60 protein-coding genes (2 of these 60 running past the window's edge) are annotated in these 54,551 nt (G+C 63.9%); 28 read left to right on the top strand and 32 right to left on the bottom strand.

Translation table 11 applies throughout. From position 1 onward, the window contains the following. Positions 1 to 264, top strand: the 3' end of a protein-coding gene (locus QQK95_RS29425; RefSeq protein ID WP_284277908.1) for an AraC family transcriptional regulator. 543 nt of this gene lie to the left of the window's left edge; the window shows 264 of its 807 coding nt (coding positions 544-807); its start codon lies beyond the left edge, outside the window; the stop codon is at positions 262 to 264. Here the strand turns inward: QQK95_RS29425 and QQK95_RS29420 are convergent, their stop codons facing one another. Together QQK95_RS29420 and QQK95_RS29415 are read right to left on the bottom strand one after the other, a co-directional pair. Beyond that, the gene (locus QQK95_RS29420) at positions 265 to 2,049 is read right to left on the bottom strand and encodes a cation:proton antiporter domain-containing protein (protein ID WP_284277907.1); all 1,785 of its coding nucleotides are present in this window, start codon (positions 2,047 to 2,049) and stop codon (positions 265 to 267) included. A gap of 216 nt (positions 2,050 to 2,265) precedes the next feature. Then, entirely contained in the window at positions 2,266 to 2,715 is a 450-nt protein-coding gene (locus QQK95_RS29415) for a baeRF12 domain-containing protein (protein WP_284277906.1), read from the bottom strand. Positions 2,716 to 3,097: 382 nt separating this feature from the next. Here QQK95_RS29415 and cysG point away from each other — a divergent pair, with 382 nt between their 5' ends. The 7 genes from cysG to QQK95_RS29380 all read left to right on the top strand — a co-directional run bounded on the left by cysG (position 3,098) and on the right by QQK95_RS29380 (position 10,430). Beyond that, entirely contained in the window at positions 3,098 to 4,549 is a 1,452-nt protein-coding gene (cysG, locus tag QQK95_RS29410) for a siroheme synthase CysG (RefSeq protein ID WP_284277905.1), read from the top strand. Further along, the gene (locus QQK95_RS29405; RefSeq protein ID WP_032931682.1) at positions 4,546 to 4,839 is read left to right on the top strand and encodes a DUF2849 domain-containing protein; all 294 of its coding nucleotides are present in this window, start codon (positions 4,546 to 4,548) and stop codon (positions 4,837 to 4,839) included. The genes cysG and QQK95_RS29405 overlap by 4 nt, the downstream gene beginning before the upstream one ends. A 45-nt stretch (positions 4,840 to 4,884) precedes the next feature. After that, positions 4,885 to 6,555: a nitrite/sulfite reductase gene (locus QQK95_RS29400; RefSeq protein ID WP_284277903.1), complete on the top strand. Its 1,671-nt coding sequence runs from the start codon at positions 4,885 to 4,887 to the stop codon at positions 6,553 to 6,555. Then, positions 6,530 to 7,294 carry a phosphoadenylyl-sulfate reductase gene (locus QQK95_RS29395; RefSeq protein ID WP_284277902.1) on the top strand — a complete coding sequence of 255 codons (765 nt, stop codon included), beginning with the start codon at positions 6,530 to 6,532 and terminating at the stop codon, positions 7,292 to 7,294. Before QQK95_RS29400 ends, QQK95_RS29395 begins: the two co-directional genes overlap by 26 nt. A 96-nt stretch (positions 7,295 to 7,390) precedes the next feature. Further along, entirely contained in the window at positions 7,391 to 7,921 is a 531-nt protein-coding gene (locus tag QQK95_RS29390) for a DUF934 domain-containing protein (RefSeq protein WP_284277901.1), read from the top strand. A 95-nt stretch (positions 7,922 to 8,016) separates the two neighbouring features. Continuing rightward, the gene (locus tag QQK95_RS29385; protein WP_284277900.1) at positions 8,017 to 9,624 is read left to right on the top strand and encodes a GMC family oxidoreductase; all 1,608 of its coding nucleotides are present in this window, start codon (positions 8,017 to 8,019) and stop codon (positions 9,622 to 9,624) included. A gap of 185 nt (positions 9,625 to 9,809) precedes the next feature. Continuing rightward, the gene (locus tag QQK95_RS29380; protein WP_284277899.1) at positions 9,810 to 10,430 is read left to right on the top strand and encodes a DJ-1/PfpI family protein; all 621 of its coding nucleotides are present in this window, start codon (positions 9,810 to 9,812) and stop codon (positions 10,428 to 10,430) included. A 44-nt stretch (positions 10,431 to 10,474) separates the two neighbouring features. Here the strand turns inward: QQK95_RS29380 and QQK95_RS29375 are convergent, their stop codons facing one another. Both QQK95_RS29375 and QQK95_RS29370 read right to left on the bottom strand, forming a co-directional pair. Next, positions 10,475 to 11,497: a fatty acid desaturase gene (locus QQK95_RS29375; protein ID WP_284277898.1), complete on the bottom strand. Its 1,023-nt coding sequence runs from the start codon at positions 11,495 to 11,497 to the stop codon at positions 10,475 to 10,477. A gap of 89 nt (positions 11,498 to 11,586) precedes the next feature. Continuing rightward, the gene (locus tag QQK95_RS29370; RefSeq protein ID WP_284277897.1) at positions 11,587 to 11,787 is read right to left on the bottom strand and encodes a hypothetical protein; all 201 of its coding nucleotides are present in this window, start codon (positions 11,785 to 11,787) and stop codon (positions 11,587 to 11,589) included. A gap of 238 nt (positions 11,788 to 12,025) precedes the next feature. On the opposite strand from QQK95_RS29370, the gene grpE reads away from it, so the two are divergent. Both grpE and QQK95_RS29360 read left to right on the top strand, forming a co-directional pair. Next, the gene (gene grpE / locus QQK95_RS29365) at positions 12,026 to 12,658 is read left to right on the top strand and encodes a nucleotide exchange factor GrpE (RefSeq protein ID WP_284277896.1); all 633 of its coding nucleotides are present in this window, start codon (positions 12,026 to 12,028) and stop codon (positions 12,656 to 12,658) included. Positions 12,659 to 12,764: 106 nt separating this feature from the next. Then, on the top strand, positions 12,765 to 13,397 hold the full coding sequence (locus QQK95_RS29360) for a trimeric intracellular cation channel family protein (protein WP_284277895.1): 633 nt from the start codon (positions 12,765 to 12,767) through the stop codon (positions 13,395 to 13,397). 1 nt (position 13,398) lies between these two features. On the opposite strand, the gene QQK95_RS29355 is transcribed toward QQK95_RS29360, so the two are convergent. The 7 genes from QQK95_RS29355 to QQK95_RS29325 all read right to left on the bottom strand — a co-directional run bounded on the left by QQK95_RS29355 (position 13,399) and on the right by QQK95_RS29325 (position 20,968). After that, positions 13,399 to 13,755 (bottom strand): MmcQ/YjbR family DNA-binding protein, encoded by a 357-nt coding sequence (locus QQK95_RS29355; RefSeq protein WP_284277894.1) that lies wholly within the window; start codon positions 13,753 to 13,755, stop codon positions 13,399 to 13,401. A gap of 4 nt (positions 13,756 to 13,759) precedes the next feature. Further along, complete coding sequence (gene olsB, locus QQK95_RS29350) at positions 13,760 to 14,647, bottom strand: l-ornithine N(alpha)-acyltransferase (protein WP_409371716.1); 888 nt, start codon at positions 14,645 to 14,647, stop codon at positions 13,760 to 13,762. 276 nt (positions 14,648 to 14,923) lie between these two features. After that, the gene (locus tag QQK95_RS29345; protein ID WP_284277893.1) at positions 14,924 to 17,212 is read right to left on the bottom strand and encodes a hybrid sensor histidine kinase/response regulator; all 2,289 of its coding nucleotides are present in this window, start codon (positions 17,210 to 17,212) and stop codon (positions 14,924 to 14,926) included. Between the two features lie 244 nt (positions 17,213 to 17,456). Then, a complete protein-coding gene (acuI, locus tag QQK95_RS29340; protein ID WP_284277892.1) occupies positions 17,457 to 18,446 on the bottom strand; it encodes an acrylyl-CoA reductase (NADPH) in 990 nt (329 codons plus the stop codon). A 58-nt stretch (positions 18,447 to 18,504) separates the two neighbouring features. Next, positions 18,505 to 19,017, bottom strand: coding sequence for a signal peptidase II (lspA, locus tag QQK95_RS29335; protein ID WP_284277891.1), 513 nt, complete (start codon positions 19,015 to 19,017; stop codon positions 18,505 to 18,507). A gap of 19 nt (positions 19,018 to 19,036) precedes the next feature. Continuing rightward, positions 19,037 to 19,888 (bottom strand): TrmH family RNA methyltransferase, encoded by an 852-nt coding sequence (locus QQK95_RS29330; protein ID WP_284277890.1) that lies wholly within the window; start codon positions 19,886 to 19,888, stop codon positions 19,037 to 19,039. Further along, positions 19,889 to 20,968: a class I SAM-dependent rRNA methyltransferase gene (locus QQK95_RS29325; RefSeq protein WP_284277889.1), complete on the bottom strand. Its 1,080-nt coding sequence runs from the start codon at positions 20,966 to 20,968 to the stop codon at positions 19,889 to 19,891. Positions 20,969 to 21,103: 135 nt separating this feature from the next. Here QQK95_RS29325 and QQK95_RS29320 point away from each other — a divergent pair, with 135 nt between their 5' ends. The 3 genes from QQK95_RS29320 (at position 21,104) to QQK95_RS29310 (ending at position 22,705) form a co-directional block, all read left to right on the top strand. Next, positions 21,104 to 21,793 carry a helix-turn-helix transcriptional regulator gene (locus QQK95_RS29320; protein ID WP_284277888.1) on the top strand — a complete coding sequence of 230 codons (690 nt, stop codon included), beginning with the start codon at positions 21,104 to 21,106 and terminating at the stop codon, positions 21,791 to 21,793. Between the two features lie 76 nt (positions 21,794 to 21,869). Next, a complete protein-coding gene (locus QQK95_RS29315) occupies positions 21,870 to 22,265 on the top strand; it encodes a VOC family protein (RefSeq protein ID WP_284277887.1) in 396 nt (131 codons plus the stop codon). Then, entirely contained in the window at positions 22,262 to 22,705 is a 444-nt protein-coding gene (locus tag QQK95_RS29310; RefSeq protein WP_284277886.1) for an EVE domain-containing protein, read from the top strand. The genes QQK95_RS29315 and QQK95_RS29310 overlap by 4 nt, the downstream gene beginning before the upstream one ends. Here the strand turns inward: QQK95_RS29310 and lhpI are convergent. The 4 genes from lhpI to sppA form a co-directional block, all read right to left on the bottom strand. Further along, entirely contained in the window at positions 22,695 to 23,660 is a 966-nt protein-coding gene (gene lhpI, locus QQK95_RS29305) for a bifunctional Delta(1)-pyrroline-2-carboxylate/Delta(1)-piperideine-2-carboxylate reductase (RefSeq protein ID WP_284277885.1), read from the bottom strand. The genes QQK95_RS29310 and lhpI overlap by 11 nt on opposite strands. A 34-nt stretch (positions 23,661 to 23,694) precedes the next feature. After that, positions 23,695 to 24,051 carry a DUF1049 domain-containing protein gene (locus tag QQK95_RS29300; protein ID WP_284277884.1) on the bottom strand — a complete coding sequence of 119 codons (357 nt, stop codon included), beginning with the start codon at positions 24,049 to 24,051 and terminating at the stop codon, positions 23,695 to 23,697. Positions 24,052 to 24,091: 40 nt separating this feature from the next. Further along, entirely contained in the window at positions 24,092 to 24,376 is a 285-nt protein-coding gene (locus tag QQK95_RS29295) for an integration host factor subunit beta (protein WP_006200394.1), read from the bottom strand. 80 nt (positions 24,377 to 24,456) lie between these two features. Further along, complete coding sequence (sppA, locus tag QQK95_RS29290; RefSeq protein WP_284277883.1) at positions 24,457 to 25,413, bottom strand: signal peptide peptidase SppA; 957 nt, start codon at positions 25,411 to 25,413, stop codon at positions 24,457 to 24,459. Between the two features lie 358 nt (positions 25,414 to 25,771). Here sppA and lptC point away from each other — a divergent pair, with 358 nt between their 5' ends. From lptC to ptsN, 6 genes are all read left to right on the top strand, one after another. Next, the gene (gene lptC, locus QQK95_RS29285) at positions 25,772 to 26,485 is read left to right on the top strand and encodes an LPS export ABC transporter periplasmic protein LptC (protein WP_284277882.1); all 714 of its coding nucleotides are present in this window, start codon (positions 25,772 to 25,774) and stop codon (positions 26,483 to 26,485) included. Then, a complete protein-coding gene (locus tag QQK95_RS29280; protein ID WP_284277881.1) occupies positions 26,472 to 27,071 on the top strand; it encodes an LptA/OstA family protein in 600 nt (199 codons plus the stop codon). Before lptC ends, QQK95_RS29280 begins: the two co-directional genes overlap by 14 nt. Further along, on the top strand, positions 27,071 to 27,889 hold the full coding sequence (gene lptB / locus QQK95_RS29275) for an LPS export ABC transporter ATP-binding protein (protein ID WP_284277879.1): 819 nt from the start codon (positions 27,071 to 27,073) through the stop codon (positions 27,887 to 27,889). The genes QQK95_RS29280 and lptB overlap by 1 nt, the downstream gene beginning before the upstream one ends. A 260-nt stretch (positions 27,890 to 28,149) precedes the next feature. After that, the gene (gene rpoN / locus QQK95_RS29270) at positions 28,150 to 29,676 is read left to right on the top strand and encodes an RNA polymerase factor sigma-54 (RefSeq protein WP_284277877.1); all 1,527 of its coding nucleotides are present in this window, start codon (positions 28,150 to 28,152) and stop codon (positions 29,674 to 29,676) included. Positions 29,677 to 29,943: 267 nt separating this feature from the next. After that, positions 29,944 to 30,528, top strand: a complete 585-nt coding sequence (gene hpf, locus QQK95_RS29265) for a ribosome hibernation-promoting factor, HPF/YfiA family (protein WP_019861195.1) — start codon at positions 29,944 to 29,946, stop codon at positions 30,526 to 30,528. 58 nt (positions 30,529 to 30,586) lie between these two features. Continuing rightward, positions 30,587 to 31,051 (top strand): PTS IIA-like nitrogen regulatory protein PtsN, encoded by a 465-nt coding sequence (ptsN, locus tag QQK95_RS29260; protein WP_010911486.1) that lies wholly within the window; start codon positions 30,587 to 30,589, stop codon positions 31,049 to 31,051. Between the two features lie 70 nt (positions 31,052 to 31,121). Here ptsN and QQK95_RS29255 read toward each other — a convergent pair whose 3' ends face one another. Both QQK95_RS29255 and QQK95_RS29250 read right to left on the bottom strand, forming a co-directional pair. Next, complete coding sequence (locus QQK95_RS29255; RefSeq protein WP_284277874.1) at positions 31,122 to 31,379, bottom strand: BQ00720 family protein; 258 nt, start codon at positions 31,377 to 31,379, stop codon at positions 31,122 to 31,124. Between the two features lie 64 nt (positions 31,380 to 31,443). Continuing rightward, positions 31,444 to 31,869 carry an Hsp20 family protein gene (locus QQK95_RS29250; protein WP_013893014.1) on the bottom strand — a complete coding sequence of 142 codons (426 nt, stop codon included), beginning with the start codon at positions 31,867 to 31,869 and terminating at the stop codon, positions 31,444 to 31,446. Between the two features lie 255 nt (positions 31,870 to 32,124). On the opposite strand from QQK95_RS29250, the gene QQK95_RS29245 reads away from it, so the two are divergent. Beyond that, on the top strand, positions 32,125 to 33,066 hold the full coding sequence (locus QQK95_RS29245) for a nucleoside hydrolase (protein WP_284277870.1): 942 nt from the start codon (positions 32,125 to 32,127) through the stop codon (positions 33,064 to 33,066). 166 nt (positions 33,067 to 33,232) lie between these two features. Here QQK95_RS29245 and QQK95_RS29240 read toward each other — a convergent pair whose 3' ends face one another. The 8 genes from QQK95_RS29240 to QQK95_RS29205 form a co-directional block, all read right to left on the bottom strand. After that, positions 33,233 to 33,847: a LysE family translocator gene (locus QQK95_RS29240; protein ID WP_056577951.1), complete on the bottom strand. Its 615-nt coding sequence runs from the start codon at positions 33,845 to 33,847 to the stop codon at positions 33,233 to 33,235. Between the two features lie 106 nt (positions 33,848 to 33,953). After that, the gene (locus tag QQK95_RS29235; RefSeq protein WP_284277869.1) at positions 33,954 to 35,399 is read right to left on the bottom strand and encodes an amidase; all 1,446 of its coding nucleotides are present in this window, start codon (positions 35,397 to 35,399) and stop codon (positions 33,954 to 33,956) included. Beyond that, complete coding sequence (locus tag QQK95_RS29230) at positions 35,400 to 36,305, bottom strand: ribokinase (protein ID WP_284277868.1); 906 nt, start codon at positions 36,303 to 36,305, stop codon at positions 35,400 to 35,402. It abuts the gene before it with no gap. A 207-nt stretch (positions 36,306 to 36,512) separates the two neighbouring features. After that, positions 36,513 to 36,995 (bottom strand): hypothetical protein, encoded by a 483-nt coding sequence (locus QQK95_RS29225; protein ID WP_284277867.1) that lies wholly within the window; start codon positions 36,993 to 36,995, stop codon positions 36,513 to 36,515. Then, a complete protein-coding gene (locus tag QQK95_RS29220; RefSeq protein ID WP_284277866.1) occupies positions 36,970 to 37,491 on the bottom strand; it encodes a hypothetical protein in 522 nt (173 codons plus the stop codon). The genes QQK95_RS29225 and QQK95_RS29220 overlap by 26 nt, the downstream gene beginning before the upstream one ends. Then, a complete protein-coding gene (locus QQK95_RS29215) occupies positions 37,458 to 37,850 on the bottom strand; it encodes a hypothetical protein (protein WP_284277865.1) in 393 nt (130 codons plus the stop codon). Before QQK95_RS29215 ends, QQK95_RS29220 begins: the two co-directional genes overlap by 34 nt. 20 nt (positions 37,851 to 37,870) lie before the next feature. Next, positions 37,871 to 38,341 carry a hypothetical protein gene (locus tag QQK95_RS29210; protein WP_284277864.1) on the bottom strand — a complete coding sequence of 157 codons (471 nt, stop codon included), beginning with the start codon at positions 38,339 to 38,341 and terminating at the stop codon, positions 37,871 to 37,873. A gap of 218 nt (positions 38,342 to 38,559) precedes the next feature. Beyond that, on the bottom strand, positions 38,560 to 39,438 hold the full coding sequence (locus QQK95_RS29205) for a bifunctional helix-turn-helix domain-containing protein/methylated-DNA--[protein]-cysteine S-methyltransferase (RefSeq protein ID WP_284277863.1): 879 nt from the start codon (positions 39,436 to 39,438) through the stop codon (positions 38,560 to 38,562). A gap of 214 nt (positions 39,439 to 39,652) precedes the next feature. Here QQK95_RS29205 and QQK95_RS29200 point away from each other — a divergent pair, with 214 nt between their 5' ends. Beyond that, positions 39,653 to 40,468, top strand: coding sequence for a class I SAM-dependent methyltransferase (locus QQK95_RS29200; protein WP_284277862.1), 816 nt, complete (start codon positions 39,653 to 39,655; stop codon positions 40,466 to 40,468). A 2-nt stretch (positions 40,469 to 40,470) separates the two neighbouring features. Here the strand turns inward: QQK95_RS29200 and QQK95_RS29195 are convergent, their stop codons facing one another. Then, positions 40,471 to 40,965 carry a DUF2244 domain-containing protein gene (locus QQK95_RS29195; RefSeq protein ID WP_284277861.1) on the bottom strand — a complete coding sequence of 165 codons (495 nt, stop codon included), beginning with the start codon at positions 40,963 to 40,965 and terminating at the stop codon, positions 40,471 to 40,473. Between the two features lie 22 nt (positions 40,966 to 40,987). Between QQK95_RS29195 and nth the strand changes: the two genes are divergently transcribed. Further along, positions 40,988 to 41,800, top strand: a complete 813-nt coding sequence (gene nth, locus QQK95_RS29190; RefSeq protein WP_284278015.1) for an endonuclease III — start codon at positions 40,988 to 40,990, stop codon at positions 41,798 to 41,800. Between the two features lie 12 nt (positions 41,801 to 41,812). Here nth and QQK95_RS29185 read toward each other — a convergent pair whose 3' ends face one another. The 4 genes from QQK95_RS29185 to QQK95_RS29170 form a co-directional block, all read right to left on the bottom strand. Beyond that, entirely contained in the window at positions 41,813 to 43,321 is a 1,509-nt protein-coding gene (locus tag QQK95_RS29185) for a tripartite tricarboxylate transporter permease (RefSeq protein ID WP_284277860.1), read from the bottom strand. A gap of 9 nt (positions 43,322 to 43,330) precedes the next feature. Continuing rightward, positions 43,331 to 43,804, bottom strand: coding sequence for a tripartite tricarboxylate transporter TctB family protein (locus tag QQK95_RS29180; protein ID WP_284277859.1), 474 nt, complete (start codon positions 43,802 to 43,804; stop codon positions 43,331 to 43,333). Between the two features lie 91 nt (positions 43,805 to 43,895). Continuing rightward, positions 43,896 to 44,873: a tripartite tricarboxylate transporter substrate-binding protein gene (locus QQK95_RS29175; RefSeq protein WP_284277857.1), complete on the bottom strand. Its 978-nt coding sequence runs from the start codon at positions 44,871 to 44,873 to the stop codon at positions 43,896 to 43,898. A 255-nt stretch (positions 44,874 to 45,128) separates the two neighbouring features. Further along, positions 45,129 to 45,587: a DUF2214 family protein gene (locus tag QQK95_RS29170; protein ID WP_284277856.1), complete on the bottom strand. Its 459-nt coding sequence runs from the start codon at positions 45,585 to 45,587 to the stop codon at positions 45,129 to 45,131. Between the two features lie 169 nt (positions 45,588 to 45,756). Here QQK95_RS29170 and QQK95_RS29165 point away from each other — a divergent pair, with 169 nt between their 5' ends. Then, a complete protein-coding gene (locus QQK95_RS29165) occupies positions 45,757 to 45,987 on the top strand; it encodes a YdeI/OmpD-associated family protein (RefSeq protein ID WP_284277855.1) in 231 nt (76 codons plus the stop codon). A gap of 125 nt (positions 45,988 to 46,112) precedes the next feature. Then, positions 46,113 to 46,652: a GNAT family N-acetyltransferase gene (locus QQK95_RS29160; RefSeq protein WP_284277854.1), complete on the top strand. Its 540-nt coding sequence runs from the start codon at positions 46,113 to 46,115 to the stop codon at positions 46,650 to 46,652. 23 nt (positions 46,653 to 46,675) lie between these two features. On the opposite strand, the gene QQK95_RS29155 is transcribed toward QQK95_RS29160, so the two are convergent. Together QQK95_RS29155 and QQK95_RS29150 are read right to left on the bottom strand one after the other, a co-directional pair. Next, a complete protein-coding gene (locus tag QQK95_RS29155; RefSeq protein WP_284277853.1) occupies positions 46,676 to 49,150 on the bottom strand; it encodes an EAL domain-containing protein in 2,475 nt (824 codons plus the stop codon). Between the two features lie 280 nt (positions 49,151 to 49,430). Beyond that, on the bottom strand, positions 49,431 to 50,201 hold the full coding sequence (locus QQK95_RS29150) for an IclR family transcriptional regulator (protein ID WP_284277852.1): 771 nt from the start codon (positions 50,199 to 50,201) through the stop codon (positions 49,431 to 49,433). A 180-nt stretch (positions 50,202 to 50,381) separates the two neighbouring features. Between QQK95_RS29150 and QQK95_RS29145 the strand changes: the two genes are divergently transcribed. From QQK95_RS29145 to QQK95_RS29130, 4 genes are all read left to right on the top strand, one after another. Further along, a complete protein-coding gene (locus tag QQK95_RS29145; RefSeq protein ID WP_322791234.1) occupies positions 50,382 to 51,359 on the top strand; it encodes a Bug family tripartite tricarboxylate transporter substrate binding protein in 978 nt (325 codons plus the stop codon). 132 nt (positions 51,360 to 51,491) lie between these two features. Then, entirely contained in the window at positions 51,492 to 52,028 is a 537-nt protein-coding gene (locus QQK95_RS29140) for a tripartite tricarboxylate transporter TctB family protein (RefSeq protein ID WP_284277850.1), read from the top strand. 4 nt (positions 52,029 to 52,032) lie between these two features. Then, complete coding sequence (locus QQK95_RS29135) at positions 52,033 to 53,556, top strand: tripartite tricarboxylate transporter permease (protein WP_284277849.1); 1,524 nt, start codon at positions 52,033 to 52,035, stop codon at positions 53,554 to 53,556. A 14-nt stretch (positions 53,557 to 53,570) separates the two neighbouring features. Further along, positions 53,571 to 54,551, top strand: partial view of a CaiB/BaiF CoA transferase family protein gene (locus tag QQK95_RS29130; RefSeq protein ID WP_284277848.1) — the 5' portion only. It continues 204 nt past the right edge of the window; the window shows 981 of its 1,185 coding nt (coding positions 1-981); its start codon is at positions 53,571 to 53,573; the stop codon falls past the right edge of the window.

Here is a 54,551-nt window from a genome sequence, read left to right as displayed (position 1 = left end):
CGCGTCGCGCTCAGCGAGAGCAGCCTTGCTCGTCTTATCGTCAAGGAAACCGGCTTGAGCTTCGGCCGCTGGCGACAGCAATTGCACTTGATCGTTGCGATAAGGGAACTGGCTTCGGGCGCAAGCGTTCAGCAGGTTTCGGGCGACCTCGGCTATGAGTCCGTCACGGCCTTCATCACCATGTTCAAGAAGGCGCTGGGCAAACCTCCCGCACAGTATCTCAGCAGCATCGCACGCAATGGCGGTTCCGCATTCGTGGCGTGATCAGGCGGCGGACGGTTCGGTCGCGGATGGCTTGCGACCGAGCACCTCTTCGACGATGCCGCGCGCGATTTCGCGTTCGCCCATGATCACCGTGTCGGCGCCGAGCCCCTTGAGATGCTCGACCTCGGCATCGGAATGGGCGCGGGCAACGACGTTTATGCCGGGATTGGCGGCGCGTGCGCGCAGCACGATCTGGCCGGCTTCGAACGCATTGGGGATGGCGAGGATCAGCCGGCTGGCGCCTTCGGGATTGGCGGCGGCGAACACTTCGGCGTTGGCGGCATTGCCGGCGACGGTCTCGACGCCATCGGCCTTCAGCTTGGCCAGTGTCTTGTCGGCGTCCTCGATGACGAGGAAGGGCATCGCTGCTTGTTTCAGCGCCGCGCCGACAAGGCCGCCGACACGGCCATAGCCGATCAGGATGGCATGGCCGGTGAGCGCCGTCTTCGGCGGCGGGCCGTCTTCCTCTTTGGCTGTCGCGGCAACCGAGGCGACCTGGCCCGGTTCGGTCGCCGGACCGACCGGCTTGGCGTCGGCCGGCGGGGCCGCCCTGGCGGCGCGGGCCTCCAGCCATGGCTTCATCCAGTCGATGACCAGGAACATCAGCGGGTTGAGCACGATCGACAGGATGGCGCCTGCCAGGATCAGGTCGCGGCCCTGTTCGGGCAGAAGTTTCAGCCCGACGCCGAGTTCGGCCAGGATGAAGGAGAATTCGCCGATCTGGGCAAGGCTGGCCGAAATCATGAGGGCTGTCGCCAGGGGATAGCCGAAGGCGACGACGATGACGAACGCCGCCAGCGACTTGCCGATGACGATGATGGCCAGTGTCGCCAGGATCGGCAGGCCGTTGCTGAGCAGGCTGAACGGGTCGAACAACATGCCGACCGAGACGAAGAACAGCACCGAGAAGGCATCGCGCAGCGGCAGCGATTCTTCGGCCGCGCGGTGGCTGAGCTCGGATTCGCTCATGATCATGCCGGCGAAGAAGGCACCGAGCGCCAGCGAGACGCCGAACAGTTTCGCCGCGCCGAAGGCGACGCCGAGCGCGATCGCCAGCACCGCCAGCCGGAACAGTTCGCGCGACCCGGTATGGGCGACGTAGTGCAGGATCCACGGAATGACCCGGCGGCCGACCACCAGCATGACGACGACGAAGGCGGCGACCTTGGCGAGCGTGATGCCGACGACGCCCCAGATGCCGTAGCTGGCCGGCAGCGACAGCAGGCCGCTCGCGTGCACATCCGCCTGTTCCTGGCCGCCGAGCACGCCGGCAAGGGCCGGCAGCAGCACCAGCGCCAGCACCATGGCCAGATCCTCGACGATCAGCCAGCCGACGGCGATGCGGCCGCGCTCGGTCTCGATCAGCCGGCGTTCCTGAAGCGCGCGCAGCAGCACCACGGTCGAGGCGACCGACAGCGCCAGGCCGAACACCAGACCCGCGCCCATCGACCAGCCGAGCATCCAGGACAGTCCGGCGCCGAGTGCCGTGGCAAAGCCGATCTGGACGATGGCGCCGGGAACGGCGATGGCGCGGACCGACAGCAGGTCCTTCAGAGAGAAATGCAGGCCGACGCCGAACATCAAGAGGATGACGCCGATCTCGGCAAGTTCATTGGCAAGGCCGGCATCGGCGACGAAACCGGGGGTGTTCGGCCCGACCAGCACGCCGGCTATGAGATAGCCGACCAGTGGCGGAATGCGGAAACGGTTGGCGAGAGCCCCGAAGACGAAAGCCAGCCCCAGACCGGCGACGATGGTGGCGATAAGGGGCGTGTCATGCGGCATTGTCTATGGAGCGCCTTTCAAGCTGGGGATGTCGGATGTGCGCCGCCCGAAGCCGCCGCCTGTTTTGCAATATGGTGGAAGGCGTGACGGTGATGCAACCCGCAGGGCGCGAAAATCGACGGTGCGGCGGCACAAACCGGACCGGCGGCCTCAGCCGCCGGCCCGGTTTGTGCCCACGTTGGTACTGACGTCGACAACGAGACCCGTTGCGAAAGGTCAGGCTGCTTGCAGCAAGGCCTCGATCTCTGAGATGGCGTGGTTGGTCATGGTTTTTGGAATTTCAGCCGTCACCTTGTCGCCGACCTCCTTGTGCAGCTTCTTGCGCATGGCGCCGAGCATCATGGGTGGGGCGACAAGCACGATGCTGTCGAACTCACCGCCATGGGCGAGCTTGTAGAGACGGGCCGCGATCTCTTCCGCGAAACGCTCCTTGCCGATACGGTGCCAGTCCGTGTCTTCGACGGCGCTGCGATGCACCGATGGGCCGTCATTGTACCGGCCGGGGCTGTCGGTCCCTTGTTCGCGCGTGGGCGGGTTCTCCTGTTCCATCACCTGCACGACTTCGAGATTTGGAAACTTGTTGTCGCCGGCATTCTTGAGCAAGAGCGCTTTTTCCCCGTCGGCCACCAGGACCCAGATGCCGTGCCTCAGTTTGATCGTGTCCATGAAAGCGCTCCTTTTGATGAGTGGTTACGCTTCGCAACGCGTTTCAACCCGGCAACGTTCCACCCCCTTACGGCGAAGCGACGGCAGTGCCGCCAACGGCTGGACAGGCGATGCGCGAGTGGGCGACTTTAATCTACTGAATTGGTAGAAATTAGAAAAAACTGTTTTGCTAGATAAAGGGCAGGTGGCTAAAAAGACCTGAAATCAAGGCCCGCTTCAGCGTCTTGAAACCGCTCGCACCCCGGATGTGGAATATTTTTCTCCTGCCTTTCGCGGTTGCGAAAAAGCGATTGCCTGCCATCACAGGATGCGCGAGTGCTTTGCTTCTGGTTTTTCGCGCCCGGGCGTAAAACTGCGATACTGTTCCCGGATTGCTCTTCCCATGCCGCAGGCCAATGCCAAGCTCAATGCCTTCCCCGTCTTCGTGCGGGTCGAGGGCGAAACCGTGGCCATCGTCGGCGCCGGCGCCGAAGCCCTGGCCAAGGCGCGGCTGATCGGACAGTCGAGCGCGGTGCTGCGCATCATCGCCGAGAATGCCGAGCCGGAGCTGCTTGCCTTTATTGCTCAGTCCGGCGCCAGCCACGTCACGGCGGCCTATGACGCCTCGCAGCTGGAGGGCGCGGTGATGGTGTTTGCCGCCAGCGGCGATGAGGCGCTCGATCGCCGCGTCGCAGCGGATGCGCGCGGACTGGGCATTCCGGTCAATGCCGTCGACCGGCCGGAGCTCTGCGACTTCTTCACTCCGGCGCTGGTCAACCGCGCGCCGGTCGCCATCGCCATCGGAACGGAAGGCGCCGGCCCGGTGCTGGCCCAGATGCTGCGGGGCCGCATCGATCAGATGCTGTCGCCATCGCTCGGTTCGCTGGCGACGCTCGCCGCTTCCCTGCGGGGGGCGGCCGAGAAATTACTGCCGAAAGGCAATGCCCGCCGCCGCTTCTGGAACAGTTTTTTCCAGGGTGCGCCCGCCTATGCCGTGGAAGCCGGCCAGCTGTCGCAGGCGCATGATGCCGCCGTGGATCTACTGTTGTCGAACGCACCCCCTTTGGGTCACATCGCCCTGGTCGGCGCCGGTCCGGGCGCCGAAGATCTGCTGACGTTGCGTGCGCATCGCCTGCTGATGGAAGCCGACGTCATCGTCCATGACGCGCTGGTACCGGAGGCGGTCGTCGCCATGGGCCGCCGCGATGCCGAGCGCCTGCCGGTCGGCAAACGCAAGGGCTGCCACAGCAAGAGCCAGGCCGAGATCAATGCGCTGCTGGTCGAACTTGGCCAGCAGGGCAAGCGCGTGGTGCGGCTGAAGTCGGGCGATCCGCTGGTGTTCGGCCGCGCCGGCGAGGAGATGGCGGCATTGCGCGACGCCGGTATCGCCTATGAGGTGGTTCCAGGCGTCACCGCGGCCTTTGCCGCCGCAGCCGATTTCGAATTGCCGCTGACCTTGCGCGGCGTCTCCTCGTCCATGGTCTTCACCACCGGCCACGATCTCAAAGGCAATTCGTTGCCCGACTGGGCCAAGCTTGCGATTTCCGGCGCCACCGTCGCCATCTATATGGGCCGCTCGGTGGCGGCCGAAGTCGCCGGCCGGCTGATTGAGGCCGGACTGTCGCCGGACACGGCGGTGGCCGTGGTCGAGAATGCCAGCCTTGCCAACCGGCGCCGTTTCCACGGCACGCTGGCCGATCTGCCGTCGCTGGAAGCGCGGGGCGATCTTTCCGGGCCGGTCATGACCATCATCGGCGATGCTGTCGCCGGCGCTAATTTTGAACGGTCCGAGCCGCTTGCCGCACATAGGAATGAAGGCGCGGCCAAAGCCGCCGCAGAGAGAGTTCAGCCATGAAGATACTGACCGCCAACCGCCTGACGGATGGCATCGCCGTCTGGTATGCCGATGGCGGCTGGGCCGAGACGGTGGGCCAGGCCGATCTTGCCCATGACAAGGCGGCCGAGGATCGCCTGGAGGCGATCGGCGCCAAGGCCTATGCCGACAATGAAGTGGTCGATGTCAATCTGATCGATGCGGAAGTCGTCGACGGTGTCGTCGAGCCGGTGCGCTTGCGTGAAAAGATCCGCGCCGCAGGCCCGACAATCCGCGGCGATCTCGGCAAGCAGGCCGAGCGGGCGGCGTAGCCAGGTTTTGAGTGAAACGGGCGGACGCGCCCTGAAAGACGAAGCATGTACCGTTACGATGAGTTCGATCACGATTTTGTCCAGGCCCGCGTCGCCGAGTTCAGCGACCAGGTCCAGCGCCGGCTGTCCGGCGAGATATCAGAGGACCAGTTCCGGCCGCTCAGGCTGATGAACGGCGTCTACCTGCAGCTGCACGCCTACATGCTGCGCATCGCGGTGCCCTACGGCACGCTGAACGGCAGGCAGCTGCGTATGCTCGGCCACATCGCGCGCAAATACGACAAGGGCTACGGCCATTTCACCACGCGCCAGAACATCCAGTTCAACTGGCCGGCGCTATCCGACATTCCGGCGATCCTGGCCGACCTGGCAAGCGTGGAGATGCACGCTATCCAGACCAGCGGCAACTGCATCCGCAACGTCACGGCCGATCATTTTGCCGGTGCCGCCGCCGACGAGGTCGCCGATCCGCGTCCCTATGCGGAGATCCTGCGGCAATGGTCCTCGGTGCATCCGGAATTCTCGTTCCTGCCCAGGAAATTCAAGATCGCCGTGACGGGCGCCGAGCGCGACCGCGCTGCCATCCAGACGCACGATATCGGCCTGCATCTGAAGAAGAACGCCGCCGGCGAGCTTGGCTTTGCCGTCTATGTCGGCGGCGGCCAGGGCCGCACGCCGATGGTGGCAAGGAAGATCCGCGACTTCCTGCCGGAAGCCGACCTTTTGTCCTACTGCACGGCGATCCTGCGCGTTTACAACCTCTATGGCCGCCGCGACAACAAGTACAAGGCGCGCATCAAGATCCTGGTGCACGAGACCGGCGTCGAGGAGATCACCCGCCAGGTCGAGGCCGAATGGCAGGAATTGAAGGACGCCGAGCTGAAGCTGCCGGAAGCCGATATCCGCGCCATCGAAGCCTATTTCGCGCCACCAACGCTCGCTGATCGGCCGGAAGGCGACCAGGCGGTCAAGCTGGCGCGTCTTGATTCCAAAGGCTTCTCGGAGTGGCTCGACCAGAATGTGGTGACGCACCGCCATCCCGACTATGCGGCAGTGACGATCTCGCTCAAGGGCATCGGCGAGGTGCCGGGCGATGCTTCCGACAGCCAGATGGAAGCGGTTGCCGACATCGCCGAGAAATACGCCTTCGACGAGCTGCGTGTCAGCCATGAGCAGAACCTGATCCTGCCGCATGTGGCACGCGCCGACCTCAAGGCGGTCTATGACGCGTTGGTCGATATCGGGCTGGCGACGGCCAACTCCAATTTGATATCGGACATCATCTCGTGCCCCGGGCTCGACTATTGCGCGCTGGCGACGGCACGCTCGATCCCGATCGCGCAGGAAATCTCGCAGCGCTTCGCCTCGCTGGAGCGGCAGCGCGAGATCGGCGAATTGAAGCTGAAGATATCCGGCTGCATCAATGCCTGCGGCCACCACCATGTCGGCCATATCGGCATCCTCGGCGTCGAGAAGAAGGGCTCCGAGCTCTATCAGGTGACGCTGGGCGGTTCCGCCGACGAGAACACGTCGGTCGGCGAGATCATCGGCCGCGGCTTCTCGTCGGAAGAGATCACCGACGCCATCGAGCAGATCGTCGAGACCTATCTCGGCCTTCGGCTCAACCCACAGGAAAAATTCATCGACGCCTACCGCCGTGTCGGTCCCGCGCCGTTCAAGGAGGCGCTCTATGCTGGCGAAACCAAGGCCGCTTGACCATATCGCCGATGTCGATGACGGCGTCGCCGCCAAGGCGGCGGGGCTCGATGCGCTCTATGGCCACCTGAAGCCGCTCGAGATCATCGAGCGCTCGGCTCGCGAACTGTTCCACGACGAGATCGCCGCCGTGTCATCCTTCGGGGCGGATTCGGCTGTGCTGCTGCACATGATCGCCGAGATCGACCGCACGCTGCCGGTCATCTTCCTCGACACCGGCAAGCACTTCGAGGAGACGCTTGGCTACCGCGACGCGCTCGTCGCCGATTTCGGGCTGACCAACATCCAGGTCATCAAGCCCGAGGAGGCGGCGCTCGCGCGGATCGACCCGACGGGCAATCTGCATCAGAGCAACACGGATGCCTGCTGCGACGTGCGCAAGGTCGAGCCGCTGGCGCGCGGTGTGGCGCCCTTTCGCGCCTGGTTCACCGGCCGCAAGCGCTTCCAGGCCTCGACGCGGGCAGCGCTGCCGGTGTTCGAGGCGGTCGGCCCGCGCATCCGCATCAATCCGCTGGCTCACTGGACGACCTCGGACCAGGCCGACTACATGCGGGCGCATGCGCTGCGCGAGAATCCGCTGGTCGCTTATGGCTACCTGTCGATCGGTTGCTTTCCGTGCACGCAACCGGTGCAGCCGGGCGAGGATGCGCGCAGTGGTCGCTGGGCCGGTCACGCCAAGACCGAGTGCGGCATTCACCTGTCGGGACTGGAGAAGTCGCTGACCGACGCATCCCTTTAGGCTATGTGGATGTTCAGGCGAGGCTGGCCTACAAACGGCGGCCTCCGGACGTGAACTTCGACACGCCCTGAGCTTTTTTGATTTTAGGAATTCTTGATGACTGAACCGACGACACCGGAGATCCGGCTCTGGACCCCGCAGGGTTTTCGCGAGGACGAGTGGGCTCATGCCGAAAGTGCCGACGCGCTGTCCGGCAATGGCCGCTTCATCCTGCCGCTGCAGGCGTTCCTCGACCTTGATCCGGAGGTGCGCCGGTCCGCCAAGGAGCGGCTGGGCGTGGTGCTGCAGCCCGGTGATCAGCTCGAGAAGATAGCCGACTTGCTCGACCAGCTGTCGCTGGTGGCACTGGTCTTCCCGGCCTTCAGCGACGGGCGCTCCTTCTCCAAGGCCGAACTGCTGCGCAGCCGCTACCACTTCGCAGGTGCCGTTCGCGCCACCGGCCAGGTGCTGGTCGACCCGTTGCCGCATATGCTGCGGCTCGGCTTCGACGAGTTCGAGATTTCCAACCCTGTGCTGTTGAAGCGCCTGGAAGAGGACCGCACCGGCGGTCTGGGGCTTTACTACCAGCCGACCGCAGTGCCGGAGCCCAAGGGCCCGAAATATTCCTGGCGCCGCGTTCGCAGCTGACGTTGGGGTAATTCCACACATCTTTACATAGGCCGTAATCGAGCCTTCTCTTGGTCATCCGGACGGAAACATCCGCCGGGTGCGAGGAGGAAGTCATGGATTTCGACTATGTCATCGCCGGCGGTGGGTCCGCCGGCTGCACGCTTGCCGCGCGGCTGTCCGAAGATCCATCGAAAACCGTCTGCCTGATCGAAGCCGGCGGCGCGGGCAGCAACCTGCTTATCCGCGCGCCGGCAGGCATCATCGCACTGTTGCCGGGCCGGCCGAAGATCAACAACTGGGCGTTCGAGACGGTGCCGCAACAGGGTCTTGGCGGCCGCAAGGGCTACCAGCCGCGCGGCAAGGCGCTGGGCGGATCCAGCGCCATCAATGCCATGCTCTACACGCGCGGGCACCGCGGCGACTATGACGAATGGGCCGACCTCGGCTGTGACGGCTGGTCATGGGACGAGGTGCTGCCCTATTTCCGGCGGGCGGAAGGCAATCAACGCGGCGCTGATGCCCTGCATGGCGATGACGGGCCGCTGCGGGTTGCCGAGCAGCAGGCGCCGCGTCCGCTCTCCCGGGCCTTTGTCGAGGCCTGCGGCGAAAACCAGATCCGCCGCAACGATGATTTCAACGGCGTCGAACAGGAAGGTGCGGGACTTTACCAGGTGACGCAATTCTGGGGCGAACGCCGCAATGGCGAGCGCTGCTCGGCGGCCGCTGCCTATCTGCAACCGGCCATGAACAGGTCGAACCTTACCGTCATCACCGGAGCGCATGCCACGGCGGTCGTCCTCGACGGCAAGCGTGCCACCGGCGTGCGGTATCGCGCGGGGAAGAGCGAAGCCGTCGCGAAAGCCAGGCGCGAGGTGATCGTCTGCGGTGGCGCCTTCGGTTCGCCTCAACTCCTGTTGCTGTCGGGCATTGGCCCGGCTGCCGAGCTTGCCATGCATGGCATTCCGGTCATTCATGAACTGCCCGGTGTTGGCAAGAACCTGCAAGACCACCTCGATTTCATCATGGGCTGGACGTCCAGGGATGCCGACATGATGGGCATCGGCCTGCGCGGCCTGCCCGGCCTGGTGCGGCACATGCTGCGCTGGCGCAAAGATGGCGGCGGTATGATCGCCACGCCCTATGCCGAAGGCGGTGCCTTCCTCAAATCCGATCCAGCGCTGGAACGGCCCGACCTGCAACTGCATTTCTGCATCGCGATCGTGGACGATCATGGCCGCAAGCTGCATATGGGATACGGCTTTTCCTGCCATGTCTGCGTGCTGCGGCCGCATTCGCGCGGCGAGGTCGGGCTGTCGACTCATGATCCCTTTGCGCCGCCGCGCATCGATCCGCGCTTTCTCTCGGACGAACGCGATGGTGAGCTTTTGCTCAAGGGGGTCAGGATGATGCGCGGCATCCTGGAGGCGCCGGCGCTGGCCAGGTATCGCCACAAGGAAATCTACACCGCCGGCGTTTCGAGCGACGCGGAGTTGATGTCCCACATCCGTGCCCGCGCAGACACGATCTATCACCCGGCCGGCACCTGCAAGATGGGCGTCGACGAGATGGCGGTGGTCGATCCGCAATTGCGGGTCCACGGGCTTGAAGCCTTGCGGGTCGTCGACGCCTCGGTGATGCCGACACTGATCGGCGGCAACACCAACGCGCCGACCATCATGATTGCCGAAAAGGCGGCGGACATGATCAAGGCGGTCGCCTGACTTCGACACTGGTCGAACCAGAGAAGCTTCTTTCGTCCGTCGAGACGCGCCTCCGGCCGAGAAGGCCGGAGAACTGGTCATACCAATTTGGCGATTTTCGCTTTCCCTTTGACCCTCCTGCCCTTAGGATAGGGGACATTATTTCGTGATCCGAAATAAATATGGCCACAAGGGAGGAACCGGGAATGGCTGGCAAGAAGATACTGATGCTCGTTGGCGAGTTCAGCGAGGAGTATGAGATTTTCGTCTTTGAACAGGCCATGCATGCCGTCGGCCACACCGTGCATGTCGTCTGCCCGGACAAGAAGGCGGGCGATGTCTTGAAGACCTCGCTGCACGATTTTGAAGGCCACCAGACCTACACGGAAAAGCCCGGCCACGACTACATCCTCAACAAGACGTTCTCCGAGGTGGATCCGGCCAAGTATGACGCCGTCTACGCTGCGGGCGGGCGCGGTCCCGAATACATCCGCATCGACAAGCGGGTGCAGGCGCTGGTGCGGCATTTCCACGAGGCCGGCAAGCCGATCTTCACCATCTGCCATGGCGTGCAGATCCTGATCGCGGTCGATGGCGTGGTGCGGGGCAGGGAAGTGGCGGCACTCCACTATTGCGAGCCTGAAGTGACGCTCGCCGGCGGCATCTACATCGACGTCGCGCCGACCGGCGCCCATGTCGACGGCAATCTGGTGTCGGCCAAGGGTTGGCCGGGCCTGTCCAACTTCATCCGTGAGTGCCTGAAGGTGCTCGGCACCGAAATCCGCCATGGCGAGATACTTATGCGCGAAGAGCGCCAGGCGGCCTGAACAGGGGACTTCAGCCGCCGCGCCACGGCGCGGCGGTCGTCGTTCTAAATCGCCGCCCGTGCCTCGCGGAATGACACCAGCTTGCGGCGGTTCTCGTCCCACAATGCCAGTTTGACGCAGCGCAGGCTGTCGAGCAGCGTGACGCGACCAATGCCGCGCAATTCCGGATAATCGCGCAGCACTTCCTGCAGCCGGTAGCCCGGCACCTTGGCGGAGAGGTGGTGGACGTGATGGACGCCGATATTGCCGGTGAACCAGTTCAGCACTGGCGGCAGGTCGTAATAGGACGAGCCGTGCAAGGCGGCATGCTGGAACTCCCAGTCGTCATCCTTAGCCCATTCCGTCTCCTCGAACTGGTGCTGGACGTAGAACAGCCAGATGCCGGCCGAACCGGCGAGAATGACGATCGGCAGATGGACGACCAGGAACGCACCGGGGCCGACGGCCCAGATAAGCAGGGCCGCCGCAAGCGCGATGGCGAGGTTGGTGGTCATCGATGATACCCACGGCGTCAGGCCGCCGCGCATCATGCCGATGGGCAGTCTTTGTGAGAAGATGAACAGCCAGATCGGTCCCAGCCCGAACATCACCAGGGGATGGCGATAGAGGCGGTAGGCGAGGCGCCCGCGCCAGGACAATTGCCGGTATTCGGCAACCGTCAGCGTCCTGATGTCACCCATGCCGCGCTCGTCGAGATTGCCGGCGCTGGCATGATGCGTCGCGTGGGCGCGCCGCCAGCAATCGTAGGGTGTCAGCGTCAGGACGCCGAGCGCACGGCCGATCCAGTCGTCGGCGTAGCGGTTGGCGAAGAAGGAGCCGTGGCCGCAATCGTGCTGGATCATGAAGATGCGGACCAGGAATCCGGCGGCCGGAAGGATCAGGATCAGTCCCCACCAATGGCCATAGGCATAGGCGGCCGAGGAGAGCGCCCAGAGCGTGGCGAACGGAATGAGGGTGATGGCGAGTTCGACGGCGCTGCGTCGCCGGTCCGGCTTCTTGTAGCGCGCCAGGATCTTCAACCAGGCGCGCTTGCTGTTGGCGGCCGCTTCGGGGGAAATCATGTTCATCAGGAAGCATAGGCGCGGCATGTGGCTACCGCAAGGCAGCCATCACGCAAAATTACTGTGCGTAATTGTCGCGTAAAGAGCGAGGAGAGCTACTGCCGCCGCAATCTGGCGTCGCCAGCCTCGGTCCGGTCGAGGCGGTCGAGCAATTGCCTGAAGCGGTCGTGAGTATCGGCTTCGATACGGAAAGCCGGCAAGGTACGCAGAAAACGCGTCATCGCCTCGGCACCGAACTGGCGCCTGACTTCGGCGGCGAGCCTTTCTCCATTTTCAGCCTTGTTGCGGGTCATCATTTCAGAATCCTGTGTCGGCTCCGAAACTCCTCTGGCAAGGGAATGGTTCCCACATCACGCTTCCGTGGCAGGCCCAGCCGGCAGTCATGGTAAAATTTGAATTAAAATCGAAGTATCGCAGTTGATCGCCGCCCGGACCCGGCCACAGGCCCAATGGTCGCTTACCCCTTGATTTTTGGCTGCCAAACCTCGATATCGGGCACAAAATCCATACCATTCGAGATGACGGGAAACGGCGATGAGCGACCAGACAAAAGACGAACGCGCGCCCAGTGAAGCCGAGGCGGCCGAGGCCAGTGCCGAGCGCACGGAAGGCAGCATTGACGGCGACTATGAAGCGCTTGTGCGGCTGCTGAAGGAAAATGAAGAGCTGAAGGACCGCGCGCTGCGCGTCGCGGCCGAGATGGAGAACCTGCGCCGCCGCACCGCCCGCGATGTGCACGACGCGCGCACCTATGCGGTTGCGAATTTCGCTCGCGACATGCTGTCGGTGTCGGACAATCTGCGCCGCGCGCTGGATGCCATTCCGGCGGAGGCCAAGGCCTCGGGCGACGCCGGCTTCAAGGCGCTGATCGAAGGCGTCGACCTGACCGAGCGCGCCATGCTGTCGGCGCTGGAACGGCATGGGGTCAAGAAGCTCGCGCCGGAAGGCGAGAAGTTCGACCCCAATTTCCACCAGGCCATGTTCGAGGTGCCCAATCCCGATGTCCCGGCCAACACCGTCGTCCAGGTCGTGCAGCCGGGCTATTCGATCGGCGAGCGCGTACTGCGTCCGGCCATGGTCGGCGTGGCCAAGGGCGGCCCGAAGATTGCCGCGGAGGCGCCGGTGGAGCCGGGCCCGGTGAATGAGCAGGCGGAGAAGGATGCGTAGTTAGGGATTAGGCAGTAGGGCCGTAGGCAGTAGGGAATAAGGCAGCCGTATCAATCGTGCGGCTTGCTATTTATGCCTATTCCCTAAACTCTACCGCCTCATGCCCTTGAACCCCATCGCCCTTCTCGACTATGCCGGCGTCGCCGTCTTCGCGGCGACGGGGGCGTTGGCTGCCTCGCGCAAGCAACTCGACATTATCGGTTTCCTGTTCCTGGCCAGCGTCACCGGTATTGGCGGCGGCACGTTTCGCGACCTCATCCTCAATGTGCCGGTCTTCTGGGTGGGAAACCGCGACTATGTGCTCATCTGCGCCGTGGTGGCCGTCCTTGTCTTCTTCACCGCGCATCGCGTCGAATCCCGATACAAGCTGCTGCTGTGGCTCGACGCCATCGGGCTGGCCGCCTTTTCGGTGATGGGCGCGGCCAAGGGCCTGGCAATCACCGGTTCACCCGTGGTTTCGATCATTACCGGCATGCTGACCTCGACCTTTGGCGGCATATTGCGCGATCTGCTGGCCGGCGAACCATCGGTGCTGCTGAGGCCGGAAATCTACGTCACGGCCGCCCTGGCCGGCGCGGCCATCTTCACACTCGGCGACGTCGCCGGATTGCCGCAGATCGTTTCAGGCTTGGCCGGCTTCGTCGTGGCGCTCGCCGTGCGTGGCGGCGCGCTGCGTTTCGGCTGGTCGTTTCCGTCCTACAAGAGCCGGCCTGGCCGGCGGCCGGAGGATATTCCTTGAATCAGGCCTTCGCTGCCTGCCAAGCGTTCATCAGCTTTTTGGGCGCCTGTCGGATCCATGTCTGTTCGAGCCGATGGCGCAATTCTTCGGGCGGAATTCGACTCAACCTGACAAGGATCGCCGGCCAGCCCTTATAGTGATCCGTCTCGAAATAGATTGCGGGCGCCGCTTCCAGCAGCATCTCTTTCTCGTCGAGCGGGCACATCAGGACGACCGTGTCGGCGTCCTTGACGCGGGCAAGCAATTTCTTGCCAACCTTCAGCGCCGGCGTCCCATAAGATGTCGTTTCGATGATGTCCGGCAAGCCGCTCGCAGCACGTCGCAATGCTTCGAAAACGGTGGAAAGCTCGTCGCTCACCGTTTCACGCTGCGAAGCGCTGCGCTTCCCCGCCATAATAGTTGACGTAGCGGGCGCCGATCTCCTTGACCGGCATCACCACGAAGACGTCGACGGTCGAGAATTCGCGGTCGATGACGCAGCCGTCGCCGATGCGGGCGCCGACCCTCAGATAGCCCTTGACCAGAGGCGGCATCGCCGCGATCGCGGCCTTGGTGTTGACCGCCTCGATCGGCATCAGGTCCATGGAGCAATAGCGCCCGGACACCGCGCGCACATCCCAGGCCGAATTCGTGCGGCAGTGATGGGCAAGATAGGTGAGCGCCTCGGCATGCGCCGCCGGCACGGTGCCGGGGAAGGAAGCACAGCCGGTCATTACGCCGATTTCGTAGTGGTTGATGTAGGCCCAGATACCTTGCCACAGCGCCTCGATGGTGCGCTTCGAGCGGTATTCCGGCAAAACGCAGGAACGGCCGAGTTCAAGGAAACGCTGGCCGGGATGGCGGGCGATGAGCTTGGTCAGCTCGAATTCGCCTTCGGAATAGAAGCCCCCGGCGGCGGCCGCGATCTCTTGCCGCAGCAACCGGTAAGTGCCGACGATGCGGCGGTGTTCGGGGCCGGAAATCGAATTGTCGAAGACGAGCAGATGATCGCAGAGCGGATCGAATCGGTCGGCGTCGCGACGGTCCTGCACCTGGAACAGGTCCTTGCGGGCGCCAAGCTCGTCGTAAAATACACGGTAGCGCACTTCCTGCGCGGCCGCGATCTCGGCCTCGTTGCGGGCAAGCCGCACTTCGAGATTGCCGATACGACCAAGCGCTGCGCCTTTTATGACGGAATCGACATTACGTCCGGCGAGCAAGGCGCTGCTGGCGTTCGGCCGCGTGTCACATTCCGGCATAACTGTATGCACGAGTGATTCTCCTTCGAGCCATCCCTCTTGGCACGGGGATACGGTGTAGGTGCAACAGGATTGTGACAGTACCGTGATAAGGCGCCGCGGGCAATACTTCGTCGGCTGGCGAAAACGGTCAACCGGCTACGTTAGGTGAGAACGGGCGAGGCATGTCTCGTTTGCACGGGTCAAGTCGCCGCGCCTCAAACCCTTGTTTTCGTGGATGTCGCCCTCGGCGGATCGAGGCCACTTTGGGCCGGCATGGATCAGCCGCCAAGCCGGAAAAAAAGCGGATCAAGCCGCAACCTGAGCCTCGACGGCGTTGACAAGCGCATCCGGGTCGAGTGGCTTGGTGACGAAGCCGCTGGCGCCGTGGGCAAGCACCGCGTGGCGCGTCTTTTCCTGGCTGTCGGCAGACAGCACCATGATCGGCACGGGCGGCGCCGATGTCTCTTCCTCGTGGCGGCGGATCGCGGCGATGGCGTCCAGCCCGTCCATGACCGGCATATGCAGGTCCATCAGCACCACGTCGAAGCGATGCTTGTGCCCGGCGCTGGTGACGGCCTCGACAGCGGCCTTGCCATTGCCGACAACCTTGACGCGGTGCCCCGCCTTCAACAGCGTGGCGCGGGCCAGCATGGCATTGATGTCGTTGTCTTCGGCGATCAGCACGGACAGGCCCTGCTGACGGTCACTCGAGGCGCGAAGCGCTGGGGCGCGGCGCTTTTCCGGCTGGGGTTGGGCAAGAGCCGGCGCATGGCTGGTCAAAAGAACACGCAATAGTGTTCCTCCGCGCACCGGCCGGGCCAGGAAGGTCGCATAGCCGCTGGCGCGGAACTCGCCGAGCATGCCGCGGTCGGTCGGTGCGATCAGCGTGATGGCTTCGCAATCGGAAAAGCCGCCTTGGCGCAACCGCTTGAGCACTCTCCCGTCGCTCTCTTCCATGGCCGCGTCGACCAGAAGCACGTCGCAGCCCTCGGCGAGAGGCACGGCCTGTGCCACGGTGGTGGCGATGCCGGCCGTGCCGCCATTGGCGCGGATGGTGCGGGCAATGGCGTCGGCCTCGACGGCGTTCCTGGACAGGATCACCGCGCGCCTGCCGGCAAGCACGTTCTGCCGGCCCTGCGGCGCTCCGGTGGCCTCCGTGGCCGGAATTTCGAAGACAAATTCCGACCCTTGGCCAAGCCGGCTGGATACCGAAATCGTGCCGCCCATGGCAGCCACCAGCCGTTTGGAGATGGCAAGTCCGAGCCCCGCCCCGCCATGCGCGCGCGTCGAGGTGCCGTCGGCCTGTTCGAACTCCTCGAAGATGCGCTCCATGTCCTCTTCGCGCAGGCCGGGACCGGTGTCGGTGATGGTGAAGCAGATGCGGTCGCTGGTCTCGGTGCGGGCGCGCGCGATGCTGACCAGCACGCCGCCGCCGTCGGTGAACTTGATAGCATTGCCGATCAGATTGAGCAGCACCTGCCTGACCCGGCCCGGATCGGCTGTGATCAATTGCGGTACATCCGGTTCGACGTGGCAGCCGAGGCCAATATCCTTGGCGAAGGCGCGCGCGGCGAGCAATTCGATGATGTTGTCGGCGATTTCGCGCACCGACATGGGCTGCGGTTCCGGATCGAAGCGACCGGCCTCGATCTTGGAATAGTCCAGCAGGTCCTCGATCAGGGCGAGCAGGGCGCTGGCCGAGGTCGAGATGGCGCCGACATAGGTCTGCTGCTCCGGCGACAGGCTGGTATCGGCGAGCAGCCTGGCCATGCCCATGATGCCGTTCATCGGCGTGCGGATTTCATGGCTGACCGTGGCGAGGAAGCGCGATTTTGCCTGGCTTGCGTACTCGGCGCGCTCGCGCGCGGTGATCAGCGAGGATTCTGCGCGCTTGCGGGCGGTGATGTCGCGGGCGATGGCGCGATGCGAAACCGCACCGCTTTCCTTTTCGCGCACCGACAGCTCGATCCAGGAGAACCAGCGCGGGCCGCCCGGCGTGCGGATGGCGACATCGGTGGAACTCAGGCACTCATGGTCTGAAAAGGCGGCGTCGGGGACGATGCCGACCTCGATGCCAAGTTCGGCCAGGGTCTTGCCGGCAAGATCGCGCTGATCGGTTTCGACCAGATCGGCGAACACCTTGTTGGCATAGACGATGTAGCCGTCGCGATCGCGATGGATGACGAGGTCGCCCAGCGCATCGATGAGACCGCGAAAGCGCTCCTCGCTCTCCTGCATTTCCCACATGCGGTCGGCCAGCGTCTCGATCTCGGCGCGGCTTCGGGCGGTGGTCTCGTCCAGCAGCACCACTGTACGGTGGACGCTGCGTCTGGCATGGAGATGCATGGCAAGGCCGGCGAGGCCGGTTGCCAGCAAGGCGAGGCTGATGAAGATCGGCGCACCGGTCAGATGCGCGAGGCCTGCCAGGACCATGATGGCGACGAAGGTGAGCAGCGGCAGGCCTTCCCGCCTGGCCAATTGCTGCTCGGGCACCAGCGGCGGCGCGGCGATGAACCGCCGCGTCGCCGCTGGCGCGGCAACCGCATCGACATCGTCGCCCTTGTCTGCCTGTCGGCTGTCGGATTCCGCGATCATGCGAAACCCTTGCCAGACAGAGATTATGGAAAATTGCGGCGGATCGTTCGAATTTTAGCGGATAGGGCGTTTTTGCCCCGGTAGCGGCGGATTCGCCACCGGATTTGGCGACCTGTCCGCTGGCTGGAGCCCGCTAGAGCGTTTCACCGTTTCATGGAAACGGCGAACCGCTCTAACTCTTTGTTTTGACGCAATTCCTGACGGAAAACCGCTCACACTTTTCCTGGAATTGCTCTAGGCCGGCTTACATGTCGACGACGACGCGACCGCGGATCTTGCCGTCGACGATGTCGCGTGCGGCATCGATGATGCCGTCGAAGCCGATGGTCGTGGAAAGGCTGGCGAGCTTCTGCAGGTCGAGATCGGCGCCGATGCGCCGCCAGGCCTCGAGGCGCACGGCTTTCGGCGCCATCACCGAATCGACGCCGAGCAGCGAGACGCCGCGCAGGATGAAGGGAGCCACGCTCGCCGGCAGGTCCATGCCGCCGGCCAGGCCGCAGGCCGCGACCGCGCCGCCATAGGAAGTCATCGACAGCACATTGGCCAGCGTGTGGCTGCCGACCGAATCGATGCCGCCGGCCCAGCGTTCCTTGGCCAGCGGCTTGGCGGGCTGGCTGAGCTCGTCGCGCGAGATCACCTCGGCGGCGCCGAGATTGATCAAATAGGGGCTTTCGGCATTGCGTCCGGTCGACGCAATGACGTGGTAACCCAGGCTGGACAGGATAGAGACCGCGACTGAACCCACGCCGCCGGCAGCACCCGTCACCACCACCGGGCCGCGATCGGGCAGGATGCCGTGCCGCTCCAGCGCCATGACGCAGAGCATGGCGGTATAGCCGGCGGTGCCGACCGCCATCGCGTCATGGGCGCTGATGCCTTCCGGCAGCGGCACCAGCCAGTCCCCCTTGACGCGGGCGCGCGCGGCATAGGCGCCGAAATGCGTCTCGCCGACACCCCAGCCATTCAGGATGACCTTGTCTCCCTTGCGCCAGTCGGGATTGGAGGACGAGATGACCGTGCCGGCGAAGTCGATGCCCGGCACCAGCGGCCAGCGGCGTACCACCGGCGCCTTGCCGGTAATCGCCAGCCCATCCTTGTAGTTGACCGTCGTCGCCTCGACCGCGACGGTGACGTCACCCTCCATCAGGTCGGCTTCGGTGAGGTCGGTCACGGCGACCGACTGTTTCTTGTCGGCGTCGCGCGAGACGAGAATGGCTTTGAAGGTTTCGGACATCTTTGTTCTCCGCGAACTTGCTTGGCGTCCTGGACTGTGCGGCGACGGCCGCGTGGGGTCAATCTTTGGAAGACTTGGCGTTCGAAGGCTTGGCGTTCGAAGGTTTGGGCTCGCGGCGCCAGCCGATGAGTTCGTCGAAGACGACCAGGGCCGCACCTACGGAAATGAAGGCGTCGGCGAGGTTGAAGACGGCAAAGGACCAGACCGGCGTGTGGAACAGGATGTAGTCGATGACGTGGCCGTAGACGGCACGGTCGATCAGATTGCCCAGCGCGCCGCCGATGATCAGGGCAAAGCCGGTGCGGGCGATGACGTGGCCCGATGGCGTGCGGGTGGCGAGGTAGAGCACGAAAGCCACGACCAGAACGGCGATGACCACCAGGCCGGTGTCGCGGAAGGAGGAGAACATCGAGAAGGCGATGCCGGTGTTGTAGGTGCGAAACAGCGCCAGGAACGGCACCAGATCGAGCTTTTCCTGGAAGGGCAGGCCGGTCTCGACCAGATGCTTAATCCACTGATCGAGCGCGATGGCCGCGACGACAAGCAGCGCGTAGGGGGACCATGATTTCACGGGCGGGCAACCTTCATTGCTAGTCGGCGATTGGTTCGAGCTTCAGCGCGCCGCGCCGGATCTCGAACAGCATGATGCCGGTGGCGACGGCGAGATTGAGCGAATCGGCGCGGCCCGCTTGCGGAATCCTGAGCAGCCGGTCGCAACTCGCCGCCAGGCTTTCGGGCAGGCCCTGCTGCTCATTGCCCATCATCAGCAGCACCGGCCCACGGGAAAAATCGACCGAGCGGTAGTCGACCGCGCCTTTCAGATGCGTGCCGGCGACAAGGCCAGAAAAGCCGCCGCGCCAGGCAAGGAAGGCCTCGGTATTTGCCTTCGCCACCGGCACGGCGAAGATCGAACCCATGGTGGCGCGCACCGTCTCCACGGAAAACGGATCCGTGGTGTCGCCGACCAGGATGACGCCCTTGGCGCCGACGGCATCGACGGTGCGGATGACGGTGCCGAGATTGCCGGGATCGCGCACCCGGTCGAGCGCCACCCAGACATCGCCATTGTCGGCGCGGATATCCCTGAGGGCGAGGAATCTCTGCGAAAAAACGCCGACCACCATTTGCGGATTGTCGCGGCGGGTGATGGCGACAAGCACTTTTTCCGACACTTCGAGCACCGTGCCGCCGGCGGCAACCGTGCGCGCCGCGACCTTCTCCACCGCCGGGTTGCCGCGCCCGGCCTTGGCGAACACCAGCGTCCTGATCTGCCAGCCCAAGTCGAGCGCATCGATGACCAGCTTCAGCCCCTCGGCCATGAAGGCGTTCTGCTGGTCGCGGAATTTCTTCAGGGCGAGCGCCTTGATGTCCTTGATCAGCGGATTGGCGAGGCTGGTGACTTCCTTCACCTGGCCGGGTGCGCCGACATGCCGTTCGTTCATTTAGGCCACCCAACGCGAAAACAATGAGGTCGAAAGCGCCCTGCCGGCGGACTTTTCGCGGATGATCAGTTCACCCGATTCAACCCTGCCACCCATGCCGGCGAACGTGTCGCGCATCAAAGCGTGGATGGCGAAGAAGGAGGCGCGGATCGAATAGGCGGTCAGCACCACGGCAAGCGGCTTTGGGGTCAGGATCGCGCGGCACAGGTCGGTCAATGCCGGCAGGTCATCGAACAATTGCCAGACCTCGCCTTTGGGGCCCCGGCCATAGGCCGGCGGGTCGAACAGGATGATGTCGTAGCGGCTGCCGCGACGTTCCTCGCGCTCGGCGAACTTCACGGCGTCGTCGACGATCCAGCGGATCGGCTTGCTGCCGAGCCCAGCCATCTCCTGGTTTTCCCGGGCCCAGCCGATTGCCTTCTTCGAGGCGTCGACATGGGTGACCTCGGCGCCGGCGCGGGCCGCCACCAATGAGGCGAGGCCGGTATAGCCGAACAGGTTGAGCACCTTGACCGGCCGCTTCGCCGCCGCGATCAGCCCGGCCATGTGGTCCCAGTGCGAGGCCTGCTCGGGAAAGACGCCGACATGGCGAAACGAGGTGAAACGGCCGAGATAATCGATGCCGTCATGCTTCATCGGCCAGGTCTCGCCGAGCGGCGTCTTCGGGAAACGCCAGCGGCCGATGCCTTCCTCGTCGGTGTCGCCGGTGAAGATGGCGTCGGCACGCTCCCAGTCCTTCGCCGGCAAGGCCTTCTGCCAGATCGCCTGGCCCTCGGGCCGCACGATGCGGTAGGGGCCGTATTGTTCGAGTTTCTGGCCGGCGCCGCTGTCGAGCAGCGCGTAATCGGCATTGGGCGCCACTTCGAGAATCAGCGGAAGCTGCTCGGCCGGCAGGGCGCCGTCGCGACGGGCAAGGATGCGCGGCGCGGATTTCGGTTCGGGCTGGTTATCCGGTTTCGCCTCACGCGGCTCGCGCGGCCTGGCGTCGGGCCGCCCACGCGTCTCGTGCGGACGCACCTCTCCGGTTCCGCTTTTCGCGGTCGGGCGGTTGTCGCGGCGTTTGTCGCGAAAAGACTTCAAGCGGGAGCATCTCCGAGCGGCGTGCCGCTTTTGGCATGAGGAAAGCGGCGGTGCAACCAAGTCTGCCACCGCCAACTCTGCTGTTCATGTCGGCCAGCGGTGGACCAATGTCAAAGAAACGGGCAAATCTGCCTCATGTCCCGCTCCGAACGCCTGCTCGACCTCATCCAGTGCCTGCGCCGGCATCGCCGGCCGGTGAGCGGACAGTTGCTGGCCGATGAACTCGGGATTTCGATCCGCACGCTCTACCGCGACATCGCCACGCTGCAGGGGCAAGGCGCGCCGATCGAGGGTGAGGCGGGGCTGGGCTATGTGCTGAAACCCGGCTTCATGCTGCCGCCGCTGATGTTCACCGACGAGGAGATCGAAGCCATCGTGCTCGGTTCGCGCTGGGTTGCCAAGCAGCCGGACCAGCGTCTTTCGGCCGCCGCCGCCAATGCGCTGGCCAAGATCGCGGCCGTGCTGCCGGACGATCTGCGCGAGGATCTCGATGCCTCGACGCTGCTTGTCGGTCCTGCCATGACGGCCATTGAAGACATAGACCTCGGCACGGTGAGGCAGGCCATCCGCAACGAGCGAAAACTCGGCTTTCTCTATCGCGACGCTGGGGGTGCCGCTTCGCAACGCGTCGTCTGGCCGTTCGCGCTCGGCTTCTTCGACAAGGTGCGGGTGGTGGTGGCGTGGTGCGAGATGCGGCAGGATTTCCGGCATTTTCGCACCGATCGCATATCCGGCCTCGATGCCATCAATGCGCGCTATCCACGCCGCCGCCAGGCGCTGCTCAAGGAATGGCGGGCGACGCTCGACAAGCCGAGCGGCTCGTGAGGCTACTGCCAGAATCTGACAGTATGGTATCTTAAGTTCGCCAAGTCGATACGTTGAAACAGCTTGGAGAGCAGATATGCCCACCCCGAATTTCGTCATCCTCTACGTCGATCAGCCGCTCAAGAGCGGCGCCTTCTACAGCGCGCTGCTGGGTCGCGAGCCGGTCGAAAGCGCGCCGACCTTCGTGCTGTTCGTGCTCGACAACGGCTTCAAACTCGGCCTCTGGTCACGCCATACGGTGGAGCCGGCGGCGGCGGCGGCCGGTGGCGGCGCCGAGATCGTGTTCGCGCTGGAGACGCCGGATGCGGTTGACGCTACCCATGCCGACTGGTCGGGGCGCGGTTTGAAGATCCTGCAGACGCCGACCGATATGGATTTCGGCCGCACTTTCGTCGCGCTCGATCCAGACGATCACCGCCTGCGCGTTTACTGGCTGTCCGACGGGCAACAGGCCGATGGGGAACAGGTATGAGCGCGTATTGGATCGCGGTCGCGTCGGCGCAGCATGTGCGGCGCGGCCGGAAGGACGGCTTCATGCAGGTCAATCACGGCAAGGCGGCGCCGCTGCGCCGCATTAAGCCGGGCGACGGCATCGTCTATTATTCGCCGACGACAATTTTGGGCGAAAAGGACGGCCTGCAGGCATTCACGGCAATCGGCACGGTGCGGGAAGGAGAGCCCTATCAGGGCGATATGGGCGGTGGCTTCACACCGTTCCGCCGCGATGTCGAATGGGTGACGGCCGAAGAGGCGCCGATCAAGCCGCTGCTCGACCGGCTGGACTTCACCGCCGGCAAGTCGAACTGGGGATATCAGCTGCGCTTCGGCCTGTTCGAACTCACCGACCACGATTTTCAGTTGATCGCGGAGGCGATGGGTGCCGCGAAGACGCTTGCCGAGGCTAGGGCTTGAAAGCCTTGTAGACAGCAATGCCGGCGGCAAGGTCCTCGAGCGCCGCGCCAACCGACTTGAACAGCGTGATCTCGTCGGCGCTCTGGCGGCCCTTCCCCTGGCCGCGCGCCAGTTCGTGCAGATCGGCGACGATGGCGTCCGGCTTCAGCACGCCGGAGGCCAATGGCTGGACGATGTCACCAGCCTCCTTGGTGGCGCCGGCGCGAGTGTCGACATAGACGCGGGCGCGGACGATGGCGTCATCATCGCTTTCGCGCATCGTCGGGGTGAAGCCGCCGACCAGGTCGACATGGGTTCCCGCCCGCAACAGCGCGCCCTTGATCAGCGGCGTGGTGGTGATTGTCGCCGAGGAGATGATGTCGGCCTCGGCAAGCTCGGCATCGAGATCGAAAGCGGCGCTGGCGGCGAAGCCCTCGGCGCGCAAATCGGCCGCGACTTTCTCGGCGTTTGCCGGGGTGCGGTTCCAGATGCGGATGGTTTTGATCGGCCGAACCGCCGAATGCGCCTTGGCCAGGAACGGCGACAGGGCGCCGGCGCCGACCACGAGCAGCCGCGAGGCATCGTCGCGGGCGAGGTAGGATGCAGCCAGCGCGGAAGCACAGGCGGTGCGCCACTGCGTCAGCCGCTGGCCGTCGATCAGCGCTTCCGGCTCGCCGGTTGCGCCATCGAGCAGGAGATAGAGCCCCATCACGGCGGGCTTGCCGACAGCGTTGTTGTCGGGCGAGACGGTGACGATCTTGACGCCGATATGGCCACCGGATGACGTGCCGGCGGCGTTGAAATCAGTCCATGCAGGCATCAGCAGCAAGGTCGAGGCCGCACCATCAGGCCGTTCGACCGTGTGATGATGCCTGACAGGTTGCACCGCACCCTCGCGGAATGCCGCCCGCAATGTTTCGACCAGGCCGGAAAAAGTCAGCGCACGGTCGACCTCGGCGGCCGAAATGGTCAGCATGAATAGCTCCGTGGAACGAAGGGCGCCGGTCGGCTCAATTGGTCGGTTTTGGCAATGCCGACCCTTGGGCCGATCCCGGGGTTGCTCCTTGTGGTGCCGTTGGCACGCGGCTGACTGCCTGGCGCAGGTTTTCCGCCTCGACGCCGCGCTGGCGCGCCAGCTTGCGGTAGCGGCCCTGCTTGACCCAGGTCGCCAGGCTGCCGACGATCATGCCGATGGCAAGCGCCAGGAACAGAAAAATGAACAGCGGCAAGGTGAGCGTCAGCTTCGGATTGCCGGGATTGAACGGGTCCAGCGTGAAGGCGACGAGTTCGCGGTTGGCGACCGCCAGCGCGATCAGGATGATCGCCAGGGGCACGAAGACCACGATGAGCATGAAACGATTGAGCATTATGTATGTTTTCCGTCGGAAGCCGGCGCCGAAGCCGCGCCTACTTGCCGCCGTTCAGCCTTTCGCGCAGTTCCTTGCCGGTCTTGAAGAACGGCACCCATTTCTCTTCGACCTCGACGGATTCGCCCGTGCGCGGGTTACGGCCGGTGCGGGCGGGGCGGTTTTTCACCGAAAAAGCGCCGAAGCCGCGCAACTCGACCCGGTTGCCTTCGGCGAGGGCGTCGGTGATCTCGTCGAAGATCGCGCCGACGATGTTTTCGACGTCGCGCAGGAAAAGATGCGGATTGCGCGTGGCAATAATCTGCACAAGTTCGGACTTGATCATCAGACGGGTCCCCGTGAAAGCAGTTCGGTCGAAATTATGAGGATGATTTTATTGGCTTTTTCAGCTGTCCCAAACCGCGCTCAAGGGTGCCAGACAGAAACGAGGCCGTCAAGAAACAAGCGGTCGGCGCCAAGTTCGTGGATGACATCACTGCTGTAGTCCGGCAGACCAAGCGCGCTGCCGACCGTTTTCACCATGGCTTTTGACCACAGGAAGCTGCCGCGCCGGTCCGTGTCCTTCCATTCGACCACCTTGAGCTTGGCGTCGACACCCTTGGTCGCCAGCCAGTCGATTGCCTCGGTTTCGCCGCCGACGGCGTCGATCAGCCCGTTGGCGACACCCTGGCGGCCGGTGAAGATCGATCCGTCGGCAAGCGCCAGCGCCTGTTCGTGGGTCATCTTGCGGCGTTCGGCGACGATGCCGACAAACCAGTCGTAGCTGTCGAGGATGAGCTTGCGGACCATCGCGCGCTCGTCGTCATTGGTCGGCTTGAAGGGAGAGGGCGAAGCCTTGAGCGGCGAGGATTTCACCTCCTCCAGCTTGATGCCGAGCTTGTCCATCAGGCCGCTGACGTCAGGATACTGGATCAGCACGCCGATCGAACCGACGATCGAGGTCTTGCGGGCGACAATGTGGTCGGCCGCGCTTGCGATCATATAGCCCGCGGACGCGGCGAACGTGCCGACTTCGGCCACGACCGGCTTGTCGGCCGCCACCTTGCGCACTTCCTCATAGATCGATTCACCGCCGACGGTGGTACCGCCGGGTGAATCGATCGCAAGGATCACGCCCTTGACCTTCGACGACTTGCGGATGTCTTCCAGCCGCTTGATCAGTTCCTCGTCCTCGGTGATCGTGCCTTCGATCCTGACCTTGGCGATATGGTCGACAGTCGAGCCGCCAAGATCGTCGCGATAGAACCACGCCGACAGCGCGATCACCCCGAGGGCAACGATGCCGATGGCCGTAACACGCCAGAATGTCAGCTTGCGCCGCAAACGGCGGCGGTCGATCAGGTCGTCGGCTCTCAATGCCATGGTCAGCCTCACAGTCGGCGGGAAGAGACGCTTTTAGACCATGATGCCTTCATCGGGAAGCAGTTCCGTCTCGCCCATGGCGCGGCAATCCGCCCGCGACGATCCCAACGCTGTCAGTTTTGTGACTGGCCTGCGCAAGGGACGCGAGGTAAGGGGAGGAACAGCGGCGATGAAAAAAGGGCGCGAGGGCGCCCATTTCTGCTATGAAGTACCGGCTGTTGTGCCGACCTCGTTTTCGTTTGTACAACCACAGTTGTCACATTTTTGCGGTTTTCGTGGGCTTGTGCTTGCTTGAGAGTGCCGGCCCCCCACCTATAGGCGGTGTTCCCTGGCGGGCAGGGTCTGGAAGAAAGCAGTCATGTTAGCGCGATCGAATGAACCGACCAGCCCCGAGACGGAGTTGGCTCCCCGGGCGGATGACTGGACGCGGGGCGATGCGTTTGACCGCGCCCAGCGTCATTCGCGCCGGGTGCGCGTGCTCAAATTCGCCGTGCCCCTGGCCGCGGCGCTGATCGCCGTCGCCTTCCCGGTCTATTCCTATCTGGCCGCACCCGTCTCCGTCGCGGTGCAGTCGGAAGGCGCCGCCTTTTCCAACGGCAAGCTGGTGATGGCCAATCCCAAGCTCAACGGTTTCACCAAGCAGAAGCAGCCCTATTCCATGACAGCCCTGCGCGCGATCCAGGATGTCAACACGCAAGGCATCATCGAGCTCGAAGGCATAGACGCCAAAGTGCCGGTCGGGCCGGACAATGTCGCCGCGATCAAAGCCTCGCACGGCATCTACGATCGCGACGGCAATACGATGAAAATGACCAGCGACGTCGTGATCACCACGACCGACGGCATGCAAGCCAAGTTCAAATCGGTCTTCCTCGACATGGGCAAAGGCACTATGAAGACGGACGATCCCGTCGACGTCAGCAGTGGCGGGTCGCAGATCACAGCGGATTCCCTGTCGGTCCAGGACAATGGCAAGATCCTGGTGTTCGAGAAGAGGGTGCGCGTCAACATCGATCCCGCCAGCGTGAAGGCGGCTGAGGCAAAGGGCGAAGAAGCGAATGTGGCACAATAGTTCGACACGGCTTGCGGCCGCAACTTCGGCGCTGCTCCTGCTGGGCCTTGTGCCGTCGCTGGCGCAGTCGGGTGCCAGCAGCCAGGTGTCCGGGCTCAAATTGTCCGGCGACAAGCCAATCCAGATCGAAAGCGACAAGCTGGAGGTGCGGCAGGCTGAGAACGTCGCCGTGTTCACCGGCAACGTCACCGTCGTCCAGGGGCCAACCCTGCTCAAGGCCGGCAAGATGATGGTCTATTATGTCAAGGATCCAAAAGCGGCCGCCAAGGGTACCGAAGCGGCGGGTGCCGCGATGACCGGTTCCGCCAACATCGATCATCTCGAAGTCAGCAGCAAGGTTTACATCAAGTCGGATGACCAGGTTGCGACCGGCGACAATGGCACCTTCGACATGAAGACGCAGGTGCTGGTCCTGTCCGGCAAGGAAGTGGTGCTGTCGCAAGGCCCGAACGTGCTCAAGGGCTGCAAGCTGACCGTGCAGATGAAGACTGGCCTGGCGAACGTCGATGGTTGCGGGGGACGTGTCATCATGTCGATGACTCCGCCGAAATCGGATGCGCCAAAGGCGGGAGCGACGAACCCCTGATGGCCAGCCTGTCATCGCTGACGGCGCGTCTTCCGGGACGCGCCGCAGCCAAGGTTTCGGCTCCGGCCACGATCACCGTCGACAAGACGAAGTTCAAGGGAACCTTGATCGCCAAGGGCCTGACCAAGAGCTACAAGGGCCGCAAGGTCGTCAGCGGCGTCACGCTTGGCGTGCGTGCCGGCGAGGCCGTCGGGCTCCTTGGCCCCAACGGCGCCGGCAAGACGACCTGTTTCTACATGGTTACCGGCCTGGTGCCGGTGGATGAAGGCACCATCGAGATCGACGGCTTCGATGTCACCTCCATGCCGATGTACCGCCGTGCGCGCCTCGGCATCGGCTATCTGCCGCAGGAGGCGTCGATCTTCCGCGGCCTCAATGTCGAGCAGAATATCCGCGCGGTGCTCGAAGTGGTCGAAAAGGACCACAAGGTGCGCGAGCGCAATCTCGATGAGCTGCTCGAGGAATTCCACATCAGCCATCTGCGCAAGGCGCCATCCATGTCGCTCTCCGGCGGCGAGCGGCGGCGGCTGGAAATCGCACGCGCGCTGGCGACACGTCCGGCCTACATGCTGCTCGACGAGCCCTTCGCCGGTATCGATCCGATCGCCGTCGCCGATATCCAGCAACTGGTGCGCCATTTGACGGCGCGCGGCATCGGTGTCCTCATCACCGACCACAATGTGCGCGAGACGCTTGGGCTGATCGACCGTGCCTACATCATCCATGCCGGCCAGGTGCTGACCCATGGCCGCGCCGACGAAGTGGTGGCAAACCCCGATGTGCGGCGGCTTTATCTCGGCGAGGGTTTTACGCTCTGATTTTTTCTCCCGCGCGATGCCGGACCGAAACCGTAGCCATCTGTCCTAAAATTGCCTTGGGCGTGAAATTTGTTTCCTGGCACGATTTTTTGCGTGTCGCGGGCTGATTTTCCGCGATTTTGCTCCGAGATAACGCTCCGGTAAGCGGCTTTTGCTAGGCTTTGCCTTGACAAGCAAAAGCCGGGCCAGTTTCTATGACCGGCCGCGAAATTCATTTCCGGCAAGTCCGGACGCGTAGAGGAGGCGTTTGAAACCGAACCATGGCGTTGGCGGCGAAACTACAGCTTCGACAATCGCAGTCGCTGGTGATGACGCCGCAGCTGATGCAGTCGATTCGGCTGTTGCAGTTCACCCATGTCGAACTCGAGCACTTCATCGACGAGGAGATCGAGCGCAACCCGCTTCTGGAGCGCGCCGAGCCGCAGGATGACGCCGCGAGCGACCAGGCGCAGAAGATCGAGGCAGAGCCGCAAGCGGCCGCCGAGGGCGACTGGTTCGAGAACGAGGCGGGGTGGAGCGCCGAGGCGATCTCGGAGAAACTCGATACGTCGCTGGAAAACCTGTTTCCCGACGATCCCGGCACCAGCGAGCGGCTCGGGCCCGACCTGACTGCGCAATGGAAATCGGCTTCCGGCAATGGCGGCGGTTCCTCGTCCGAGGGACTCGACGCCGGCGACATGGCTGCGAGCGCCATCACCTTGCGCGACCATGTCGGCGAGCAGATCGCGCTCGCCTTCGTCGATCCCGCGGCGCGGTTGATCGCCGGCGAACTCGCAGATGGCCTGGACGAGGCCGGCTATGTCAGGGCCGATTTCGAGGAGATCGCCGCGCGTCTGGGCACCGACGCAGCGAGCGTCGCCAAGGTGCTGGCGGTGTGCCAGACCTTCGAGCCGACCGGCCTGTTCGCCCGCGATCTTGCCGAATGTCTTTCGCTGCAGCTTGCGGCGCGTGACCGGTTCGACCCGGCGATGAAGGCCCTGGTCGCCAATCTCGAGCTTTTGGCGCGGCGTGATTTCCAGACGCTGAAGCGGATCTGCGGCGTCGACGAAGAGGATCTGCTCGACATGCTGGCAGAGATCCGGGCCCTCGATCCGCGCCCGGGCATGGCGTTTTCGGGCGGCGCCAGCGACGCCATCGTCGCCGATGTCGAGGTGCGCGCGGCCAATGACGGCAGCTGGACCGTCGAACTCAATGCCGAAACACTGCCGCGCGTGCTGGTGGACCATATCTATTTCGCCCAGGTGTCGCCGCATGCGAAGAACCAGGCGGAAAAGGATTTCCTCGCCGAATGCCTGCAGAACGCCAACTGGCTGACGCGCAGCCTCGACCAGCGGGCAAAGACGATCCTCAAAGTGGCCTCGGAAATCGTGCGCCAGCAGGATGCGTTCCTGGTCCATGGCGTGCGTCAGCTGAAGCCGCTCAATCTGCGCACGGTCGCCGATGCCATCGGCATGCACGAATCGACCGTCAGCCGCGTCACCGCCAACAAATACATGCTGACGCCGCGCGGCGTGTTCGAACTGCGCTATTTCTTCACCGCCTCGATCGCCGCGTCGGGCGGCGGCGACGCGCATTCCTCGGAAGCGGTGCGTGACCGCATCAAGCAGCTGATCGACGAGGAGAAACCCGTCGATGTCCTTTCGGATGACGCGATCGTCGACATGCTCAAGGAAAGTGGCGTCGATATCGCCCGGCGTACGGTGGCCAAGTATCGGGAAGGCATGAATATTCCGTCGTCGGTGCAGCGCCGGCGCGAGAAGCGGGCGCTCGCCAGCGCCGGGCGCTAGGGGGCTTACGATTTTCCACAGCTTTCGAGCTTCATTGACAAGCCGCGGGGAAGTGGCTAGAAGCCCGCCCGCATGAGACGGGCCCGATGCCCGCTAGCGGATGGTCCGTCACGACAATGGCCTCGGGACGGTCAAAAAGGCGGCTTGTGATCAACCGGAAAGTTCGGATTTAAATCGGCGCGAGTGACGCCGCAAAGCTTGTGCGCACGGATCACGAGTATAAACTCGGGCCAGTTTGAAGCCTGAGCAAGGAAGGTCAGTTTTCAGATGAATCTGCGCATATCGGGAAAACACATGGATATCGGCGATGCGTTCCGCACACGCATCAACGATCGTGTCGGCGAAGCGATCGGCAAATATTTCGATCGCGGCTTTGCGGGACACGTCACCGTCATCAAATCGGGCTCGCGCTATTCGGCGGATTGCATGATCCGGCTGGATTCCGGCGCCTCGCTGCAGGCCACGGGCGACGCCCAGGATCCGACGCTGGCCTTCGAGGCCGCGGCCGATCGGCTGGAGACCCGGCTTCGGCGCTACAAGCGCCGTCTCAAATCGCACAATTCGGGCAATGCCAATGGCGAACTGACCGACATCGCCTACACGGTGATGGCGCCGCTTGCCGATGACGACGAGGAGATCCCGGAGGATTTCGCGCCGGCCATCGTCGCCGAATCAACCATGACGCTGAAGACCATGTCGGTGGCCTCTGCGGTCATCGAGCTCGATACCAAGGACAGTCCGGTGTTCGTTTTCCGCAACGCCGGAACCGATCATCTCAATATCGTCTATCGCCGGCCCGACGGAAACATTGGCTGGATCGACCCGTCCACGACCAAGGTCGCACAGGGATAAAGCCAGCCGCACGAGGGGTGGGGACTGGCCACGGCAGGCGAACAAGGGATTTTCAAGCATGGATCTGAGCGATCTTATCAGCGTTCCGGCAATTTTGCCGGCGTTGAAGGCGAACTCCAAGAAGCAGCTTCTGCAATTGCTTTCCGAACGGGCGGCGGCGATTTCGGGCATTCCGGAGAGGGAAGTGTTCGACACCATCCTGCAGCGCGAGCGGCTGGGCTCGACGGGCGTCGGCAATGGCATCGCCATTCCGCATGGCAAGCTCGCCGGCGTGAAGCGCATCGCCGGTGTTTTCGCCCGGCTGGAAACGCCGGTCGATTTCGAGTCGCTGGACGACCAGCCTGTCGACCTGGTGTTTCTGCTCCTGGCGCCGGAAGGGGCGGGCGCCGATCATCTGAAGGCCTTGTCGCGCATCGCGCGCGTTCTGCGCGACGCCGACACGGTGGCCAAGATCAGGGGGACGCGTGACGCCACGGCGATCCACGCGCTGTTGTCGGACACGCAGGCCTCGCACGCCGCCTGAAGCTGGATTTTGAAAAGACTGCCAAGGGCCGCCGGGAGCGGCCCTTTTCGTTTCTGCCAACCGGTCGCTTTTAGTGAATGGCGACGGTGGTCAGGTCGTTTTCCATGGCGCCGGCCAGTGCGCGATCACGCGCGTCGGAAAGCAGGATCGGCTGGCCATTGGCGGCAAACAGCGCCCACAATTCCAGGCCGGGCGCGATTTCACCGATGTTCGGGAAGCGGCCGAGCAGGTCGTCGCTCGAGACCTTGCGCAGATAAGCGACCGAGCCTTCGCCGAGATGGGCGAATTCACCGCTGGTCATGGTGATATTCTCGTCAGTTCTGGTCATTTCAAGCCTCCTTGGCGCGAGGACGCCGCTCAAGGCCATCCCGCATGAGAGCCATCGGTGAAGATCAGTCTTTCACCGATATATTTATTTTCCGTACCAGCCGTTCGGACTCCGGGCGATCGAGGTCGATCGACAAAAGGCCGTTCTTCAGCTCCGCCGCGATCACGCGCATGCCGTCGGCCAGCACGAAACAGCGTTGGAACTGGCGCGCGGCGATGCCGCGATGAAGGAATTCGCGCTCGGTGTCGTCGGTCTGACGGCCGCGCACGACCAGCTGGTTTTCCTCCGTTGTCACATCGAGATCGCTTTCGGCGAAACCGGCGACGGCGAGCGTGATGCGCAGCCTTTCGGCCTTGCCGTCGGCGCCGCTGAGGCGCTCGATGTTGTAGGGAGGGTAGCTGTCACCGGACTTCGCCAGACGCTCCAAGGTCTTTTCCATGGCGTCGAAACCAAGGAGAAGCGGGCTGGAGAAAGGCGTCATTCGGCTCATGTTACACTGTCCTCTCAAGAGCGACATAAACTGGAAAAACCCGGATGGCATTTTTCCCGATGGCCTTGATATGGTCCGCCCCGCGACCAAGTTCAAGCCACCACAAGACCCGCCCAAAAAGACCAGGCCTTGGACTCACAGGAATAATCGACATGGCGCTTGAAACGACGCGCGGATGCAAGGAGAAGCGCTGCGGTCGTCCTTCAGGCGTGCGATCGATCCGGTGAGTTCACGGCCCCCAAACAAGGAATTGAAATGCCCCAACCACGCAAGATCATCATCGACACCGATCCCGGCCAGGACGATGCCGTCGCCATTCTCTTGGCGCTCGGCAGCAGCGAACTGGAGATCGTCGGCATCACCGCCGTTGCCGGCAACGTGCCGCTGAAGCTTACCGAAAAGAATGCCCGCAAGATCTGCGAACTGGCCGGCCGACCGGAGATCAAGGTCTATGCCGGCGCTATCCGGCCCCTGGCGCGCACACTGGTCACCGCCGAGGAAGTGCATGGCAAGACCGGCCTCAACGGCCCGCAGCTGCCCGAACCGACGATGAAACTGCAGGAGCAGTATGCCGTCGACTTCATCGTCGAGACGCTGATGAAGGAGGAGAGCGGCACCATCACGCTCTGCCCGCTCGGACCGCTGACCAACATCGCGCTGGCGCTGATCCGTGAACCGCGCATCGCCCCGCGCATCAAGGAAATCGTGCTGATGGGCGGCGGCTTCTTCGAGGGCGGCAATGTCACGCCCGCGGCCGAGTTCAACATCTATGTCGATCCGCAGGCCGCCGATCTGGTGTTCAAGTCCGGCATCCCGATCGTGATGATGCCGCTCGACGTCACCCACAAGGCGCTGACCACCACCAAGCGCACGCAGGCCTTCCGCGCGCTCGGCACCAAGGTCGGCATCGCGACCGCCGAGATGCTGGAATTCTTCGAGCGCTACGACGAGGGCAAATACGGCACTGATGGCGGCCCGCTGCACGACCCCTGCGTCATCGCCTATCTCCTGAAGCCCGAGCTGTTCAAGGGCCGCAACTGCAATGTCAGCGTGGAGACCGCCTCGGAACTGACCATGGGCATGACCGTGATCGACTGGTGGGGTGTCACCAAGCGGGAAAAGAACGCCATGGTGATGCGCGACATCGACCATGACGGCTTCTTCGCCCTGCTGGTGGAGCGGCTGGGGCGGCTTTAGGGGGGCTTTTTACCTTCTCCCCCAAGGGGAGAAGGTGGCCTCGCGAAGCGAGGTCGGATGAGGGGGTTCCAGGGAACGCCAACGCCTCACTCTGTCACCCACCCCTCAACCGTCTCGGCGCTGCGCGCCGATCCACCTTCCCCCACAAGGGGGGGAAGGTAAGGCGTTACTTCGACCTCGAAAACGCCAGCCACAGGCCGCCGCCGACCAGAAAACTGCCGCTGATCCTGGACATGAGCTTGATGCGGCTGGCCGACAACAGGCGCCCGGCGCGGCCGGCGGCGAGCGCGTAGGTCGAATCCGACATGGCGGCGAAGATCATGGCGGTGAGGCCCATGACGACGATCTGCAGCGAGTAGTTGCCCTGCGGCGCGATGAACTGCGGAAAGAAGGCGCCGAAGAACACCAGGGTCTTGGGGTTGCTCAGCGCCACCAGCAGGCCCTGCAGGAAGAAGCCGCCGCGCGGCTTCCTGGCCGTTCCGTCGGCATTCAGCGTGCCCTTGGAGCGGAACATCTGCACGCCCATCCAGATCAGGTAGGCGGCACCGATCAGCCTGACCCATTCGAACCAGTGGCCCATGCCCGAAATCAGCGTGTTGAGGCCGATGCCGACAATGGCGATCATGATGGCAAGCCCGGCCTGCGTGCCGGCGACATTGGCGAGGCCGGCGCGGGTTCCGTGGCGGATGCTGTTGGCGATGATCAGCGTGACCGTCGGTCCCGGCACCAGGATGATGACTATGCAGGCGAGAACATAGGCGGCGTAGAGTTCCAGCGACATGATTTTCCCCTTGGAGTGCCGGCGACGCGGCGCGACTGGGACAATCAATGCATGGCCACGGCCTCCACGCAAGGTGTCCGAGAAGCTCCCCGCCGTCGTATGAGCGTCAGGCGCCCGCTGGCCAGGGCAGTATAGCCTCGTAGGCCGCGGCGGCCCGTAGCACCGCGAGGTCGCCGCGCGGCCGGCCGATCAACTGCATGCCCATTGGCCGGCCCTTGCCGTCGAAGCCGACCGGCACGTTGACCGCCGGGCAGCCGCCAAGCGTGGCAAAGGCTGAAACCTGCATCCAGCGGTGATAGCTGTCCATCGGTCGTCCGGCGACCTCGCATGGCCAGTGCAAGCCGACTTCGAAGGGGAAGACCTGCGCGGTGGGCAGCGCGATGAGGTCGAAGCGCTCGAAGATCGATAGCAGCATCCGATGCCAGGAGGTGCGCACGACCGAGGCCGCGCGGATCTGCGGTGCCGTCAGCTGCATGGCATTCTCGATTTCCCAGATGGCTTCCGGCTTCAGCAAGCCGCGCCTGGAAGGGTCGTCGTAGTGGATCTTGAGGGCGCAGCCGCTGCTGGCCTGGCGCAGCGTGACGAAGGCCTGCCACAGCGCTTCGAAATCGAAATCCGGGAGCAAGGGTTCAACCGCGAAGGACTGGTCCGCGAACCGGCCGAGTGCTGCCTGGCACAGATCGAGAATGCCCGCTTCGATCGGCAGATGGCCGCTGAGGTCGCCGAGCCAGGCGATGCGGCCGCCAGTCGAGGGCGGTGCAAGCCCTTCGAGGAACGAACCCGGTTTCTCATAGGACAGGGGCGCCCGCGGATGGTAGCCCGCCTGCACGTCGAGCAGCAGCGCCATGTCGGCGACGTTGCGGCCCATCGGGCCCTCGATGCCCATCTGCGCATGGAAGACCTCAAGATCGGGTCCGGCGGGAACAAGCCCTTGCGACGGCCGGAAACCGTAGACATTGTTCCAACCCGCCGGATTGCGTAGCGAGCCGCCGAAGTCGCTGCCGTCGGCGACGGGCACCATGTCGAGCGCCAGCGCCACCGCCGCGCCGCCGCTCGAGCCGCCGGCGGTGAGCGCCGGATCGAAAGCGTTCAGCGTCGGCCCGAAGACATTGTTGTAGGTGTTGGATCCGAGCCCGAATTCGGGAACATTGGTCTTGCCGATGATGATGGCGCCGGCGTTGCGGATGCGTTCGACGAAGAAATCATCTTCCTGCGGCACGAAATCGGCGAAGATCGGCGAGCCGAAGGAGGTCCTTAGCCCGGTCGTCGAGGCGAGGTCCTTGATGGCGATCGGCAGGCCGAAGAGCGTTTCGGTTGCGCCAGCCTGCCTGGCATCGGCTGCATCGGCCTCGCGCAGGATATCGCCGCGATCGCGCAGCGAGACAATGGCGTTGACCAGCGGGTTGACCGCTTCGATGCGATCGAGGAAGGCCGTCATCACCTCGCGCACGGACAGTTTCTTGCGGCGGATCGCGCCGGCCAGCTCGACGGCGGACAGGCGGCAGATATCGCCGGCCGGCGGCACGGCGTGTTTCGTCTCAGGGCGCATCACTCAGTGGGTTCCCTGCAAGGCTTGATCGACATCCCTGGCCAGCGGGATCGCCGGTTGGGCGCCAGGTTTCAGGCATGCGAGCGAGCCAGCCACACCGGCCCGCGCCAGGGCCTTGTCGAGCGCAAGGCCGGACGACAGGCCGGCAGCGAAGTAGCCGCAAAAGGTGTCGCCGGCGCCGACCGTGTCGACAGGTGTGATCTTCATGGCCGCAACGGTGAGGAACTCGCTCGGCGTTGCTGCCATGACGCCGTCGCCGCCGAGCGTGACGACGATGGTGCGGCCGGTTTTCGCGGCGAAGTCGCGCATGCGCGCCGCCCGGTCGCGGCCGTTCAGCGCCAGCGCCTCGCCATAGAGGTCGAACTCGGTCTCGTTGGCGACGGCATAATCGGCCTTGCCGAGGAAAGCCGCCGCATCGCCCTGGAAAGGAGCGGTGTTGAGCACGGTGATGGCTCCGGCCGCCCGCGCCTGGTCGAGTGCTGCATCGACAGTCGCCAGCGGAATCTCGTGCTGGAGCAGAACGACATCGCCCTTTTTCAGGAACGCCTTGGAGAGGTCGCCGGGCACCACGGAAGCATTGGCGCCGGGCACCACGGCGATGATGTTCTCGCCGTCGTCGCCGACCATGATCAGTGCCGTTCCGGTCGAGGCGAAGGTTTCCGCCACGCCAGACAGATCGACCTTGGCCTCGCGCAGCAAAGCCAGCGCCTCGCCGGCGAAACTGTCCTTGCCGACGGCGCCGACCATGCGCACCGGGACACCGGCGCGCGCGGCGGCCAGCGCCTGGTTGGCGCCCTTGCCGCCAGGCGCCGTGGAGAAACCGGAACCGCTCACCGTTTCGCCGGGACTCGGCAAGCGGTCGACTCTGGCGATAAGGTCGAGGTTGATCGAGCCGATGACGACTATCAAGAAAGTACCTCCCTGCCAGCGCTGGCCGGAAATCAGGATCGACTTTCGGAAAGCACGATGTGGATCGAGATCCACAAATGTGGATCGAGATGGCGAGGTGCGCTGGCGCGTCCGTATCGATGCGCCAGCACCCCGATTGCGCGGGAAGCTAGCGCGTCATGCGATGACTTGCCAGACCATGTGGATATCAAAAGGTGATTTGTCGCTTCACTCGCAGCGCACGGTGACGGTGCCCTGATAGCTGCCGGCAGGAAAGACACCGCTCGACTTGGTGGCTGTGAGGTCTATCTGCATGGCATGGGTGCCGTTGGTGACCCGTTGCGGCACGCTTCCGTTGATGTCGACTGCCGAGCCATCGAGCCGGAAGACCGAGGCGAAGCTCACATTGGTGCCGCCGCCGCTCGGCGCGGACGAGAATGCGGCAGGCGCCGGCGCCGAAACCGAATAACAGTCCAACAGGTTGAGCAGGGTGCACAGAAGCGAGCTTGCGACGATGGTGACGCTGGCGCTCGACCCGCCTGCCTGCTTGGAGCCCAATATGCTGATGGCCGGATTTGCGGTCATCGTTCCCGATGACCCGACCATGATGGTGCAGGTGCCGATGATCGCCGCCGGCGCGGGAAGGCAGAAGCCGGCAAGGGCTGCCATCGTAAGCAGCGTGCGGCTATTTCTTCTTCTTTTTCTTGCCATCGCTGTTTCCGGTCCTGATGGTCCAGCCTTCGTTGGCCCATCCAGGTGACGCGGCCGCAGTGGCGGGAGCGCTGGCGGCCACGCTTCCTGTCGGGCCGTCGCCGCCGAGGCCCATTTTGAGCAGCTTCAGCTCCAGTTGCAGGCGCTGGACCTCCAGTTCGTAGAGGCGGCTGCAATCGAGGCGTTTCGGTGTGCGCCCGATCGGGATCACGACCCGGCCATAGGTCGCGACGCCATTGTCCGTCTGGTTGTTGCCTCTGATAACGCCGAGATCGACATAGGCGCCGGAACCGGAAACGGCGGAACGGCAAGTGGTGCCGTCCGCGGCATGGACCTCGTCCTGGCCTTGGGGCAAGGTGACACCGGGCAAATTAAAGCCGTTCTCGTTCTGGTTGAGATTGTAGATCTGATCCTGGGCCTGGGTTGGAACGGTGCTTGTCACAGCAGCCGCGAGTGCCAGCGTCAGGATTTGCGATGTCCAAAGAACTTTCCGCATATCTGCGCCCTTATCTGCGTCTGCTGGTTGGGAAAGGGGATGCTTTCGGTACAGATACGCACTTTACGCTCGGCGGCACCGCCGAAGGGCACGACCACGAGGACAGGACGAGAGGCCTGGGCACCGAGCTGAAAAACAGCCGGCGATATTCGGGCGTCCACCGGCTGAAAATCCTGATCGTAGACGTGGATTTCGACCTTGATCTTCTGGTCGTAGGGATTGGCCGGGAAGACGCGGACCGCGAAGACGTCGGTGAAACTGTTGACCTCGCCCCGCATCGGCGACATCGACTGAGCCGCCGCGGCAGCAGGGATCAGGCTGACGGCCAGCACCGTCGCCAGGGTTCCGAAGAATTTCAAGGATGCCTCCTTCCTGGTCGCTACTCGCAGCGAAGCGTTACCGTTGCCTGATAGTTTCCGTTGGCGAAGCGGTTGCTGCCGCCCTTGGTGCCGGCGAGATGGACCGAGACAAGATCGGCGCCTGGTGTGCTGATGGCGGTCGCGGAACCGGTTTCGACAATGGAGTGGGCACCGGCGGAAGAGTAGGTTGGTGTCCAGGTGGTCGATGTCGTGTCAGCCGCCGGCACCGTGGTGGTGGTAACCGGATCGACGCTCAGCGACACCCCGCCTGTCGTCGTCAGCGTGACGGTTCCGGCCGAGCCGCCGCTGTTGTGGGAACTGAGGGTCTGGAGGTCGGGACTGACCGTCATCGTGCCATTGGTGGCAATGACAAGCGTGCAGGTGGGGCTGATCGTGCCATTGAAAATGACATTCTGCGTTGTAGCCAATACAGGCTGGCCCAGACATGCGACCAGCAAGGTTGCACCGAAGGCGGTGCGAAACAACTTCATCGAGACCTCCTATTAAGTCGGATAGCCCGAATTAACAGGAGTGATGATCGCTTTATCGTGGTTAATTTAGCGTAAACTCAAATAACGCGCTGAAACAACGTCCCATAAGAACCGAAGGTTGTCTCCGGTTGTATCGCGAATTTCGGCTGTAATCCAAGTATTACTTCTTACTGCTCAAGATCTGTAAATTTCGTCGCTGGAAACCGGAAAAACGATATTTACGATGACACTTGGCCCGCCTCCCAGCCAAGGATGGCACGCTTGCGGGTCAGGCCCCAATGGTAGCCGGTGAGGTCGCCGGACTTGCCGATGGCGCGATGGCAAGGCACCACGAAGGAGAGCGGGTTGGCGCCATTGGCGGCGCCGACCGCACGGCTGGCGCTCGGCGCGCCGATACTGGCGGCGATCGAGGAATAGGTGCGGGCCTTGCCCATCGGGATCTGCAGCAGTGCCTCCCAGACGCGGACCTGGAAGTCGGTGCCGATCATGACGACATGCAGCGGCTGGTCGGGGCGCCACAGCGTCGGATCGAAGATGCGCGCGGCGTAGGGACCAGTCGCGGCCAGGTCCTCGACATAGACGGCGTTCGGCCAGCGGCTGGACATGTCGGCGAAGGCGGCGCGCTCCTCGCCGGGGTCGCTGAAGGCGAGACCAGCAAGCCCGCGATCAGTGGCCATGATCAGGGCGGTGCCGAAAGGGGAGGCATGGTAGCCATAGCGGATGGTGAGGCCGGCGCCGCGCGTCTTGTAGTCGCCCGGCGACATTGCCTCATGGGTGACGAAAAGGTCATGCAGCCGGCCGGGACCGGACATGCCCAGTTCGAACGAGGTTTCGAGCAGCGGCATGCCGGAATCGAGCAGCCGGCGGGCGTGGTCGAGCGTCACCGCCTGCAGGAAGGCTTTCGGCGACAGGCCGGCCCAGCGGGTAAACAGTTTTTGCAGGCCGGTCGGCGTCTCGCCAACCTCTTCGGCCAGTTCTTCCAGTGATGGCTGGTCGCGATAATCGAGGCTGATCTTCTCGATGGCGCGGCGGACGATCTCATAGTCGCTGCCTTGCGGCGTGATGTCCTTCTTGAGGACGGCTGTCTGTGTGCTCATCGAACTGTCTCCTTGGCCGGGAATATCGCCCCTTGGGGCGGCGATCGCCACCCGAAACTTGCCTTCTTGCCGCGCATACCCAGATAGACTCGGGATTTCGAGAGCCTGTTCCATCCCGATGGGTCGGATGGGGCTCTCTCTTTGTGTTCGAGCATGATCTTTCCCGAAAACCGGTATCCACTTTTCGGGATCATGCTCTTGCCAGGAGTCGCTCATGGCTGGCGAGAAAGTGCATCTGACAGGGGCAAAGGAAACCTTGCTGATGACGCTCTATGGCAAGGCCCTGGAGAGCCGGCTGCCGCATTCGCTGCTTGGGGATCATTTCGCCGACGAGGCGGTGCGCAAGATCGACTATGATTTCTCCAGGCTCAAGGTCGACGGGAATCTCGGCATCGGCCTGGCGATCCGAGCCAAGACACTGGACGTTCGTGTCGAGGATTTTCTGGCCAGAAATCCCGGAGCCATCGTGCTGCATCTGGGTTGCGGGCTCGATACGCGCGTCTTACGTGTCGATCCGCCACCAGGCGTGGACTGGTTCGATGTCGACTATCCCGAGGTCATCGAACTCAGGCGAAGGCTTTACCCGTCGCGCGACCATTACCACCTCATCGCTTCGTCGGTGACCGAGCCCGGCTGGCTGGCCGAAGTGCCCCGCAACCGCCCGGCCATCGTGGTGGCGGAAGGGCTGACGCCCTATCTTCCCGCCGATGAAGGGCTGCGCCTGGTTTCGCGGCTTGTCTCGCATCTTGCCAGCGGCGAGCTGATGTTCGACGCCTACAGTCGCTTCGGCCTGACGCTGCTTCGCCTCAATCCGACCATCAAGGCGACGGGCGCGGAGGTTCACTGGGCGATCGACGATCCGCACGAGCTGGAACTGGCGGTCCCGAAGCTGCGGTTTGTCGAGGATATTTCCGCCTACAAGCCCGAACACGCCGCCCGCATGGGCTGGTCCGCCAAACTGTTCGTTCGCCTGTGGAAACATATTCCGGCGCTGCGCAAGGTCGGCAGGCTCTTGCGGTACCGGTTCTAGATTCAGCGCGCCTTGGCGGTCGCCAGCGCGCGCGAAAAGGCCGTCGCAAAACTCTCGCGGGACTCGGGATCGAGAAAGCCGCCGATCGGCACATTCTGGCCTTGGCCTTCAACCGTCATTTTGGTGATGCCGATCTCGGCGTGACGGGCGACCGAAAACCGTGCCCAGAACGGGTTGAAGCGGTGGGCTTCCGATTTTCCCGAAGGGGCTGTCTTGCGGATGTCTAGGGTGGTGCGCGAGACCGACACTTCCTCGCGGGCGCGGGCGGCGCGGTAGTTGACGCGGAAGGCGATGTAGACGGCGACCACGTCGAGGCCGAAGAAGCCGAATACCGGCCATGCGCCACGCGACAGGAAAAACGCGCCGGTCACCAGCCAGCCAAACGACAGCGCACCCATCAGGACCAGGAAACCCGTCCTGCCCAGCGACCGGTGTGGGGTCAGCAATGCGTGAAAGAAGGGCTCGTCAGCCTGAAACGAGGCGTTTGTATCGCTCATGACAGGATATTATAGGAAGGAAATGGCGAGCCCCAAGTCCAAAGATTCCTCCATGCCCGAAAAAGACCTGCCAGCCGGACGACGTGACGGCTCGAACGCCAAGCCGCGTCCGCGGCCGGTACGGCGGACTTCGCGTTACAGCCCGGCGGAAGTGCACGAGATCTTCCGCCGGTTTTCCGTCCAGCGGCCGGAACCGAAGGGCGAGCTCGAACATGTCAACGCCTTCACACTGCTGGTGGCGGTGGTGCTTTCGGCGCAGGCGACCGATGCCGGTGTCAACAAGGCGACGCGGGCGCTGTTCAAGATTGCCGATACGCCGCGGAAGATGCTGGCGCTGGGCGAGGCCAAGGTCGGCGACCATATCAGGACCATCGGTCTGTGGCGCAACAAGGCCAAGAACGTCATCGCCCTGTCGGAAGCGCTGATCCGCGACCATGGCGGCGCGGTGCCTGACGACCGCGACGAACTGGTCAAACTGCCGGGAGTCGGCCGCAAGACCGCCAATGTCGTGCTGAACATGGCCTTCGGCCAGCACACGATGGCGGTCGACACCCACATTTTCCGCATCGGCAACCGGCTCGGCCTGGCGCCCGGCAAGACGCCCGAACAGGTCGAGCAGGGTCTGCTGAAGATCATCCCGGACGAATATATGCGCCATGCGCATCACTGGCTGATCCTGCACGGCCGCTACGTCTGCAAGGCGCGCAAGCCGGATTGCCCGGCCTGCGTCATTGCCGACATCTGCAAGGCGCAGGAGAAGACGACCAGCGTGCCGGCCCCTCTGGTGCCGATCGCTCCGCTCGATCCGATGGACGAAGTCCAGGCCCAAGGCTGACCAGTCCAGGCTTCAACTCTCCTCCACGAACACCTCTTCGCGCTTCTTCTTGACCGACGGCAGGAAGACGATGACGAGCACGGCCAGTGCCACCAGCAGCAGGCCGGCGCTGATCGGCCGCGTCACGAAGGTTGAGGGGTCGCCGCGCGACAGGATCATGGCGCGGCGCAGGTTTTCCTCGAGCAGCGGGCCGAGCACGAAGCCGAGCAGCAGCGGCGCCGGTTCGCAGCGCAGCTTGGTGAGGACGTAGCCGAGCAGGCCGAAGAAGGCGACGGCATAGAGATCGAAAGCATTGGTGTTGACGCTGTAAACGCCGATCGAACAGAACACCATGATGATCGGGAAGAGCACATAATAGGGGATCGTCAGCAGTTTCACCCAAAGGCCGATCAGCGGCAGGTTCAGGATGATCAGCATCAGGTTGCCGATCCACATCGAGGCGATGATGCCCCAGAACAGCGCCGGCTGTTCGGTTGCGACATTGGGGCCGGGCACGATGCCCTGGATGATCATGGCGCCGATCATCAGCGCCATGACAGGATTGGCCGGAATGCCCAGCGTCAGCATCGGGATGAAGGAGGTCTGGGCGCCGGCATTGTTGGCCGATTCCGGTCCGGCGACGCCGGCGATGGCGCCCTTGCCGAACTCCTGCGGGTTCTTCGACACGCGCTTTTCGACTGTGTAGGAGGCAAAGGCCGCAAGCACCGCGCCGCCGCCGGGCAGGATGCCCAGCGCCGAACCGATGATGGTGCCGCGCACGATGGGTGCCGCCATGCGCTTGAAGTCGTCGCGGGTCGGCATCAGGCCGGAGACCTTGCTGATCAGCACCGAGCGCTCATGCTCGTTTTCGAGGTTGCGCAGGATCTCGGCGACGCCGAAGACGCCGACCGCCACCGCGACGAAATTCAGCCCGTCGGCATATTCGCGGATGCCGAGCGTGAAGCGCGGCGCACCGGTGTAGATGTCTGTGCCGACAATGCCGAGCAGCAGGCCGAGCACCACCATCGCCAGCGCCTTGACGATCGAGCCATGGGCGAGCGCGATGGAGGAGACGAGGCCGACGATCATCAGCGAAAAATACTCCGCCGCGCCGAATTGCAGGGCTATCGCCGTCAGCGGCGGGGCAAAGACGGCGACGAGGAAGGTCGACACCGTGCCGGCGAAGAACGAGCCGATGGCGGCGATCGCCAATGCCGCCCCGGCGCGGCCCTGGCGGGCCATCTGGTAGCCATCGATGGCGGTGACGGCGGATGAGGATTCGCCGGGCATGTTGATGAGAATGGCCGTGGTCGAGCCGCCATACTGGGCGCCGTAGTAAATGCCGGCGAGCATGATGAGGGAAGAAACCGGGTCGCCGATCTGGAAGGTGATCGGCAACAGCATGGCGATGGTCGCGGTGGCGCCGATGCCGGGCAGGACGCCGATGAGCGTGCCGAGAAGGACGCCGATCAGGCAGAAACCGAGATTGGCCGGCGTCGAAGCCGTAGAGAAGCCGAGCGCGAGATTGTTGAGCAGGTCCATGTCAGCGCCTCACGATGCCAGCCATGGGGGCAGCCAGGGGCCGAAGCGCTGGAACGGCAGGCCGAGCGCGTAGCTGAAGACGAGGACCGAAAACAGCGTCAGGCCAACCGACAGCACGAACGCGGTCAGCGGCTTCATGCGGCCGCTGGCGAAGGCGGCGATCAACGCCGTCAGGAAGATCGACGGCACGAAGCCTAGGCCGCGCACCGTCAGGCCGAAGAAGACCGGCGCCGGCAGGATGAACAGCATGCCGCGCCAGGCCATTGGGCCGATCGGCTCGCCCTCGACACGTATCGCCTGGACGAGGATGACGGCGCCAAGCAGGATCAGCACGATCGCCAGGACCAGCGGGAAATAGCCCGGTCCCATGCGCAACGCGGTGCCGATTTCGAGGCTGAGCGACTGCAGCGCGAAAAACGCGCCGAAAAAGATGAATAGCGCGGCGCACAGGCCGTTGGTCCTGTCGATGGCGAAAGGTTTCATGGCGGTCCTCCCTGACCCTTGGAGCGGGCCTGCCGTTGCACGTGAAAACGGGTGAAGCGAACGCGGCGCCGCTGGCGCCCCGTTCAAGCCATCAGTCGGCGTACTGGCCCGCGGCTTCGATGATCGGCTTCCAGCGCGCGATCTCGCTTTCCAGCTTGGCCTTCAGCGCCGCCGGCGTCGCGTCGGCTTCCGATGACGGCTTGGTGCCGAGTTCGGCGAAGCGAGCCATGACGCTCGGGTCCTTCAAGGCGACCTGGAGTGATTTCGACAAGCGGTCGGTGATCTCGGCCGGCGTGCCCTTCGGCGCATAGAGGCCGTGCCAGATGCCGACCTGCACCGCGGGAAGGCCGGCTTCGATCGTCGTGGGGACATCCTCCAGCACGTCGAGGCGCTCCGGCGAGGTGACGGCATAGGCCTTGATCGTGCCGCCCTGGATCTGCTTGGTGGTGTTGGTCGTCTGGTCGCACATGATGTCGACCTGGCCGCCGAGAAGATCGGTCATGGCCGGACCGGTGCCCTTGTAGGGCACGGTGACCAGCGGCGTGCCGATGGCGCTCATGAACAGCATGCCGCACAGATGCGAGGCCGCGCCGATGCCGGCATTGGCGACTGTGATGGCGTCCTTGTTGGCCTTGGCGTATTCGACAAGCCCCTTGAGATCGGTCGGCGGGATATCCTTGCGGCCGATAATAGTCATCGGCACTTCGGTCACCAGACCGACATATTCAAAGGCGTTCAGCGTGTCGTAGGCGAGCTTTCTGTAGAGCGTCGCACTCGTCGCCATGCCGATGTGATGGAGGAGCAGCGTGTAGCCATCGGGATCGGCACTGGCGACGCGGCCCGCGCCGAGCGTGCCGCCGGCGCCGCCGACATTCTCGACAATGACCTGCTGGCCGAGATCCTTCGACATGGCTTCCGCGACAAGGCGGGTGACGGTGTCGGTCGGACCGCCGGCCGCAAACGGCACGACAATGGTGATGGTGCGTTCGGGATAGGATTGTGCGTCGGCGGCCAACGAATAAAGCGTGACGACCGCGGCTACGGCCAGAGCGGCAACAAATTTTCGCATCGTAATTCTCCTCCCGGGATATGAATAAACCGCTGCGCGGAACTCCTCTCAATGCCGGCCGCGGATGAAAACAACAACCAGCGCAGGCCAATAGATTGCAATCGGACTCAAATGGCAAACCGAGATTATCCGCGGCCGCCGGCACGCAACGGGTAGATGTTTGAGCCAGAAAGCGGAATCCGAAACGGTCGAAAATCGACCGGTGCCGGAAAATACGGATGGCAGACCTCTGCCCGCTCTCGTTCTATTCCAGATCTATTGGTAGCCATAACCGCGCGCCATCGCCGCCGCGAAAGCCGGGATCAGCAGGAAGACGAAGGCCTCGGCGCGGATATAGGTCTTCACCGAGGCCAGTTCGCCCGCCGGCACGGCGAAGGATGGATTGGCGCTGGCCTGCCGGTTCCAGGAAATGAAGCGCACGGTCGGGATGATCGACAGCAGGCCGACAATGCCGAAGGCCGCCATCTTGGCCCAAAACATCCAGTTGTGGATGTAGAACTCCCATCCCTTGAGGCCCCAGAAGACACGGCCGATGCCGACGACGATGATGAGTGAGGCGATGATGCCATAGTGGCGGTCGATGCGGGCGAGTCGCTTGAGGGTTACGGCAGGCAAATCGCCGCGGATCAGCACGAATTCGGCGCCGATGATCCCTGCCAGGGAAAACACCAGCAGATGATGGACGATGGCAAGCACAAGGTCGGTCGTGTCCATGTTTCTTCCCTTGGGTTGAGCACCAGCCACGCGTCTGAAAAGGTCGCGCCGCAAATGTGCTGAATCAGCCTGCCGGGAAATTAACATCGCCGGGCAAAATTCCCACAGAAAGCTGCCCCCTGGTCTAAGCTGCGTTGACGCCCGATCCGGGCACGTTAGGTTCGCGGGCATGACCGGACTGAAACGCCCCCTGAATCCGATGCCTGAGCTTATCCTCGCCGTCTTGACGGAACGCGGGCTGATGACTGCCTATGAGGCCCGGCCGGACTACCAGAAGAACGACTATCTCGGCTGGATTGCCCGTGCCAAGCGCCCGGACACCAGGCAGAAGCGGCTCGACCAGATGCTGGATGAACTGCAACGTGGCGGTGTCTACATGAACATGGTCTGGCGCGGCTGAAGATCTGCTTCGGGCCGTTGCAGAACCTTGCACATTGCGGTTCTGGATGATGGCGCGTCTTCCGCTGGCCCTTGCACCGCAGGGGGGATTTGCTAAACGCGGACAAGATCAGCGAGGCAAATCCCATGGACAACCGCAAAGTGACCGTCGCTCCCGTCATCGAGACGCAGCGAACCATCCTGCGGGCGCACCGGCTGGAGGATTTCGACGCCTATGCCACGATGTGGGCCGAGCCGGCCGTCACCCGCTTCATCGGCGGCAAGCCGCGCACGCGCGAGGAAAGCTGGATGCGCTTCCTGCGTCACGCCGGCCTGTGGTCGCTGCTCGGCTACGGCTTCTGGGCGATCGAGGAGAAGGCGACGGGGCGCTTTGTCGGCGAGGCCGGGTTTCACGACCTGAAGCGCGACATGGAACCGTCGATCGAAGGCATTCCCGAGGCCGGATGGGCGCTAGCGCCGGAAGTGCATGGGGCGGGCCTCGCCACGGAGGTCGTCGGCCGTGTGCTGGCCTGGGGCGAAGAGACCTTCGGACGGGTGAAAACCGTCTGCATCATCGATCCCGAGAATACAGCCTCGTTGAATGTCGCTGACAAGGTCGGCTATCGCGAAGTGTTGCGGACCACCTATCATGACGCCCCGACCGTGCTGCTGGAGCGGCTGTCTTGAACCGGGATTGCGGCTCCCGTGAACTAGCCCGCCTTGCGGCGCAGCTTCCGCGCCAGATCGGCCCATGGATCGACGCTTTCGGCGGCCGGCGTGACGCCTCGGCCTAGCAGCACCGTCGAGGCATCGAACGGCGTCGGCCTGGCGATCCCATAGCCCTGGGCATAGTCGACGCCGATGGTCTTCAGCGCGGCCGCGATACCGTCGCTCTCGACAAACTCGGCGATGGTACGCTTGCCCATGACCTTGCCGATATGGTGGATCATCTCGACCATGGCGCGGTCGATGCGGTCGTCCAGCATGTCCTTGACGAAGCTGCCGTCGATCTTGAGGTAGTCGACCGGCAGGTGCTTCAGATACGCGAAGGACGACATGCCGGAGCCGAAATCGTCGAGCGCGAAGCGGCAGCCCAGGCCGCGCAGGTCGGCGATGAATCGCATGGCATTGGTGAGATTGGCGATAGCGCTGGTTTCGGTGATCTCCAGGCAGATCATGGTGGGCGAAATGCCATGGATGAGGAACTGCTCGCGCAGGAAGCCGAGAAAGCTCTCGTCGCCGAAAGTCGCGCCGGAAAGATTGATGGCGCATGTGGCGATCGGCGGCGTGCGCGGATCGGCTTGCCGGGCGGCCAGGATGCGGAAGGTGTTGCGAACCACCCAGCGGTCGATCGATGGCATCAGGCCATAGCGCTCGGCCGCTGGAATGAAACTCTGTGGGGTAACGAAGCTGCCGTCTTCGTCGGTCAGCCGCAACAGGATCTCTATATGCGCCCCCGCCTCGACGATGTCGTCGTCGAGCGGCCAGATTTCCTGCGCGTGAAGCCGAAAACGGCCTTGCTCCAGCGCGGCGTGCAGGCGCTGCACCCAGGCCATCTCGCCGAAACGCTCGCGCAAGTCCACGTCGCCGTCGCTGTGGATCTGGACGCGGTTGCGGCCCTTTTCCTTGGCCATGTAGCAGGCGACGTCGGCGGCCCGCAGCGTTTCCTCGATCGTCACCTGCGCGTTGGCGATCTCCACCATGCCGACGCTGACGCTGGTGTTGAAAGGCCGGCCATCCCAGACGAAATGCAGGTTCTGCACTCCCGCGCGCAGCCGTTCGGCGATGTCGCACGCTTCATTGGCTTCACAATCGACGAGCAGCACGCCGAACTCATCACCGCCCAGTCGCGCCAGCACGTCGCCCGGCCGCAATTCGCACGTCAGCAGCGCCGAGATCTGGCGCAGCAACTGGTCGCCCGCCGCATGGCCACACGTATCGTTGACCAGCTTGAACTGATCGAGATCGAGATACATCAAGGCGTGCTGCCGGGGCTGGCCCTGCAATTCGACGATGGTCCTTTCGAGCCGGCCTTCAAAATCGCGCCGGTTGGCGAGCCCGGTCAACGCATCATGCGAAGCCTGCCACGAAAGCCGTTCGATGTAATCTTCTTCGCGCGTCATGTCGTGGAAGGCGAGCACGGCGCCGACGACCTCGCCGGAAACGAGCAGCGGCGCGCCGGTCAGTGCGACGGGAACAACGGAGCCGTCCGGCCGCTGCAGCAATTGTGGACGGGCGCTGGAGCGGCGCGCTTCGCCGGCCAGGAGACGCTCGACCAACTGCGTTTCTTCAACGCCGGTGTCCTTGTCGACGAGGCAAAAGAACGCTGCGATGGGTTTGCCCCGGGCGGTGCCGAGCGGGCAGGCCAGCAGTTTCTCGGCAACCGCATTCATGTAGTCGAGCCGCCCGTCACGGCCGGTGCTGACGACGGCCTGGCCGATCGAAGCCAGTGTGACCTGGGCGCGCTCGCGCTCGGCATTGAGCGCCAACTGGAAGGCCTGGCGCTGTGCCAGGAGCTTGCGCGTGCGCCACACGGCAAGCAGGATCAACAATGCGGCGGTGACGAGATTAGCGGAGGTAAGCAGCATCCGGATGAAGCGTGATCCCTCGCCGAGACTGTCCGAGAAGGCCTTGGACAATGGGGTGACCTGATGATCGAGCCGATGGATCTCCGCTTTCCAGGCGCTGATCTCGGCTGCTGAAGCCGGCCCCTTGCCCAGCGTCGCATGCATCGTATCGCCGAGTTGCTGGATGGCGAGGATCATCGTGTCGGCCGCCGCCCAGTCCCGAATGGCGGTGTCGAGATAGCTGAAGTTCCGGAAATTCTGGAACAGCCAGATCATCCCGGCGACGTCGTCCGGGTGGTTTCTGCCTTGCACAAAGCCTGTGCGCGCTGCCTCTGTATCGGGCTCGGGCTGCTCCAGCGCCAGGCGGGCCGAACGGTCGGCCAGCGGAACGGCGATCGCTTCGCGATACTCGGTGAAGAACTCCTCATTGCCGGTGCCCGCATAGAGGCTGAGGAAATAGATGGCGTGCTTTTGCCCCTTGGACCACTGGCTTTCGCCGCCGACATAGGCGCGAACCGCCGAAAGCGTGTGTAGGCTCAGGCTGGCGACCAGCGCCTGGATGAGGACGACGGCGATGAACGGCCAGACGAGCCCGAGAAGACGGGGGCTGGCGTCCATCGATGACGGCTTCGAATTCACGGACGTGCCATGATCCTGTCAGCGCGTCTGTCCGACTGTTTCACCCGTCGGTTGAGACGATTTTCTTCTCTCATGTCGCTCAAATGGCGACAACAACCGGGTATCACGCGGGACTTAACAGCAAATAAATAGTTCCGTTCTCTATGAAGCCTTTTCTTGATTTGGGTAGCTGAGTATTACGCGACGTCAAGTGACTGCTTCAAGTTGAATCAGTTTGTATTCGAAGCTTGTCGGTCCTTTTCGGACCCGTAACCGCGGGCTAGGGCAGCGTCTCGGCCGCAAGACTTGCCTGTTCGAGCATCGAGGCATCCTCGCCGAAGGCGCGGGTGGCGCGGGCCGCCGCCTCGAGCAGCGGCCTTTTCATGCGCTGAAGGAAGGCGGCATCGACGCGCGTGCTCGGGCCAGCGAGCGTCAGCGCGCCGAGCAGGATGCGTCCTGGCCCGAATACCGGGGCCGAGACGCCGGCCGTCTCGGGGTCGCGGTCCCCAACGGCGAGGCAGTTGCAGGTCCGGCGTATGGTCTCATAGGGCTCGCCCGGCTCGCCGGAAAACGCCGCAAGCACGCGCCCGCCTGAGCCGACAAGCAAAGGCAATATGTCGCCTTCGCGTATGGTGTAGCGGATCGGGTGCTTGGATTCGACGCGGTAGAGGCAGGTGCGGACGTCGCCCGAACGGACATAGAAGGCAACGCTCTCCCAGCTGCGCTCGGAAAGGTCGCGCATGATCGGCAGCAGGATGTCGACCGCGACGACCGAACGCTGATAGAGCGCGCCCAGCCGGAAGGTTGCGGGCCCGACACGATAGCGCCCGTCGTCGAGGCGCTCGAGCAGCTGACCGCGCAGCAATGAATTCGCCAGCCGCAGGATGGTGCTCTTGTAAAGGCCGGTGCGCGCCGCGATTTCGGCCAGGCTGAGCGAGCGGTCGGCCGTGGTGAAGGCATCGAGGATGGCGATCGCCCGATCAAGGGCCGCGACGCCTTCGGCGGACGCGCGCCGGCTTTCCGTATCAGTCGATCTGCTTGGTAAGTCCATTGCAATTCCGCCCGGAGATGCCCGAGGGCCAGTCTGTCGCGCTGTTGGATCATTCTGTCCAGCAGAATGTCGTTCCCGTTGACAGAACTCGGTAACATCTGCTTGAACTCGATCACGGGTCTGTGAACGCAGGCGCGTTTGGCAGGCACCGGAGGAGGTGTCGTGATCTGGAGGAATCCCATGCTGAACAGACGCAGATTTTTGATGAGCACGGCCGCGGCAGGCGCTGCCGGCCTTGCAGGACTTCATCTCACGCCCGCTTTCGCCGAAGGCGCACCGCAGATCCAGATATTCGTTCCGGCGGCGCCCGGCGGCGGCTGGGACCAGACGGGGCGCACGATGGATCAGGTGATGCGCGCGGAGAAGCTGATCTCCGGCTCGCAGATCACCAATGTCGGCGGCGCCGGCGGCACGGTCGGGCTGCCGCAGTTCATCAGCCAGTGGAACGGCAAGGGCAATTCGCTGATGGTCGCCGGCATGGTCATGGTCGGCGCCATCATCGCCAACAAGGCCGCCAACAATCTGACGCAAGTCACGCCGATCGCCCGTCTCACCGGCGAATTCGAGGCCCTGGTGGTGCCTGCGGAGTCGCCCTTCAAGACGGCCGCCGATTTCGTCGCCGCGCTGAAAGCCGATCCGACGAAGGTTCCCGTCGCGGGCGGTTCAGCCGGTGGCTCCGATCACATCTTGTTCGGCCTGATCGCCAAGACGGTCGGCGTTCCGGCGACAAGTCTTTCCTATGTGCCGTTCGCCGGCGGCGGCGAGGCCTTGTCGGCGCTGCTCGGCAACCAGGTCGCGGCCGGCATTTCCGGGTTTGGCGAATTCTCCGAACAGGTCAAGGCGGGTGCGCTGAGGCTGCTCGCAATCTCCGCCGACAAGCGTCAGGACGGCATCGACGCGCCGACGCTGAAGGAAGCCGGCATCGACGTCGAACTGTTCAACTGGCGTGGCGTCTTCGCGCCTCCCGGCGTGTCCGACGCCGACAAGGCGGCGATGATCGCGCTGGTCGAGACCATGGCCAAGAGCGATGCCTGGGCGACCGAATGCAAGAACCGCAACTGGACGCCCATCCTGCTCACCGGCGACGACTATGCGAAATTCGTCGCCGAGGATTCGGCGCGTATCGAAGCCATCCTCAAGGATCTCGGCCTCGCCTGATTTTTCCCCAGGGGGACGGCGCGAGCCGTCCCTCATTTTCTCAAGTCCGTCGATCGCATCGCCGATGAGATGGCTGACAGCATGAAGGCCGATGACAGCCGTCTTGGCCCGTAATCCTGGGGAGGACATTCCATGAGCACCATCAACCAGCCGACGGCGCCCTTGCGCCTTGCCGTGCCGGAATTGCTTGTTGGCATCGGGCTTCTCGCCTGTGCCGGCGCCGTGGCCTGGCAGACGCTGGCGATCCCGGTGTCGCCGCTCTATTCCAAGGTTGGCCCGACCGTCTTTCCCTACCTTACCATGGTCGGCCTGGTGGTGCTTTCGCTGCTGCTCATCCTCGCCGCGTTTCGCGGCGGCTGGCAGCCGGAGGAGGAAAAGGAAACGCCGACCGACTGGAAGGCGATGGGCTTCGTCGTCATCGGCCTGGTCGCCAACCTGCTGCTCATCCGGCTGCTCGGCTTCACCGCGGCATCGGTGATCATGTTCGTCCTCGTCTGCTACGGCTTCGGCAGCAGGCATACGCTGCGTGACGCGCTCACCGGCCTTGTCCTGGCGCTGGCTGCCTATTTCGGCTTCGCCAGGGCGCTCGGCGTCAACATCGGCGCCGGCTTCATCGAGAACCAGCTGAACACGGCGATCGACGCGATCGCCGGCGCGTTGGGAGCGTGAGCCCATGAACACGCTCGAACAGCTCGCCCACGGCTTTTCGGTCGCCTTCACCCCGATCAATCTTCTGTGGTGCCTGCTCGGCACCACGCTCGGCACAGCCATCGGCGTGTTGCCGGGCCTCGGGCCGGCACTGACCATCGCGCTGCTTCTGCCGATCACCTATCAGGTGGCGCCGGAAGCGTCCTTCATCCTGTTCGCAGGTATCTATTACGGCGCCATGTATGGCGGCTCCACCACGTCGATCCTGCTCAACACCCCGGGCGAAAGCGCCACGATCGTCACCGCGCTGGAGGGCAACAAGATGGCCCGGTCCGGCCGTGGGGGTGCTGCCCTTGCCACCTCGGCGATCGGTTCCTTCGTCGCCGGCACGATCGGCACGCTGGGCGTTGCCTTCCTGGCGCCGGTGGTGGTCAAGTTCGCCCTGGCCTTCGGTCCGGCGGAGTATTTCTCGCTGATGGTGCTGGCCTTCATCACGGTTTCGGCCGTGCTCGGCTCGTCCTCGGTGCGCGGGCTTGCCAGCCTGTTTGCCGGCTTCGTCATCGGCATGATCGGCGTCGACCTGCAGACCGGCCAGCCGCGCTTCACCTTCGGCACGACCGAACTGCTCGACGGCGTCGACGTCATCATCGCCGCCGTCGGCCTGTTCGCGGTCGGCGAGACGCTCTACATGGCCTCGCGCCGCTATGCCGGTAAGGATGAGATCGTGCCGCTGAAAGGCTCGCTCTACATGACCGCGGCCGAATGGGGCCGCTCATGGAAGGCCTGGCTGCGCGGTGCGGCGATCGGCTTCCCGATCGGCGCCATGCCGGCCGGTGGGGCCGAGATTCCGACCTTCCTGTCCTATGCCATCGAAAAGAAGCTGTCGAAGCACAAGGAGGAGTTCGGCACGGTCGGCGCCATCGAGGGCGTTGCCGGCCCGGAGGCCGCCAACAATGCGTCGGCCGCCGGCGTGCTGGTGCCGATGCTGACGCTTGGCCTGCCGACCTCGGCGACGGCGGCGATCATGCTGTCGGCGTTCCAGAGCTACGGCATCAATCCCGGGCCGCTGCTTTTGACGACGCAGGCCAATCTGGTCTGGGGCCTGATCGCCAGCCTGTTCATCGCCAATGTCATCCTCGTCATCCTCAATCTGCCGCTGATCGGATTGTGGGTGCGGCTGCTGAAGATCCCGGCGCCACAGCTTTATGCCGGCATCCTGGTGTTCGCGACCGTCGGCACCTACGGCATCTCGCAGTCGCCCATCGACCTCGTCATCCTCTATCTCCTGGGGGCGGCGGGCTTCCTGATGCGGCGCTTCGATTTCCCGACCGCGCCCGTCATCATCGGCATGATCCTGGGGCCGCTCGCCGAAACCCAGTTCCGCCGGGCGATGACCATCTCGAATGGCGACTGGTCGGTGTTCTACAAGCATCCGCTGTCGCTGACGCTGCTGACGCTCGCCTTCATCGGCCTGGTCGGGCCGCATATCTGGGCCTTCATCGAACACCGCCGGCGGCGTGGGCCGGAGCATGTGCCGGGCGATGCCTGACCGACTGAGAAGACATGACTGACCTGCTATCCGGTATCCGCGTCCTCGACCTGACCAATGTTCTGGCCGGGCCCTATTGTGCCTATCAACTGGCGCTGCTGGGGGCCGATGTGATCAAGGTCGAGGGACCGCGAGGCGGCGACCTGGCGCGCCAGCTCGGCGGCTCGCCAAGGCTCAACCAGGCCGGCATGGGCGCCTCGTTCCTGGCGCAGAACGCCGGCAAACGATCCGTCATGCTCGACCTGAAGACAGAAGCAGATCGCGAGCGCTTCCTCGACCTGGTCGCCAGTGCCGACGCGCTGGTGGAGAATTTCCGCCCCGGCGTGATGGATCGGCTTGGCCTCGGCCATGAAGCGCTGAAGGCGGTCCGCCCTGGCCTCGTCTATTGCGCGATATCGGGGTTTGGCCAGACCGGGCCGATGCGCGACAACCCCGCCTACGACCAGATCATCCAGGGCCTGTCGGGCATCATGAGCATCACCGGCACGCCGGAGACGGCGCCGCTGCGCGTCGGCTATCCGGTCGCCGATACGCTGGGCGGCCTGGTCGGCGCGTTCGCGATCGCATCGGCGCTGGTCAGGCAGAAGACCTCGGGCGAGGGCGCCTTTCTCGACGTCTCGATGCTCGAATGCACGCTTTCCGCGCTTGGCTGGCCGGTGTCGAACTATCTGACGGCAGGGGTCGATCCCAAGCCTATGGGCAACGAGAACATGACGGCTGCGCCCTCAGGTGCCTTCCGCACCGGTGATGGATTGCTCAACATCGCCGCCAACAAGCAGGAGCAGTTCGTGACGCTTTGCCGGCTGATCGGACGGCCGGAGTTGGCGTCGGACACGCGCTTTGCCGAGCGCGAGACGCGCAAGAAGAACCGTGCGGCGCTGAAAGCCGAGATCGAGGATGCCCTGACGGATGCTCCGGCGGCCGCCTGGGAGGAGCGATTGAACCGGGCAGGCGTGCCGGCGGGCAGGGTGCTGACGATTCCGCAAGTGCTGGCC

The sequence above is a fragment of the Mesorhizobium huakuii genome, assembly GCF_030160235.1.
Taxonomy (GTDB): Bacteria; Pseudomonadota; Alphaproteobacteria; order Rhizobiales; family Rhizobiaceae; genus Mesorhizobium; species Mesorhizobium huakuii.
The sequence above is the reverse complement of the archived record's forward strand: the minus strand, read 5'-3'. Positions and strand labels throughout refer to the sequence as shown.

Bases quoted from the DNA above. Each gene is read 5' to 3' on its own strand.
- QQK95_RS29420 (WP_284277907.1), bottom strand. From the start codon at position 2,049: ATGCCGCATGACACGCCCCTTATCGCCACCATCGTCGCCGGTCTGGGG.
- QQK95_RS29415 (WP_284277906.1), bottom strand. From the start codon at position 2,715: ATGGACACGATCAAACTGAGGCACGGCATCTGGGTCCTGGTGGCCGAC.
- cysG (WP_284277905.1), top strand. From the start codon at position 3,098: ATGCCGCAGGCCAATGCCAAGCTCAATGCCTTCCCCGTCTTCGTGCGG.
- QQK95_RS29405 (WP_032931682.1), top strand. From the start codon at position 4,546: ATGAAGATACTGACCGCCAACCGCCTGACGGATGGCATCGCCGTCTGG.
- QQK95_RS29400 (WP_284277903.1), top strand. From the start codon at position 4,885: ATGTACCGTTACGATGAGTTCGATCACGATTTTGTCCAGGCCCGCGTC.
- QQK95_RS29395 (WP_284277902.1), top strand. From the start codon at position 6,530: ATGCTGGCGAAACCAAGGCCGCTTGACCATATCGCCGATGTCGATGAC.
- QQK95_RS29390 (WP_284277901.1), top strand. From the start codon at position 7,391: ATGACTGAACCGACGACACCGGAGATCCGGCTCTGGACCCCGCAGGGT.
- QQK95_RS29385 (WP_284277900.1), top strand. From the start codon at position 8,017: ATGGATTTCGACTATGTCATCGCCGGCGGTGGGTCCGCCGGCTGCACG.
- QQK95_RS29380 (WP_284277899.1), top strand. From the start codon at position 9,810: ATGGCTGGCAAGAAGATACTGATGCTCGTTGGCGAGTTCAGCGAGGAG.
- QQK95_RS29375 (WP_284277898.1), bottom strand. From the start codon at position 11,497: ATGAACATGATTTCCCCCGAAGCGGCCGCCAACAGCAAGCGCGCCTGG.
- QQK95_RS29370 (WP_284277897.1), bottom strand. From the start codon at position 11,787: ATGATGACCCGCAACAAGGCTGAAAATGGAGAAAGGCTCGCCGCCGAA.
- grpE (WP_284277896.1), top strand. From the start codon at position 12,026: ATGAGCGACCAGACAAAAGACGAACGCGCGCCCAGTGAAGCCGAGGCG.
- QQK95_RS29345 (WP_284277893.1), bottom strand. From the start codon at position 17,212: ATGATCGCGGAATCCGACAGCCGACAGGCAGACAAGGGCGACGATGTC.
- acuI (WP_284277892.1), bottom strand. From the start codon at position 18,446: ATGTCCGAAACCTTCAAAGCCATTCTCGTCTCGCGCGACGCCGACAAG.
- QQK95_RS29330 (WP_284277890.1), bottom strand. From the start codon at position 19,888: ATGAACGAACGGCATGTCGGCGCACCCGGCCAGGTGAAGGAAGTCACC.
- QQK95_RS29320 (WP_284277888.1), top strand. From the start codon at position 21,104: ATGTCCCGCTCCGAACGCCTGCTCGACCTCATCCAGTGCCTGCGCCGG.
- QQK95_RS29315 (WP_284277887.1), top strand. From the start codon at position 21,870: ATGCCCACCCCGAATTTCGTCATCCTCTACGTCGATCAGCCGCTCAAG.
- QQK95_RS29310 (WP_284277886.1), top strand. From the start codon at position 22,262: ATGAGCGCGTATTGGATCGCGGTCGCGTCGGCGCAGCATGTGCGGCGC.
- lhpI (WP_284277885.1), bottom strand. From the start codon at position 23,660: ATGCTGACCATTTCGGCCGCCGAGGTCGACCGTGCGCTGACTTTTTCC.
- QQK95_RS29300 (WP_284277884.1), bottom strand. From the start codon at position 24,051: ATGCTCAATCGTTTCATGCTCATCGTGGTCTTCGTGCCCCTGGCGATC.
- QQK95_RS29295 (WP_006200394.1), bottom strand. From the start codon at position 24,376: ATGATCAAGTCCGAACTTGTGCAGATTATTGCCACGCGCAATCCGCAT.
- sppA (WP_284277883.1), bottom strand. From the start codon at position 25,413: ATGGCATTGAGAGCCGACGACCTGATCGACCGCCGCCGTTTGCGGCGC.
- lptC (WP_284277882.1), top strand. From the start codon at position 25,772: ATGTTAGCGCGATCGAATGAACCGACCAGCCCCGAGACGGAGTTGGCT.
- QQK95_RS29280 (WP_284277881.1), top strand. From the start codon at position 26,472: ATGTGGCACAATAGTTCGACACGGCTTGCGGCCGCAACTTCGGCGCTG.
- lptB (WP_284277879.1), top strand. From the start codon at position 27,071: ATGGCCAGCCTGTCATCGCTGACGGCGCGTCTTCCGGGACGCGCCGCA.
- rpoN (WP_284277877.1), top strand. From the start codon at position 28,150: ATGGCGTTGGCGGCGAAACTACAGCTTCGACAATCGCAGTCGCTGGTG.
- hpf (WP_019861195.1), top strand. From the start codon at position 29,944: ATGAATCTGCGCATATCGGGAAAACACATGGATATCGGCGATGCGTTC.
- ptsN (WP_010911486.1), top strand. From the start codon at position 30,587: ATGGATCTGAGCGATCTTATCAGCGTTCCGGCAATTTTGCCGGCGTTG.
- QQK95_RS29255 (WP_284277874.1), bottom strand. From the start codon at position 31,379: ATGACCAGAACTGACGAGAATATCACCATGACCAGCGGTGAATTCGCC.
- QQK95_RS29250 (WP_013893014.1), bottom strand. From the start codon at position 31,869: ATGAGCCGAATGACGCCTTTCTCCAGCCCGCTTCTCCTTGGTTTCGAC.
- QQK95_RS29245 (WP_284277870.1), top strand. From the start codon at position 32,125: ATGCCCCAACCACGCAAGATCATCATCGACACCGATCCCGGCCAGGAC.
- QQK95_RS29240 (WP_056577951.1), bottom strand. From the start codon at position 33,847: ATGTCGCTGGAACTCTACGCCGCCTATGTTCTCGCCTGCATAGTCATC.
- QQK95_RS29225 (WP_284277867.1), bottom strand. From the start codon at position 36,995: ATGGCAAGAAAAAGAAGAAGAAATAGCCGCACGCTGCTTACGATGGCA.
- QQK95_RS29220 (WP_284277866.1), bottom strand. From the start codon at position 37,491: ATGCGGAAAGTTCTTTGGACATCGCAAATCCTGACGCTGGCACTCGCG.
- QQK95_RS29210 (WP_284277864.1), bottom strand. From the start codon at position 38,341: ATGAAGTTGTTTCGCACCGCCTTCGGTGCAACCTTGCTGGTCGCATGT.
- QQK95_RS29205 (WP_284277863.1), bottom strand. From the start codon at position 39,438: ATGAGCACACAGACAGCCGTCCTCAAGAAGGACATCACGCCGCAAGGC.
- QQK95_RS29200 (WP_284277862.1), top strand. From the start codon at position 39,653: ATGGCTGGCGAGAAAGTGCATCTGACAGGGGCAAAGGAAACCTTGCTG.
- QQK95_RS29195 (WP_284277861.1), bottom strand. From the start codon at position 40,965: ATGAGCGATACAAACGCCTCGTTTCAGGCTGACGAGCCCTTCTTTCAC.
- nth (WP_284278015.1), top strand. From the start codon at position 40,988: ATGGCGAGCCCCAAGTCCAAAGATTCCTCCATGCCCGAAAAAGACCTG.
- QQK95_RS29185 (WP_284277860.1), bottom strand. From the start codon at position 43,321: ATGGACCTGCTCAACAATCTCGCGCTCGGCTTCTCTACGGCTTCGACG.
- QQK95_RS29180 (WP_284277859.1), bottom strand. From the start codon at position 43,804: ATGAAACCTTTCGCCATCGACAGGACCAACGGCCTGTGCGCCGCGCTA.
- QQK95_RS29175 (WP_284277857.1), bottom strand. From the start codon at position 44,873: ATGCGAAAATTTGTTGCCGCTCTGGCCGTAGCCGCGGTCGTCACGCTT.
- QQK95_RS29170 (WP_284277856.1), bottom strand. From the start codon at position 45,587: ATGGACACGACCGACCTTGTGCTTGCCATCGTCCATCATCTGCTGGTG.
- QQK95_RS29165 (WP_284277855.1), top strand. From the start codon at position 45,757: ATGACCGGACTGAAACGCCCCCTGAATCCGATGCCTGAGCTTATCCTC.
- QQK95_RS29160 (WP_284277854.1), top strand. From the start codon at position 46,113: ATGGACAACCGCAAAGTGACCGTCGCTCCCGTCATCGAGACGCAGCGA.
- QQK95_RS29155 (WP_284277853.1), bottom strand. From the start codon at position 49,150: ATGGACGCCAGCCCCCGTCTTCTCGGGCTCGTCTGGCCGTTCATCGCC.
- QQK95_RS29150 (WP_284277852.1), bottom strand. From the start codon at position 50,201: ATGGACTTACCAAGCAGATCGACTGATACGGAAAGCCGGCGCGCGTCC.
- QQK95_RS29145 (WP_322791234.1), top strand. From the start codon at position 50,382: ATGCTGAACAGACGCAGATTTTTGATGAGCACGGCCGCGGCAGGCGCT.
- QQK95_RS29140 (WP_284277850.1), top strand. From the start codon at position 51,492: ATGAGCACCATCAACCAGCCGACGGCGCCCTTGCGCCTTGCCGTGCCG.
- QQK95_RS29135 (WP_284277849.1), top strand. From the start codon at position 52,033: ATGAACACGCTCGAACAGCTCGCCCACGGCTTTTCGGTCGCCTTCACC.